Source organism: Streptomyces sp. NPDC006733, from assembly GCF_040636125.1.
Lineage (GTDB): Bacteria > Actinomycetota > Actinomycetes > Streptomycetales > Streptomycetaceae > Actinacidiphila.
On sequence record NZ_JBEYJD010000035.1, the window covers coordinates 1 to 57,671 of the forward strand.

49 protein-coding genes are annotated in these 57,671 nt (G+C 72.0%); 22 read left to right on the forward strand and 27 right to left on the reverse strand.

All coding sequences use genetic code 11. The features are described 5' to 3' along the window. Positions 1–87: 87 nt before the first annotated feature. The 19 genes from ABZ721_RS27900 to araB form a co-directional block, all read right to left on the reverse strand. Entirely contained in the window at positions 88–1,410 is a 1,323-nt protein-coding gene (locus ABZ721_RS27900; RefSeq protein ID WP_358791482.1) for a pectate lyase, read from the reverse strand. 124 nt (positions 1,411–1,534) lie between these two features. Then, positions 1,535–2,875: a sugar ABC transporter substrate-binding protein gene (locus ABZ721_RS27905; protein ID WP_358791483.1), complete on the reverse strand. Its 1,341-nt coding sequence runs from the start codon at positions 2,873–2,875 to the stop codon at positions 1,535–1,537. 123 nt (positions 2,876–2,998) lie between these two features. After that, positions 2,999–4,522: a family 43 glycosylhydrolase gene (locus ABZ721_RS27910; protein ID WP_358791484.1), complete on the reverse strand. Its 1,524-nt coding sequence runs from the start codon at positions 4,520–4,522 to the stop codon at positions 2,999–3,001. After that, positions 4,519–5,349 (reverse strand): PmoA family protein, encoded by an 831-nt coding sequence (locus ABZ721_RS27915; protein ID WP_358791485.1) that lies wholly within the window; start codon positions 5,347–5,349, stop codon positions 4,519–4,521. Before ABZ721_RS27915 ends, ABZ721_RS27910 begins: the two co-directional genes overlap by 4 nt. Then, a complete protein-coding gene (locus ABZ721_RS27920; RefSeq protein ID WP_358791486.1) occupies positions 5,349–6,506 on the reverse strand; it encodes a Gfo/Idh/MocA family oxidoreductase in 1,158 nt (385 codons plus the stop codon). The genes ABZ721_RS27915 and ABZ721_RS27920 overlap by 1 nt, the downstream gene beginning before the upstream one ends. 5 nt (positions 6,507–6,511) lie before the next feature. After that, positions 6,512–7,414: a carbohydrate ABC transporter permease gene (locus ABZ721_RS27925; RefSeq protein ID WP_358791487.1), complete on the reverse strand. Its 903-nt coding sequence runs from the start codon at positions 7,412–7,414 to the stop codon at positions 6,512–6,514. After that, positions 7,411–8,316 (reverse strand): sugar ABC transporter permease, encoded by a 906-nt coding sequence (locus ABZ721_RS27930; protein ID WP_358791488.1) that lies wholly within the window; start codon positions 8,314–8,316, stop codon positions 7,411–7,413. The genes ABZ721_RS27925 and ABZ721_RS27930 overlap by 4 nt, the downstream gene beginning before the upstream one ends. 104 nt (positions 8,317–8,420) lie before the next feature. Next, positions 8,421–10,142, reverse strand: coding sequence for an L-arabinonate dehydratase (araD, locus tag ABZ721_RS27935; protein ID WP_358791489.1), 1,722 nt, complete (start codon positions 10,140–10,142; stop codon positions 8,421–8,423). Next, the gene (locus tag ABZ721_RS27940) at positions 10,139–11,080 is read right to left on the reverse strand and encodes a dihydrodipicolinate synthase family protein (protein ID WP_358791490.1); all 942 of its coding nucleotides are present in this window, start codon (positions 11,078–11,080) and stop codon (positions 10,139–10,141) included. The genes araD and ABZ721_RS27940 overlap by 4 nt, the downstream gene beginning before the upstream one ends. Beyond that, positions 11,080–11,730 (reverse strand): GntR family transcriptional regulator, encoded by a 651-nt coding sequence (locus ABZ721_RS27945; RefSeq protein WP_358791491.1) that lies wholly within the window; start codon positions 11,728–11,730, stop codon positions 11,080–11,082. Before ABZ721_RS27945 ends, ABZ721_RS27940 begins: the two co-directional genes overlap by 1 nt. A 191-nt stretch (positions 11,731–11,921) precedes the next feature. Next, positions 11,922–12,944 (reverse strand): polysaccharide lyase family 1 protein, encoded by a 1,023-nt coding sequence (locus ABZ721_RS27950; protein ID WP_358791492.1) that lies wholly within the window; start codon positions 12,942–12,944, stop codon positions 11,922–11,924. Between the two features lie 13 nt (positions 12,945–12,957). Then, a complete protein-coding gene (locus ABZ721_RS27955; RefSeq protein WP_358791493.1) occupies positions 12,958–13,800 on the reverse strand; it encodes a pectate lyase in 843 nt (280 codons plus the stop codon). A gap of 302 nt (positions 13,801–14,102) precedes the next feature. Then, complete coding sequence (gene yjfF / locus ABZ721_RS27960) at positions 14,103–15,074, reverse strand: galactofuranose ABC transporter, permease protein YjfF (protein ID WP_358791572.1); 972 nt, start codon at positions 15,072–15,074, stop codon at positions 14,103–14,105. Between the two features lie 35 nt (positions 15,075–15,109). Next, positions 15,110–16,237, reverse strand: coding sequence for an ABC transporter permease (locus ABZ721_RS27965; RefSeq protein ID WP_358791494.1), 1,128 nt, complete (start codon positions 16,235–16,237; stop codon positions 15,110–15,112). Continuing rightward, positions 16,237–17,766 carry a sugar ABC transporter ATP-binding protein gene (locus ABZ721_RS27970; RefSeq protein ID WP_358791495.1) on the reverse strand — a complete coding sequence of 510 codons (1,530 nt, stop codon included), beginning with the start codon at positions 17,764–17,766 and terminating at the stop codon, positions 16,237–16,239. Before ABZ721_RS27970 ends, ABZ721_RS27965 begins: the two co-directional genes overlap by 1 nt. Before the next feature lie 101 nt (positions 17,767–17,867). Further along, positions 17,868–18,896: an ABC transporter substrate-binding protein gene (locus ABZ721_RS27975; RefSeq protein WP_358791496.1), complete on the reverse strand. Its 1,029-nt coding sequence runs from the start codon at positions 18,894–18,896 to the stop codon at positions 17,868–17,870. An 81-nt stretch (positions 18,897–18,977) separates the two neighbouring features. Continuing rightward, complete coding sequence (araA, locus tag ABZ721_RS27980) at positions 18,978–20,483, reverse strand: L-arabinose isomerase (protein ID WP_358791497.1); 1,506 nt, start codon at positions 20,481–20,483, stop codon at positions 18,978–18,980. Continuing rightward, on the reverse strand, positions 20,480–21,217 hold the full coding sequence (locus ABZ721_RS27985; protein ID WP_358791498.1) for an L-ribulose-5-phosphate 4-epimerase: 738 nt from the start codon (positions 21,215–21,217) through the stop codon (positions 20,480–20,482). The genes araA and ABZ721_RS27985 overlap by 4 nt, the downstream gene beginning before the upstream one ends. A 21-nt stretch (positions 21,218–21,238) precedes the next feature. Beyond that, positions 21,239–22,930, reverse strand: coding sequence for a ribulokinase (araB, locus tag ABZ721_RS27990; RefSeq protein WP_358791499.1), 1,692 nt, complete (start codon positions 22,928–22,930; stop codon positions 21,239–21,241). Between the two features lie 308 nt (positions 22,931–23,238). Here araB and ABZ721_RS27995 point away from each other — a divergent pair, with 308 nt between their 5' ends. From ABZ721_RS27995 to mmsB, 7 genes are all read left to right on the forward strand, one after another. Further along, a complete protein-coding gene (locus ABZ721_RS27995) occupies positions 23,239–24,597 on the forward strand; it encodes a polysaccharide lyase family 1 protein (protein WP_358791500.1) in 1,359 nt (452 codons plus the stop codon). Between the two features lie 105 nt (positions 24,598–24,702). Further along, positions 24,703–25,227, forward strand: a complete 525-nt coding sequence (locus ABZ721_RS28000; RefSeq protein ID WP_358791501.1) for a SigE family RNA polymerase sigma factor — start codon at positions 24,703–24,705, stop codon at positions 25,225–25,227. Beyond that, entirely contained in the window at positions 25,227–26,072 is an 846-nt protein-coding gene (locus tag ABZ721_RS28005) for a hypothetical protein (protein ID WP_358791502.1), read from the forward strand. Before ABZ721_RS28000 ends, ABZ721_RS28005 begins: the two co-directional genes overlap by 1 nt. 96 nt (positions 26,073–26,168) lie before the next feature. Further along, on the forward strand, positions 26,169–28,247 hold the full coding sequence (locus tag ABZ721_RS28010; protein WP_358791503.1) for a pectinesterase family protein: 2,079 nt from the start codon (positions 26,169–26,171) through the stop codon (positions 28,245–28,247). Between the two features lie 363 nt (positions 28,248–28,610). Further along, positions 28,611–29,666, forward strand: coding sequence for a multiple monosaccharide ABC transporter substrate-binding protein (chvE, locus tag ABZ721_RS28015; protein WP_358791504.1), 1,056 nt, complete (start codon positions 28,611–28,613; stop codon positions 29,664–29,666). Between the two features lie 171 nt (positions 29,667–29,837). Continuing rightward, on the forward strand, positions 29,838–31,385 hold the full coding sequence (gene mmsA, locus ABZ721_RS28020; protein WP_358791505.1) for a multiple monosaccharide ABC transporter ATP-binding protein: 1,548 nt from the start codon (positions 29,838–29,840) through the stop codon (positions 31,383–31,385). Positions 31,386–31,388: 3 nt separating this feature from the next. Then, on the forward strand, positions 31,389–32,636 hold the full coding sequence (gene mmsB / locus ABZ721_RS28025; protein ID WP_358791506.1) for a multiple monosaccharide ABC transporter permease: 1,248 nt from the start codon (positions 31,389–31,391) through the stop codon (positions 32,634–32,636). A gap of 149 nt (positions 32,637–32,785) precedes the next feature. Here mmsB and ABZ721_RS28030 read toward each other — a convergent pair whose 3' ends face one another. Next, positions 32,786–33,799 (reverse strand): LacI family DNA-binding transcriptional regulator, encoded by a 1,014-nt coding sequence (locus tag ABZ721_RS28030; RefSeq protein ID WP_358791573.1) that lies wholly within the window; start codon positions 33,797–33,799, stop codon positions 32,786–32,788. A gap of 114 nt (positions 33,800–33,913) precedes the next feature. Here ABZ721_RS28030 and ABZ721_RS28035 point away from each other — a divergent pair, with 114 nt between their 5' ends. Further along, positions 33,914–35,185 (forward strand): D-arabinono-1,4-lactone oxidase, encoded by a 1,272-nt coding sequence (locus tag ABZ721_RS28035; RefSeq protein ID WP_358791507.1) that lies wholly within the window; start codon positions 33,914–33,916, stop codon positions 35,183–35,185. Positions 35,186–35,323: 138 nt separating this feature from the next. Here ABZ721_RS28035 and ABZ721_RS28040 read toward each other — a convergent pair whose 3' ends face one another. Then, positions 35,324–36,340: a LacI family DNA-binding transcriptional regulator gene (locus ABZ721_RS28040; protein ID WP_358791508.1), complete on the reverse strand. Its 1,017-nt coding sequence runs from the start codon at positions 36,338–36,340 to the stop codon at positions 35,324–35,326. A gap of 221 nt (positions 36,341–36,561) precedes the next feature. Between ABZ721_RS28040 and ABZ721_RS28045 the strand changes: the two genes are divergently transcribed. From ABZ721_RS28045 to ABZ721_RS28090, 10 genes are all read left to right on the forward strand, one after another. Beyond that, entirely contained in the window at positions 36,562–36,837 is a 276-nt protein-coding gene (locus tag ABZ721_RS28045) for a hypothetical protein (RefSeq protein WP_358791509.1), read from the forward strand. A 502-nt stretch (positions 36,838–37,339) separates the two neighbouring features. Next, positions 37,340–38,635 carry an ABC transporter substrate-binding protein gene (locus ABZ721_RS28050; protein WP_358791510.1) on the forward strand — a complete coding sequence of 432 codons (1,296 nt, stop codon included), beginning with the start codon at positions 37,340–37,342 and terminating at the stop codon, positions 38,633–38,635. A 45-nt stretch (positions 38,636–38,680) separates the two neighbouring features. Then, positions 38,681–39,664, forward strand: a complete 984-nt coding sequence (locus tag ABZ721_RS28055) for a sugar ABC transporter permease (RefSeq protein WP_358791511.1) — start codon at positions 38,681–38,683, stop codon at positions 39,662–39,664. After that, on the forward strand, positions 39,661–40,575 hold the full coding sequence (locus tag ABZ721_RS28060) for a carbohydrate ABC transporter permease (RefSeq protein ID WP_358791512.1): 915 nt from the start codon (positions 39,661–39,663) through the stop codon (positions 40,573–40,575). Before ABZ721_RS28055 ends, ABZ721_RS28060 begins: the two co-directional genes overlap by 4 nt. Beyond that, positions 40,572–43,130 carry a glycoside hydrolase family 3 C-terminal domain-containing protein gene (locus ABZ721_RS28065; protein ID WP_358791513.1) on the forward strand — a complete coding sequence of 853 codons (2,559 nt, stop codon included), beginning with the start codon at positions 40,572–40,574 and terminating at the stop codon, positions 43,128–43,130. The genes ABZ721_RS28060 and ABZ721_RS28065 overlap by 4 nt, the downstream gene beginning before the upstream one ends. A gap of 206 nt (positions 43,131–43,336) precedes the next feature. Then, positions 43,337–43,540, forward strand: coding sequence for a hypothetical protein (locus tag ABZ721_RS28070; RefSeq protein ID WP_358791514.1), 204 nt, complete (start codon positions 43,337–43,339; stop codon positions 43,538–43,540). Between the two features lie 5 nt (positions 43,541–43,545). After that, complete coding sequence (locus ABZ721_RS28075; protein WP_358791515.1) at positions 43,546–44,082, forward strand: DUF6879 family protein; 537 nt, start codon at positions 43,546–43,548, stop codon at positions 44,080–44,082. After that, complete coding sequence (locus tag ABZ721_RS28080; protein WP_358791516.1) at positions 44,079–44,921, forward strand: helix-turn-helix transcriptional regulator; 843 nt, start codon at positions 44,079–44,081, stop codon at positions 44,919–44,921. Before ABZ721_RS28075 ends, ABZ721_RS28080 begins: the two co-directional genes overlap by 4 nt. Before the next feature lie 203 nt (positions 44,922–45,124). Beyond that, entirely contained in the window at positions 45,125–45,253 is a 129-nt protein-coding gene (locus ABZ721_RS28085; protein ID WP_358791517.1) for a hypothetical protein, read from the forward strand. Positions 45,254–45,324: 71 nt separating this feature from the next. Beyond that, the gene (locus tag ABZ721_RS28090; protein ID WP_358791574.1) at positions 45,325–46,431 is read left to right on the forward strand and encodes a methyltransferase domain-containing protein; all 1,107 of its coding nucleotides are present in this window, start codon (positions 45,325–45,327) and stop codon (positions 46,429–46,431) included. Between the two features lie 28 nt (positions 46,432–46,459). Here ABZ721_RS28090 and ABZ721_RS28095 read toward each other — a convergent pair whose 3' ends face one another. Then, positions 46,460–47,146 (reverse strand): hypothetical protein, encoded by a 687-nt coding sequence (locus ABZ721_RS28095; RefSeq protein WP_358791518.1) that lies wholly within the window; start codon positions 47,144–47,146, stop codon positions 46,460–46,462. A 204-nt stretch (positions 47,147–47,350) separates the two neighbouring features. Between ABZ721_RS28095 and ABZ721_RS28100 the strand changes: the two genes are divergently transcribed. Further along, complete coding sequence (locus ABZ721_RS28100; RefSeq protein ID WP_358791519.1) at positions 47,351–48,316, forward strand: aldo/keto reductase; 966 nt, start codon at positions 47,351–47,353, stop codon at positions 48,314–48,316. A 309-nt stretch (positions 48,317–48,625) separates the two neighbouring features. Continuing rightward, on the forward strand, positions 48,626–48,979 hold the full coding sequence (locus ABZ721_RS28105; protein ID WP_358791520.1) for a chaplin: 354 nt from the start codon (positions 48,626–48,628) through the stop codon (positions 48,977–48,979). A 150-nt stretch (positions 48,980–49,129) separates the two neighbouring features. Here ABZ721_RS28105 and ABZ721_RS28110 read toward each other — a convergent pair whose 3' ends face one another. From ABZ721_RS28110 to ABZ721_RS28120, 3 genes are all read right to left on the reverse strand, one after another. Continuing rightward, positions 49,130–50,116: an NAD-dependent epimerase/dehydratase family protein gene (locus ABZ721_RS28110; RefSeq protein WP_358791521.1), complete on the reverse strand. Its 987-nt coding sequence runs from the start codon at positions 50,114–50,116 to the stop codon at positions 49,130–49,132. A gap of 142 nt (positions 50,117–50,258) precedes the next feature. Beyond that, complete coding sequence (locus tag ABZ721_RS28115) at positions 50,259–51,320, reverse strand: cation diffusion facilitator family transporter (protein WP_358791522.1); 1,062 nt, start codon at positions 51,318–51,320, stop codon at positions 50,259–50,261. A 205-nt stretch (positions 51,321–51,525) separates the two neighbouring features. Beyond that, positions 51,526–52,716, reverse strand: coding sequence for a helix-turn-helix domain-containing protein (locus ABZ721_RS28120; RefSeq protein ID WP_358791523.1), 1,191 nt, complete (start codon positions 52,714–52,716; stop codon positions 51,526–51,528). A 252-nt stretch (positions 52,717–52,968) separates the two neighbouring features. Between ABZ721_RS28120 and ABZ721_RS28125 the strand changes: the two genes are divergently transcribed. Then, entirely contained in the window at positions 52,969–54,228 is a 1,260-nt protein-coding gene (locus tag ABZ721_RS28125) for a YncE family protein (RefSeq protein WP_358791524.1), read from the forward strand. A gap of 25 nt (positions 54,229–54,253) precedes the next feature. Here ABZ721_RS28125 and ABZ721_RS28130 read toward each other — a convergent pair whose 3' ends face one another. Then, on the reverse strand, positions 54,254–55,369 hold the full coding sequence (locus ABZ721_RS28130) for a M20/M25/M40 family metallo-hydrolase (RefSeq protein WP_358791575.1): 1,116 nt from the start codon (positions 55,367–55,369) through the stop codon (positions 54,254–54,256). Positions 55,370–55,596: 227 nt separating this feature from the next. Between ABZ721_RS28130 and ABZ721_RS28135 the strand changes: the two genes are divergently transcribed. Next, positions 55,597–56,496, forward strand: coding sequence for a LysR family transcriptional regulator (locus ABZ721_RS28135; RefSeq protein ID WP_358791576.1), 900 nt, complete (start codon positions 55,597–55,599; stop codon positions 56,494–56,496). Positions 56,497–56,514: 18 nt separating this feature from the next. Here ABZ721_RS28135 and ABZ721_RS28140 read toward each other — a convergent pair whose 3' ends face one another. Beyond that, positions 56,515–57,609 carry a hypothetical protein gene (locus tag ABZ721_RS28140; protein WP_358791525.1) on the reverse strand — a complete coding sequence of 365 codons (1,095 nt, stop codon included), beginning with the start codon at positions 57,607–57,609 and terminating at the stop codon, positions 56,515–56,517. Positions 57,610–57,671: the final 62 nt, after the last annotated feature.

Below are 57,671 nucleotides of genomic sequence, written 5' to 3' on the forward strand. Positions count from 1 at the left end.
GGGGGGGGGGGGGCCCCCCGGGGGGGGGGGGGGGGGGGGGGGGGGCGGGCGCCCCCCCCCCCCCCCCCCCCGGCGGTGCGGCGGCCGCTACAACCGCCCGGCGCCCGCGCCGCAGTCGACGATGCGCGGGACCGCGGTGGGGCGGTCGACACGGGTGCGCAGCGCGGGGGTCCAGCCCGCGTCACCGGCGATGACCGTGGCGGGGTGGGCGGCGTTGAACGCGCCGAGGAGGTCGGTCTCCTTGCCGTTGACGACGTTGTGCTCCTCCGTCATCGCGGTGCCCTTCCAGTACGCGATGACCCGGTCGGCGCCGACCGTCTTCGGCAGCGTGAACGCGTTCGCCTCGGCGACGAGCTGCGACTTGAAGCCGACCCCGAGGCTGTAGACGTACTCCTGGCCCGCGGAGACGACATAGTGGTTGTTGTACGCGTCGACCTGGCCGAAGCGGACCCGCGGCGCGCGCTCGGTGATGTTCCTGAACAGGTTGTGGTGCAGGGTCACTCGCAGCTTGCCCGTGTCGGTGGCGCCGGCGCCGTCGCTGTTGCCGAACAGCAGGGTCTTGTCATGGTCGGTGAAGGCGTTCCAGGACGCGGTCACCAGGTCGGCGCCCTTGACGATGTCGAGTTCGCCGTCGTGCTGCTGGTAGATGCGCCCGAAGTAGAACGGCTGGGCGGCGTCGGGGCGACGGCCGTCGGTGAAGGTGTTGTGGTCGATCCAGACGTGGGTGGCGCCGTAGACGACCAGGTTGTCGTACTCGGAGTTCCAGTTGCCGGTGGCGCCGTCGGTGGGGTCCCACTGCGGGAAGCAGTCGAAGGCGTCCTCGAAGGTGAGGTTGCGGACGATGACGTTGTCCGCGTTCTTGACCTGGAGGTCGAGGGCGAGCAGCTTGGCCTGCTTGCCGACGCCGACGATGGTGGTGTTGGAGCCGACCAGGAGCTGGACCCGTGCGGCCTGCCGGGCGGCGGAGGCGGCGCGGGCGTCCTCCTGGGGGCCGCTGGGCACGGTGGCGGTACCCCAGGTGACCGGGTCGTACGCGGCGAGGTAGGCGTCCAGGGCGTAGCCGTCGGTGGCGTAGTCCGCACAGCTCAGGGGCGCTCCGGCGGCGTCGGTGTTGCCGTCGATGGTGCCCTTGACCTGAATGATCTTGGGGGTGGCGTCACCGCCGTTGAGGGCGGCGGCGAGCTGCTCGCGGGTGCTGACGGTGAAGGTGTGGGCCGCGTCGGCGGCCTGACCGCCGGTGGTCCCGGCACCGGACGAAGCCCAGCCGTCCCCCGCGGGCAGTGCGGCGCGGGCGGGCGAGTGGTGGGCGGCCCGGTCGGGCGACGGGTGGGCCTGGGCGGGCGTGGCCGGCGCCAGGGCGGTGCAGCCGAGCAGCGCAGCAATTACATGGGCATGACAGGTTCTTCTCATGACGGCTCCCGCTGAGGCGAAGTGAACGGGTGGAGGGAGGACCCGCGCCGCACGGTGGCGGGCGGCGCGGTGGAGGCGTGGCCGTCGCGGGGCGCCGGTGGGGGGCGGCGCCCCGCGACGGGGATCAGCTCTTGTGCTTCTTGTAGTCCGCCTGCGCGGCGTTGAGCTTGCCCGCGAGCTTGTCGGCGAACTCCTTGGCCGTGGTCTTGCCGAGCAGCAGCTTCTGGAAGTCCGGCTCGGAGTCGGCCTTGGTGATGCTGTTCCAGTCCGGCAGGTAGTACGGGAACTGCACGATCTTGGTCTTCGGGTCGTTGAGCGAGTCCATCGCGGCCTTGGTCGCCTTGGCCTCGGTGATCCACTGGTCCCACTCGGTGGCGGTGTTGGCGGGGATCGCGCCGGCCGACTTGTTCCACAGGCTGTTCATCTCGGGCGAGGCGGCGAACTCGATGAACTTCCACGCGGCGGCCTTGTTGGAGCCGGACTTGAACAGCCCCAGTCCGTCGACCGGGTTGGACACGATCGTCCGCACTCCGCCGTCGGTGGCCGGCGGCAGCGGGATCCCGGCGATCTTCTCCTTGCCGAACGCCTTGACGTGGTCGTTGTACGAACCGAGGTTGTGCTGCAGCATCCCGATGTTGCCCTGGTCGAACTCGGCGACCATCTTCACGAAGTCGTTGTTGAGGTCGGCCTCGGGTGTCGCCTTCTTGTACAGCCCCGTGTACTTCTCCAGCGCGGTGACGTTCGCGGGGTCGTTGACGGTGGTCCTGTCGCCGTTCCAGAAGGTGTCGATCCCCGACTGGGCGTACATCATCTCCAGCGCCTGGGCGATCGAGCCCTTGCCGCCGCGCAGCGTGAAGCCGAACTTGTTGTTCTTCACGTCCGTCAACTTGTCGGCGGCCGCGTACAGGCCCGCCCAGCTGGTGGGCGGCTGCAGACCGGCGGCGGCGAACAGGTCCGTGCGGTACCACAGCGTGCCCTGGTTGGCCGAGGTCGGCACCTCGTAGAGCTGCTTGTCGTCACCGCCCGCGGCCAGCACGCTGGTGACCATGCCGGTGACGAGCTTGCCCTTCAGGGTGCTGTCGTTGATCCGGTCGGTGAGCGGCTCCAGCGCGTTCTGGGCGACCATGTTGGCCAGGTACGCCGTGCCGACCCCGCCCACGTCGGGCAGGCCGCCGCCGGCGATGGCGGTGTCGTACTTCTTCTGCACGTCGGCGATCGGGATGCCGACGTACTCGACCTGGATGTCGGGGTTCTTCTTCTCGAACGCGGCGATGATCTGCTTCCAGACCGCGGTGCGCACCCCGCCGTTGTTGTCCCAGAAGACGATCTTCCCGTGGCCCTTGCCCTCGTCCCCGGCCGAGGTGCCGGAGTCACCGCAGGCGGTGGCGGTGAGCGCGAGGGAGGCGGTGAGCGCCGTGGCGGCGATCAGACGGGTTCTGCGGTGCGGCTTCTTCGGCTGTGACATGGCGGCTCTTTCGGTCGTGGGAGTCGGTCGTACGTGGTGGTCGGATGTCCCGTCGGACGGTTCGTGCCGACGGTTCGGTCGGACGGTTCGTGCGGGTGCTGCGGTCGTGCCGGGCCGTGCGCTTCAGGAGGTGATGCGGAAGGCGTCGAACGCGGCCGTCCCCGCCGGGCTCCGGCCCGGGGGCGCGGTGGCGAACAGGCCGAGCTGGGCGCCGAGCCAGCGCCAGGGCCGCGCGGTGAACACCGGCCCGGAGGCCTGCGGCCCCCCGCCGGTGTCCGCGGTGAAGCGGCAGCGCGCGTCCGGTGTGATCTCGATGCGGAGCAGGGCCCGGCCGTCGGGCGCCGGGCGGGGGTGCGCCGCGTCCCGTTCGGCCGTCGCCGCGGACTCGGCGAAGCGGTGCACCAGCCGGATCCCGTGCGCGCTTTGCTCCAGGCCGATCCAGGCGTAGGCGTCGCCGAGGACGGCCAGCCCCGCCCTGGCGCCCGGGGTCCCCGGCCGCAGGGTCAGTTCGACGGTGACCGTGCAGGACTCCGCCGGCAGCCGCTGGACCAGGACGGCCGGCACCGTCCGCAGGTCGTGGCTGCCGGTGGTGCGCGAGCAGGCCAGGTGCAGGCCGTCGCCGCCGTGCGCGGTGGTCCAGCCCGGGCGCGGGTTCGCCGTCCACGTCCACTGCCGGCCGAACCGGCCGCCGGGGAAGTCGTCGTCGGTGGCGGGCGCCTCCACCGGCTGCTCCTCACCCTTCGGCTTGGCGTGGACGGCGACCGGCTGCCCGCCGTCGCCCAACACCGGCCAGCCGTCCGCCGCCCAGCGCATCGGCTGCAGGTGCACCACCCGCCCGTACGCGCCCCGCGCCTGGAAGTGCAGGAACCAGTCCTCGCCGGACGGGGTGTCCACCCAGGCGCCCTGGTGCGGGCCGTTGACCGCGGTGCCGCCCTGCTCCAGCACGACCCGCTCCTCGTACGGCCCGAAGAAGTCGCGGGAGCGGAACGCGCCCTGCCAGCCGCTCTCCACCCCGCCCGCGGGGGCGAGGATCCAGAACCAGCCGTCGCGCCGGTAGGCCTTGGGCCCTTCGAGGGTGAACCAGCCCGGGAGGGTGTCGGCGTCGATGATCACCCGCCCGGCGTCGAGCAGTTCGGTGCCGTCGGAGCTCATCCGGTGGCCGGTGAGGCGGTTGTTGACCCCGGCCCGCGACCGGGCCCAGGCGTGGACGAGGTAGGCGCTGCCGTCCGCGTCCCACAGCGGGCAGGGGTCGATCAGGCCGCGGCCCGCCTTGAGCAGGTGCGGACGGGTCCACGGTCCGCGCACGTCCTCGGCGTTGACCTGGAAGATGCCGGTGTCGGGGTCGCCCCAGAAGATCCAGAAGCGGTTGTGGTGGTGGCGGAGCGCCGGCGCCCACACCCCGCCGTCGTGGCGCGGCACGCCGAACGCGGCGGCCGGCTCCAGCCGGTCCAGCGCGTGCCCGACGATCCGCCAGTTCACCAGATCGCGCGAGTGCAGGACCGGCAGGCCCGGAGCGCGGCCGAAGCTGGAGGCGGTCAGGTAGTAGTCGTCGCCGACGCGGATCACGTCGGGGTCCGGCCAGTCGGCGTTCAGCACCGGGTTGCGGTAGGTGCCGTCACCGAGGTCGGCGGTCCACGCTCGCGTCATGCGCCCGGCCCTCCGCCCATCGCCCGCGCCAGGGCCGCGGCCCCGTCGCGCCCGAGCCGCCCGTCGGCGATCCCGGTCGTGATCCGCCGGGTGACGGTGGCAGCCGGCGGCAGCGCCAGCCGCTCCCGTGCCGCGAGCGAGGAGCCGACGCCGGGGTACTCGCCCGTGCGCACGAACCACGGGTCCGGCCCGGCGAACACCAGCGTCCACCGGTCGCCGGCCAGGGCGAGCCAGTCGGCCGGGCGCCCGTGCACCGCGTCCTCGCCGTCCGCGTCCGCGCTGAAGACCTCCGGGGGGCGGGCGTCCTTCGGCGCCCGCCAGAAGAAGCCGCCGTATCCCGCGCCGGGCCGGCCGTTGGTGGCCGGGCTGCCGATGCTCAGCGGCCGGCCGGTGGTGTTGGTCAGCGCGGAGGTGAGGTCCAGTGCCCAGGCGGTGTCGTCGATCCGCCGGACGTCGACGGTGCGCCGCTCGTGCAGCAGTTCCCGCCCGCCCGCGGTCCAGGAGAGCTTCTCGGTGAAGCCCTCGTCCGTCCGCCGCAGCCAGCCGCCGTGCCGCTGCACCCCGTGGTTGTCCCGTGCGGTGGGCCCCTGGCCGCGCACGAAGGTCCGGCCGCCCCAGAAGTTGTGGCCCTCCACATCCGGGACCGCGACGCTCACGCCCAGGTGGTGCGCGTGGTCCGCGGGCATCAGCTCGGTGACCGGCACGCCGCCCAGGGTGCGCACCGGGTGCAGGTAGGGGCGCGGTGACAGCTCGCCGGGCAGCTCCGGCCGGTGGACGTAGCGGCCGACGACCCGGTCGCCGCAGCGCAGTTCGAGGGGTTCGGTCATCAGCGGCTCGCCTCCCGTACCGGTTGCCGTACCGCCCAGGGGGCGCCGAGTTCGGAGAACAGCGCGAGCGTCTCCGCGGCGGACTCGACCATGCCGTCGACGCCCGGCACCACCCGCCGCTGGGAGCGCTCCCCCGCGACGGCACGCCAGAGCTTGCCGGGGACCGGCAGCGGGTCGGCGGCGGTGCGGATCGCCTCGACGACCTTCATGAACGCGCCGGTGGAGCGCGGCGGGACCAGCAGGTCCGCGCCGTGCGCGAGGTGCGCCAGCAGGTTCTCCAGCAGGTCGGTCCGCGCGAAGACACGCTCCTCGGGACCGTGCGAGGCCCGCTGCAGCAGCATCCGGTCCTGCTTGTACCACAGGGTGATGCGGCCCTTCGTGCCGTGCACGGCGACGTACGGTTCGGCCGCCGTCTCGGCGCACAGGGTGGCCGCGACGGTGACCGAGGTGCCGCGCGCCGTCCTGATCCGGACGCAGGAGGTGTCGTCGGACTCGATCGCGTTGGCGCGGAAGAGTTCGGTCTCGATCGCCGCCACGTCCTCGGCGCGGTCGCTGCCGTCCAGGCGCAGGGCGGTGGCGACGGCGTGCGCGAGCGGGTTGGTGAGCACACCGTCGACCACGTCGACGCCCCGCAGCGTGCGGCGCCCCGACCAGGCGGCGCGCGTGAAGTACTCCTCCTCGCGCACCCAGTTGCCCGCCGCCCCGATGCCGCGCACGCGGCCGATCGCGTCCTCGGCGATCAGCTCGCGCACCGCGGTCACGGCCTGCGAGCCGAGCGACTGGAAGCCGATCTGGCAGGCGCGGCCCCGCGCTTCGAGGCCGCTGACCAGCCGTTCGTACTCCGCGAACGACGGGGCCGGCGGCTTCTCCAGCAGCACGTGCGCGCCATGGGCGGCGGCGGTCAGCGCCAGGTCGGCATGGGTGTGGATCGGAGTGCAGACGACGGCCACGGCGGCGCCCGTGCGGTCGATCAGCTCTCCCAGGTCGCTCCCCTGCGCCGGGGTGCCGAGTCCGGTGAGCAGTTCCTCCCGCAGCGGCCGCACGTCGCACACCCCGGCCAGGCGTACGGTGCCGGCGGCCGTCAGCCGGCGCAGGTTCTCCAGGTGCCAGTGCCCGTGGCCGTACGCGCCGGCCAGGACGACGGGTGTCGCTCCCATGCCGCTCACCCCTTGACCGCCCCGGCGCTGAAACCGGTGACCAGCCACTTCTGGATGAACGCGAAGACGATCACGACCGGCACCGCGGCCACCACCCCGCCGGCCGCCAGCGCCCCCAGGTCGACGCTGTCGGCGCCGATCAGGGTGTTGAGGCCGACCGGGATCGTCTGCTTGTCCTGCGAGCTGAGGAACATCAGCGCGAACAGGAAGTGGTTCCAGCTGTGCACGAACGCGAAGGAGCCGACAGCGATCAGCCCGGGCCGCAGCATCGGCAGCACGATCGCGCGGAACGCCTGGAGGCGCGAGCAGCCGTCGACCCAGGCCGCCTCCTCCAGCGCCATGGGCACGTTCTTGATGAAGCCGCTGATCAGGATGATGGACAGCGGCAGCTGGAACACGGTCTCCGCGATGACCACGCTCCACAGCGAGTTGATCAGCTGCAGGTTGCGGAAGATCTCGAAGAGCGGGACGAGCATCAGCGCGCCGGGGATGAACTGCGAGCACAGCAGCGCCAGCATGAAGGCGTTCCTGCCGCGGAACCTGAAGCGGGCCAGCGCGTAGCCGCCGCACAGCGCCACCACGGTCGTGGTGATCAGGGTGGCGACGCCGACCAGCATGCTGTTCTGGAAGTACATGCCGAACGAGCGCTCGTTCCAGACCTTCTCGAAGTGCTCGGTGGTGGCCGGCCAGGGGACCAGCGACGTCGACCCCGCCGGGCGCACCGCGAACAGCAGCATCCAGTAGAACGGGACCAGGGTGAACAGCAGGTACAGGCCGAGCGGCAGGTAGATCTGCCAGCGCGGGGTGCCGTCGTCCACCGGGCGGCGGCGCCGCCGGGTGGAACGCGGCGGAGTGGTGCCGGCGGGTGGGACCGCGCGGACGTCCTTCTCCGCGAGTGCGGCGGTCATGTGCGGTCGCCTCCGAACTTGCTCAGGCGCAGATAGAGGATCGAGCAGAACAGGAGGATCACGAAGGCGACGGTGGTCAGTGCCGACGCGTAGCCGAAGTCGTGCCCGTCGATGCCGGTGTTGGCGACGTACAGCGGCAGCGTGGTGGTCTGCCCGGCCGGTCCGCCGCCGGTGAGGGTGTAGAGCAGGTCGACGTTGTTGAACTCCCACACCCCGCGCAGCAGCGTGGAGAGCACGATCGCGTCCCGCAGGTGCGGCAGCGTGATGTGGAACAGCTGCCGGTAGCGGTTCGCGCCGTCGACCGAGGCCGCCTCGTACAGTTCCTTGGGGATGGACTGCAGGTCGGCGAGGATGAGGATCGCGAAGAACGGGACCCCGCGCCAGAGTTCGGCCAGGACCGCCGCCCAGAACACCGTGCCGGTGTCGGAGAGCACCGAGGTGCCGTAGGTGCCGATGCCCGCGTCGGCGAGGTAGCGGCTGAACCCGGTGGAGGGGTTGTACAGCAGCATCCAGATGGTGGTCGTCAGGACCCCGGAGACCGCCCAGGGCGAGAAGACCAGGGCGCGGGCGATACCGCGGCCGATGAAGGTCTGGTTGACCAGCAGCGCCAGCACCAGTCCGAGGACGAGCTGCAGGCCCACCTCGACGACGACCCACCGGGCGCTGAAGCCCAGGCTCTGCCAGAACAGCGGGTCGTCGGTGAAGATCCTGGTGAAGTTGGAGAAGCCGGCGAAGCCGTTCCGCCAGGGCTTGGTGACGTTGTAGTCCTGCAGGCTGTAGTAGAGGACGCTGACCATCGGGTACGCGATGAACCCGAGCATCAGCAGGCCTGCCGGGGCTATCAGCAGATACGGGAGGCGCCGGTCGCGCCGCCGGGATGGTTTCGCCACGGCGATGGCCATGACTGGGACTCCTTCACTACGGGGTAAGCGCTTGCTGAATGGGTGTGCGGCATCCCGGACGGCGAGCGTCGGGGGCAGCCGCGGCTGGGGAGGGGCGCGGGCGCTCAGCCCGCGTAGGGCTCGGGCACTTCGCCGGGCCTGGCCAGGAAGCGGAAGTCGCAGCCGGTGTCGGCCTGGGTGATCTGCTCCTGGTACAGGGCTCCGTAGCCGCGCGCGTAGCGCGGCGGGGGCGGCTGCCAGGCGGCGCGGCGGCGTTCCAACTCGGCGTCGTCCACGGCCAGGTGCAGGCTGCGGGCCGGTACGTCGAGGGTGATCAGGTCACCGGTGCGGACCAGTGCGAGCGGGCCGCCGACGTGCGACTCGGGCGCGATGTGCAGGACACAGGCTCCGTAACTCGTGCCGCTCATCCGCGCGTCCGAGATCCGGACCATGTCGCGCACCCCCTGTTTCAGCAGATGGTCGGGGATCGGCAGCATCCCGTACTCGGGCATCCCGGGACCGCCCAGCGGCCCCGACCCGCGCAGGACCAGCACGCTGTCGGCCGTGATGCCCAGCTCCGGGTCGTTGATGGTGGCCTGCATCGCCCGGTAGTCGTCGAAGACCACGGCCGGCCCGGTGTGCTTGAGCAGGTGCGGTTCGGCGGCGATGTGCTTGATGACGGCGCCGTCCGGGCAGAGGTTGCCGCGCAGGACCGCCAGTCCGCCCTCGGCGGCCAGCGGGTTGCCGCGCGGGCGGATGACGTCCTTGTTGTGGACCAGACCGCCGTCGAGCTGCTCGCGCAGCGAGGCGTGCGCGACCGTCGGACGGTCCAGGTGCAGCAGGTCCGTCAGCTGCGCGAGGAACCCGGGCAGGCCGCCGGCGAAGTGGAAGTCCTCCATCAGGTACCGCCCGCCCGGACGCACGTCGGCCAGCACCGGCACCGTGCGCGCGATGCGGTCGAAGTCGTCCAGCGTCAGCTCGACGCCCGAGCGGCCCGCCATCGCGATCAGGTGGATCACGGCGTTGGTGGAGCCGCCCAGGGCCAGGACGGTGGCGACCGCGTCCTGGTACGCGTCATGGGTCAGGATCCGCGACAGCCGCAGGTCCTGCCAGACCAGTTCGACGACGCGCGCCCCCGAGGCGGCCGCCATCCGCTCGTGGCCGGAGTCGACCGCGGGGATCGAGGAGGCGCCGGGCATCGTGGCCCCCAGCGCCTCGGCGGCGGCCGTCAGCGTCGAGGCGGTGCCCATCGTCATGCAGTGGCCGGGGGAACGCGCCAGCCCGCTCTCCAGTTCGGCCAGCTCGCAGTCGCCGATCAGCCCGGCCCGCTTGTCGTCCCAGTACTTCCACATGTCGGTGCCGGAACCCAGCACCTCGTTGCGCCAGTGCCCCGGCAGCATGGGCCCGGCGGGCACGAAGACGGCCGGCAGGTCCATGCTGGCCGCGCCCATCAGCAGCGCCGGGGTGGACTTGTCGCAGCCGCCCAGCAGGACGGTGCCGTCCACCGGGTACGAGCGCAGCAGTTCCTCGGTCTCCATCGCGAGCAGGTTGCGGTAGAGCATCGGCGTCGGCTTCTGGAAGGTCTCCGAGAGCGTGGACACCGGGAACTCCAGCGGGAAGCCGCCCGCCTGCCACACCCCGCGCTTGACCGCCTGGGCGCGCTCGCGCAGGTGGGAGTGGCAGGGGTTGATGTCGGACCAGGTGTTGAGGATCGCGATCACCGGCTTGCCGAGGTGCTCCTCGGGCAGGTAGCCGAGCTGCCGCGTACGGGCCCGGTGGCTGAACGAGCGCAGTCCGTCGGTGCCGTACCAGCGGTGGCTGCGCAGCTGTTCGGGTGACTTCCTCATAGCTCCCAGCCCTTGATGAGGGCCGCGACCTCGGCGCGCTGCGGGTCGGGCAGCTGGCGGCTCGGCGGGCGCACCTCGCGGCGGCACAGGCCCAGCGCGGAGAGCGCCTCCTTGACGACCGTCACGTTGTTCGCGGACTGCTGTGCGGCGCGCAGGTCCTCGAAGGGGCGGATCCGCTCCCAGATCCGCATCGCCTCGGGGTAGTCCCCCGCCCGCAGCGCCGCCAGCATGCCCAGCGAGACGGACGGTGCGACGTTGACCAGCCCCGAGGTGAAGCCGGTGGCGCCGGCCGGCCAGTAGGAGGGCGCGTACAGCTCCGCGAGCCCCGCCACCCACACGAACCGGTCCAGGCCCGCGTCGCGCGCGAAGGCCGCGAAGCGGGCGGCGTCCGGCACCGCGTACTTGGCGCCGATCACGTTGGGGCACAGGTCGCCGAGGAGCGCCATGCGGTCGCCGGCGATGAGCGGGTTGCGGATGTAGGGCACCACGCCGAGTTCGGGGACGGACTCCGCGATGGCCCGGTGGTAGTCCACCCATCCGTCGTGCGAGACGTAGGGGTGCACCGGCTGGTGCACCATCACCATCTGCGCGCCGTGCTCGCGGGCGTGCCGGGCGGCGGCGATCGCGGTCGGCACGTCGTGCCCGACGCCGACCAGGACCACGGCGGAGCGCTGCGCGGTCTCGGCGAGGGTGTCCTCGACGACGGTGAGCCGCTCCTGGGGGGTCAGCGCGTAGAACTCGCCGGTGTTGCCGTTGGGCGTCAGCGTCCGGACGCCGCCGTCCAGCAGCCGGCGCAGCAGCAGCCGGTAGGCGTCCCGGTCGATGGCGCCGTCGGCGTCGAACGGGGTCACGGGTATCGCGACGACGTCGGCGAGCGCGGCCCGCAGTTCGGCGCGGTGCACCGGATCGGTGTCGTGGATCGGATCGGTGCGGTCCATCAGGCGCCCGCCTCCTCGTGCTCGGGGTACGCGCGGCGGACGAAGTCCGAGATGTGGGCGTGCAGCAGACCGGCCGCGCCGTCCGCGTCGCCGGCCAGCGCCGTCCGCAGGATCTCCTGGTGCTCGCGGGCCTCCTGCTCCCAGGAGGGGGAGGCCGCCCAGGCGACGGCCGACACCAGGGCCGCCTGGTCGCGGACCTCGTCGAGCATCCGCGCCAGCAGCGGGTTGCCGCAGGGCAGGTACAGCGCCCGGTGGAAGTCGCGGTTGGCCAGGCTCCGGTCGGCCCGGTCCTCGGCCCCCTCGGCGCGCACGAGCGCGTCCTGCGCCGCCGCCAGGGACTCCTTCCTCAGGATGCTGCGGCGCAGCGCCTCGGGCTCCAGCAGCAGCCGCACGTCGTAGATCTCACGCGCCATGGCCGCGTCCACGGCCCGCACGGTGACGCCCTTGTACTGGCTCATCACGACCAGTCCGGTGCCCGCCAGCGTCTTGAGCGCCTCGCGCACCGGGGTCTTGGAGACCCCGAACTGCGCCGCGAGATCGGCTTCGACGAGGGGCTGTCCCGGACTCAACTGCCCGGTGAGGATGCCGTGCTTGATCGCCTCCAGCACGTACTGCGTCCGGGAGGGGATCGGGGCGGGGGCAAAGGTCATGTGCGCTCTCAGATCTCACGTATCGCGTCTCATATATGACGTACGAAGTACGACGCGATGAAAGTTAGGGCCGCGCCAAAGGTTCGTCAATGCTTTCGACAGAACTGATCCACCACGGCTCCGGCCCGCTGCGGGAGCGCTCCCACAACGGGCCGGGCCAGGGCTGCATCACCGTCGGTCAGGTCCGGTGATCAGCCGACCTTGCCGGTGCCCGCGCCCGCGCGGACCTCGGCCGCCACCTGCGCGGTGGGGTCGAGGGTGAACGCGTAGGGCGGGCTGGTGAAGGTGCCGGTGCGCGTGATGACGGGGGCCGCGCCGCCGTAGTCGTTGCCGCTCGCGTTGGCGTAGCCGTCGACCGGACTGTCCTCGGTGGTCCACACCGGGAGGTTCACCTGTACGAAGACGTTGTTCTGGATCAGGCACTGGGCGTTCATCAGGCAGTGGATGCCGCTGGTCGGGGCGTTCTCGAACAGGTTGTCGTAGGCGTGCAGATGACCGAACCGGATGCGCGGCAGCCGGGAGTCCACGTTGCTGAACCAGTTGTGCCCGTAGGTGACGCGAATGCTCGCGTCCTCGGCGGCGTTCTTGTCGCTGTGGCCGACGAGCGAGCCCTTGAAGTGGTCGTGCAGGTGGTTCCAGGAGACGGTGACGTCCGTGGAGCCGTGGTTGATGTCCAGCAGGCCGTCGTAGTAGTCCTTGTCGTGCGTGCGGTCGTTGAACAGCTCGTTGTGGTCGATCCACACGTGGTCGGACTTCTGGATCTGGATGAGGTCGACGGGCGCCTTGGCGAGCGAGATCCGCAGGTTGCGGACGATGACGTTGTGGGCCTTCTTGATGAACAGCCCGGCCCCGGTGAGGCCCGAGCCGGCGCCCACCCCGACGATGGTCTTGTCGGAGGTCACGTAGATCTGCTCGGTGCCCCGCAGCATGCCGGAGACCTTGATGGTCTTCGCGCCGGTCGACTTGGCCTCGGTCACCAGCTGGGCGAGCGTGGTGACGGTGACGGTGGCGCCGCCCGCGCCGCCGGTCGTTCCCGCGCCGTAGCCGATGGGTGCGTTCTCGAAGGCCGCCGCCGCGACCGCGGCCGGCCCGGTGCCGGTCACGACCGGGCCGGCGCCCGCCGGGGAGGCGACGAGGGCGACCGAGGTGACGCCGGCCGCGACGGCGCCGGCGAGCAGGGCACGGCGGCGGGTGGGTGAGGGGATCCGTGTCATGGCGTGCGGCCTCTCACTTGTAGGTGATGTCGGAGGCGGAGTACAGGCAGTGCACGCCGTCCGGACCGCTGCCGATCTTGGACGGCTCGCCGCTGGTCACGCCCTTGTACCGGTCGCAGGGGCTGATCTTCCTGCTGCTGTCGTTCACGACGGTGATGCCGGAGAGCTTCGCGGTGTCGCCGTAGTTGGAGTTGATGCCCACGATGGACTTGCCGGGCGAGGTGACGGTGACGTTCTGGACGACGACGTGCCGCTCGTACTGCTTCTTGCAGTTGCCGCACGAGCGGTAGAGCTTCCCGAAGTCGTTCACCTGGAAGTTCTTGATGATCATCGTGCCGGGGCCGTTGTGCTGGAAGACCTTGTCGGAGGCCTTGCGCGCCCCGCCTCCGTCGATGGTCATGGTCTGCGACGCGGACGTGCCCTTGAAGGTCGCGGCGTCCTCGCCGACGTCCTGCCACCAGACGTTCTTGAGCGTGCAGGTGCCCAGGCAGTGGATGCCGTCGGCCGCCGGGGAGCCGAGGATGACGTTCTGCAGGGTGGCGCCGTTGGCCAGCTCGAAGAGGGGGTCCTGGCTCTCGCTCTGGCCGTCGGTGCCCAGGTCGCCGCTGCCGATGTAGCGGACCATGCCGCCGTCGCGGGTGCCGGTCACCTTGATCGTGCTGGTGACCAGCTTGTCGCTGGACGGCGTCGGCCAGGCGGCCGGCGCGGGCGCGGCCTCGGACGCGGCCTGCGGCGCGGGGGCTTTCGCGGACGCGGCGCCCGGGACGGTGACCAGCGCGGTCACGGCCAGGGCGACGGCCGCCAGCGGCGCGAGGACGGCGGGGGCGACCCGCCGGGACGGTGTACGTGCTGCCATGTCGGTCCTCCATGGGGGGATGGCGAAGGATGCGGCCGCGCACCGGCGTTCACGTCCGAATGTCGAAGTTCATGTCCGTGAACGGTGGGGCCGGTGATGAAGCTAGAGAGCAAGCGCGTACCTGTCAATGACCTGAACATCCTCATGTTGCAAGGGAGTTGGCGAGCAAGCGCTTGCCCAAGGGCATGCGAAAGCGGCCGACCACGCGAAGTGGTCGGCCGCCGCCGCGCGGGAGCGCGGGTCAGGAGCGCGCGGCCGTGCGACTGCTCGTCGTCCGGGCGGTCCGGCGGGCTGACGTGAGGTCAGGCGCGCCGGCGGGACGTCATCAGGCGCTGCAGCAGGACGAAGGCGAACAGCAGCGCGCCGACCGCGATCTTCGTCCACCAGGAGCTGAGCGTGCCCTCGAAGGTGATGATGGTCTTGATGACGCCCAGCACGAGGACGCCCAGCAGGGTGCCCAGGACGTAGCCCGAGCCGCCGGACAGGATCGTCCCGCCGATCACCACGGCGGCGATCGCGTCCAGCTCCGTGCCGACCAGGTGCAGGCTGTACCCGGACAGCGTGTAGAGCGTGAACAGCACGCCGCCCAGGGCCGAGCACAGCCCGCTGACGGTGTAGGCGCGGATCACCGTCCGCCCCACCGGGACCCCCATCAGCAGCGCGGACTGCGCGTTGCCGCCGACCGCGTACACCGCGCGGCCGAAGCCCGTGTAGTGCAGCGTCAGGAAGGCGATGGCGACGACGGCCAGCGCGATGACCACGGACCAGGAGACGAACACGCCGCCGGGGAGGGTCACATGGGACTGCGCCAGGGTGGTGAAGACCGGGTCGTCGATCGGGATCGAGTTGGTGCTGATCAGGTAGCACAGCCCCCGGGCGAAGAACATCCCGGCCAGCGTCGCGATGAAGGGCTGCACCTCGAAGTGGTGGATGGCGTAGCCCATGCCGCCGCCGATCACGGCGCCGACCGCCAGCACCAGCGGGATGACCAGCGCGGGCGGCCACCCGTGCTGCTGGACGAGGGTGGCGCACAGCATCGTGGAGAGCGCGGCGACGGCGCCGACCGACAGGTCGATCCCGCCGGTGAGGATCACGAACGTCATCCCCACCGCGATGACCAGCAGGAACGCGTTGTCCACGAAGAGGTTGGCGATGGTCTGGCCGGCCAGGAAGTCCAGGTAGCGGTAATTGCCCGCTTCGAGGGTCAGCGCGAACAGGACGGCGGTGGCCATGACCGGGACGTAGTCGCGGTGCTGGGCCAGGAAGGTGCGCACGCCGCGGCCGGCGGCTGCGCGGGGCTGGGTCGCGCTCACAGGGTGGTCGCCTCCTTCGGGCTCTGGACGGCGTTGGCCGGTGCGTGGTCCCGGGGGGCGCCGGGGCGCCGTTCGGCGGCGTCCGCCCGGGTGCCGCCGGCGGTGCCCGGGCGGCGCGGGGCCCGGCGCGACAGCACCTTGGCGCGGAAGGCCGGGGACTGCAGCAGGCAGACCGCCATCACGACCAGTGCCTTGAACACCAGCGTCGTCTCGGGCGGCACGCCCACGGTGTAGACCGTGGTGGAGAGGGTCTGGATGACGAGGGCGCCGATGGCGGTGCCCCCGAGGTGGAAGCGGCCCCCGGTCAGCGAGGTGCCGCCGATGACCACGGCGAGGATCGCGTCGAGCTCGATCCACAGGCCCGCGTTGTTCCCGTCGGCGGCGGTCACGTTGGAGCTGATCATCAGTCCGGCGCCGGCCGCGCACAGCGCGCAGAACGCGTAGACCGCGATGGTCAGGCCGCGGGCCCGGATGCCGACCAGCCGGCTGGCCTCCTTGTTGCCGCCGACCGATTCCAGCAGCAGCCCCAGCGCGGTGCGCCGCACGACCAGGCCGGTCAGCACGAGCACCGCGGCGGCGATCAGTACCGAGAGCGGCAGGCCGAGCTCGTAGCCGCCGCCGATCAGGTGGTAGGGCTCGCTGTTGACCGTGATGATGCGGCCGCTGGTGATCATCTGGGCGACTCCGCGCCCCGCGACCATCAGGATCAGGGTCGCGATGATCGGCTGCATGCCGATCCCGGCGACCAGCACCCCGTTCCACACGCCCAGCGCGACGCACACGCCCAGCGCGACCAGGACCGCGACGACGACTCCGCCGGCGCTGTGCTGGTCGGCGAGGTCGCTGATGTTCAGGCAGGCGACGGCGCCGGAGATGGCGACCACCGCGCCGACCGACAGGTCGATCCCGCCGATGGCGATGACCAGGGTCATGCCCACGGCGACCAGCAGCAGCGGGGAGCCGAGCCGCAGGATGTCGACGAGGCTGCCGAAGAGGTGGCCGTCGCGGATCTGGACGGAGAAGAAGTCCGGGGTGTAGACGACATTGGTGATCAGCAGGCCGACGAGCAGGGCCAGCGGCCAGAACAGCCGGTGGGCGGCGAGTCGGGTGACGAGGGGCGGCATCAGTGGGTCCCTCCGGTCGCGATGGTCTCCATCAGCCGGTCCAGGGTCAGTTCCTCGGTGTTGGGCAGTGTCGCCACCAGTTCGCGGTCCCGCAGCACCGCGACGGTGTCGGACAGGGCCAGCACCTCTTCGAGTTCGGCGGAGACGTAGACCACCGCCATGCCGTCCGCGGCGAGCGACGCCACCAGCCGCTGGATCTCGGCCTTGGCCCCGATGTCGATCCCGCGGGTCGGCTCGTCGAGGATCAGCAGTTTCGGTTCGGTGATCAGCCAGCGGGCGAGCAGCACCTTCTGCTGGTTGCCGCCGCTGAGGTTGCGCACGACCGCCTCCGGGTCGGCCGGGTGGATGTGCAGCGCGGCGATCCAGTGCGCGACCAGTTCCTCCGTGCGGCGGGCGGGCAGCGCCCTCATCCAGCCGCGGGAGGCCTGCAGGGCCAGGACGATGTTCTCCCGGACCGTCAGGTCGGGGATGATCCCCTCGCTCCTGCGGTTCTCCGAGCAGAAGGCGATGCCGCGCCGGACGGCGGCGCGCGGGCTGCGCAGCGTGACGGAGCGCCCGTCGACCGTCAGGCTGCCGGTGTCGGCACGGTCCGCGCCGGCCAGCAGCCGGGCGGTCTCCGAGCGGCCGGCGCCCAGCAGCCCGGCCAGGCCGAGCACCTCCCCCGGGCGCACGGCGAGGTCGAAGGGCGCGACGGCGCCCTTGCGCCCCAGGGCGTGCGCCTCGGCGAACGGCTCCCCGGCCGGGCGGGCGCGGTCGCCCCGTCCCCGCTCGGTGAGCTCCCCCAGCTCCTGCCCGAGCATCGCCGACACCAGCTCGATCTGCGGCAGGTGCGCGGTGCGGTACTCGCCGACCAGCCGGCCGTCGCGCAGCACGGTGATCCGGTCGGACACGTCGTAGACCTGGTCCAGGAAGTGCGTCACGAACAGGATCGCCACGCCCTCCCCGCGCAGCCGCCGGATCACCTTGAACAGCTGCGCCACCTCCTCGCGGTCCAGGCTGGAGGTGGGTTCGTCGAGGATCAGCACCTTCGCCTGGATGTCCACGGCGCGGGCGATGGCGACCATCTGCTGCAGGGCGAGCGGCAGGGTGTCCAGCGGCGCCCGGACGTCGATCCGCAGATCGAGACCGGTCAGCAGCTCGCGGGCGCGGCGGCGCAGCTCGGACCAGGCGATGCGGCCGAGCCTGCGGGGTTCGCGGCCGAGGAAGATGTTCTCCGCGACCGACAGGTTCGGGCAGAGGTTGACCTCCTGGTACACGGTGCTGACCCCGGCCTGCTGCGCCTGCAGCGGGCCGGCGAACCGGACCGGGCGGCCCTCCAGCGTCACGGTTCCGGCCTCGGCCTCGTGGACCCCGGTCAGCACCTTGATCAGGGTGGACTTCCCGGCGCCGTTCTCGCCCATCAGGGCGTGCACCTCACCGGGGTACAGCGTGAGGCCGACATCGGAGAGCGCCCGGACGCCGGCGAACTCCTTGGTGATGCCGGTCATGTGGAGGACGGGTTGAGCGGGACTGGGCTGCGGCGTCGACATGGGAGCTCCTCTCCTCGGGCCGCTCATGGGGCTCCGGCCGGGGCCCGGGGCGCCCCTCCTGGGGCGCACCCGTCCCGGATCACCGGAGCTGTACCGGCCGATCAGTACTGGCGGTTGGGGAGCTCGGCCGCTGCCTTGTCCTTGGTGAAGACGCCTTCCTTGGACTCGACCCGGGCCGGCACCTCGGTCTTGTCCTTGAGCTTGCGCACCAGGTCCATGACCTGCGGGCCGATCAGCGGGTTGCACTCGACGACGACTTCGATCTTGCCGTCGGCCATGGCCTGGAAGGCGTCCTTGACCCCGTCGATGGAGACGATGCGGATGTCCTTGCCGGGCTTGAGGCCCGCTTCCTCGATCGCCTGGATGGCGCCCATCGCCATGTCGTCGTTGTGGGCGAAGAGGACGTCGATGTCCTTGTGCGCCTTCAGGAAGGCCGTCATGACCTCCTTGCCCTTGGCGCGGGTGAAGTCACCGGTCTGGTCCGCGACCAGCTTGAACTTGGGGTCCTTGAGGACGAGGTCCTCGAACCCCTTCTTGCGGTCGATGGCCGGGGCGGAGCCGGTGGTGCCCTCCAGCTCCGCGATGTTCACCGGGCCGGCGTTGGCCTTCTCCGCGTCCACCAGCCACTGGCCGGCGGAGGTCCCCTCCTTGACGAAGTCCGAGCCGATGAAGGTCTTGTAGAGGGACTTGTCCTGGGTGTCGATCGCCCGGTCGGTGAGGATCACCGGGATGCCGGCGGTCTTGGCCTCCTTCAGCACCGTGTCCCAGCCCGTGACGACCACCGGCGAGAAGCCGATGACGTCCACCTTCTGCTGGATGAAGGTGCGGATCGCGGCGATCTGGTTCTCCTGCTTCTGCTGCGCGTCGGAGAACTTCAGCTCGAAGCCGGCGGCCTTCGCCGCGTCCTGGATGGACTTGGTGTTGGCGGCGCGCCAGCCGCTCTCGGACCCGACCTGCGAGAAGCCGAAGACCAGCTTCTTGGCACCGCTCGCGTCCGTGCCGCTGCCCGCGGCGGCCTTCTTGCCCGCCCCGCCGCAGGCGGCGAGGGACACGCACAGCGCCACGGCCAGCAGGGCCGCGGCGGTGCCGCGCGTACGGGGTCTTGCCGGGGTGGAGGTGGTGAGGGACATCGTGCACTCTCCTTTGAGCCGGGGTGTTTCCCTTGCGATGTATGACCTGGGTGGTGCGACTGCGGGGTCGGCCGAAGCCGTTCAGAAACCGCGGGCCAGCCGGTGGTAGGCCTGGTTCCAGCGGATCTCCTTCGTGAACTGGCGGATCGTGGTGCCCTTGTCGATGACCAGGAGTTCCGCTCCGGCCATCTCCGCGAGGTCCTCGAGCTCCTCCGTGCCGACGGCGCTGGAGAGCACGGTGTGGTGCGGGCCGCCGGCCGTGAGCCACGCCTCGGTCGACGTCCGCAGGTCGGGCTGCGGCTTCCACACCGCGTGCGCCACCGGCAGGTTCGGCAGCGGCTCGGCGGCCGCGACCACGTCGATCTCGTTGGCGACCAGCCGGAAGCGGTCCCCCATGTCGGCCAGGCCCACCACGACCGCCGGGCCCGGGGCGGCCTCGAAGACCAGCCGGACGGGGTCCTCCCGGCCGCCGATGCCCAGCGGGTGGATCTCGCACGAGGGGACCTCGGCGGCGATCGACGGGCAGACCTCGAGCATGTGCGCGCCGAGGATGACCTCCTGCCCGGCCTCCAGGTGGTACGTGTAGTCCTCCATGAACGACGTCCCGCCGGGCAGGCCGGCCGACATCGCCTTGAGCGTGCGCAGCAGCGCGGCGGTCTTCCAGTCCCCCTCGCCGCCGAAGCCGTAGCCGTCCGCCATCAGGCGCTGCACGGCCAGGCCGGGCAGCTGGCGCAGCCCCCCGAGGTCCTCGAAGTTGGTGGTGAACGCCTGGAAGCCGCCGTCGGTGAGGAACGCGCGCATGCCGAGTTCGATCCGCGCCGCGTACCGCAGCGCGTCGTGCCGCTCCGCTCCGATGCCCAGTTCGGGCGCGAGCCGGTAGCTCTCCTGGTACTCCTTGACCAGCCCGGTGACGTCGGCGTCGGCCACCGCGTCGACCACGGCGACCAGGTCGTTGACCCCGTAGGTGTTGACCGAGACGCCGAACCGCAGCTGGGCCTCGACCTTGTCGCCCTCGGTGACCGCGACATCGCGCATGTTGTCGCCGAACCGCGCCACCCGCAGGGTGCGCAGCGCCGCGTGTCCGGCGGCGGCGCGGGCCCAGGCGCCGACGCGCCGGGTCACCGACGGGTCACTGACGTGGCCGGCGACCGTCTTGCGGGCCACGCCCAGCCGGGACTGGATGTACCCGAACTCGCGGTCGCCGTGCGCCGCCTGGTTGAGGTTCATGAAGTCCATGTCGATGGAGCCCCACGGCAGCGCCCGGTTGGCCTGGGTGTGCAGGTGCAGCATCGGCTTGCGCAGCGCGTCGAGGCCGGCGATCCACATCTTGGCCGGGGAGAACGTGTGCATCCAGGCGATGACGCCGACGCAGTCGTCGGCGGCGTTGGCGTCGAGGCAGACCCGCCGGATCGCGTCCGCGTCGGTGAGGACCGGCAGCCACTTCACCCGGACGGCGATGTCGGAGCCGTCGTCGAGGGCCGCGGCGATCTGCTGGGACTGCTCGGCGACCTGCTGGAGCGTGTCCGGTCCATAGAGTCCCTGGCTTCCGGTGAGGAACCAGACTTCACGGCCTTCGAGCGACTTCATTTCTGGACTCCTTGACGGCCGGAGGGCTGCTGGCCGTAGACGTTCTGGTAGCGGTCGTAGAGCGAGTCGATGTCCGGTGCGGCGATGCCGACCGGTTCCCCGAGCTGCCGGGAGATGTGGACGGTGCGGGCGACGTCCTCGCACATCACGGCGGCCTTGACGGCGGCCCTGGCGTCCTTGCCGATGGTGAACACGCCGTGGCTCTGCATCAGTACGGCGGGCGAGCGGTGGCCCTTGAGGGTGGCCACGATGCCCTGGCCGATCGAGTCGTCGCCGATCAGCGCGAACGGGCCGACGGGGATCTCCGCGCCGAACTCGTCCGCCATCGCGGTGACCACGCACGGCACCGCCTCACCGCGGGCCGCCCAGCCGGTGGCGTAGGTGGAGTGGGTGTGCACCACGCCCCCCACCTCGGGCATGTGGCGGTAGACGTAGGCGTGGGCGGCGGTGTCCGAGGACGGGTGGTGGCTGCCCTCGAGGACGTTGCCGTCCAGGTCGCAGAGGATCATGTTCTCGGGCGTCAGGTCGTCGTAGGAGACCCCGCTCGGCTTGATGACCATCAGGTCGCGGCCCGGCACGCGGGCCGAGACGTTGCCGGCGGTCCACACCACGAGCTGGTAGCGGACGAGTTCCTGGTGCAGATCGCTGACCTGCTGCCGGATCAGCCGGATCGCGGCGCCGGTCTCGGGGTCGGACGCGGGACCGGTCAGGGGGTCGGTCGTGGGATCAGTCATGGGAACGGCCTTCCGGGCAGGTCAGTCGACGGCGGGGGCGGAGGTCTCGTTGCGCAGCTCGCGCAGCCGGTGCAGCACGCCCCGGTGCTCGCCGCCGAGCAGGTCGTGCAGGGCGCGGTACTCGGCGAACAGCCGGTCGTAGGCGTCCGCGCGTGCCGCGTCCGGCAGGTACCGGTCCTCGTGCACGCGCCCCATCACCTCGGCCGCGGCCGGCACGCTCGGGTAGGCCCCGGCCGCGACCGCCGCGTGGATGGCGGAGCCCAGGGCCGGTGCCTGCTCGGAGGCCGCGACGCTCAGCGGGCGGCGCAGCACGTCCGCGTAGATCTGCATCAGCAGTGCGTTCCTGGTCAGGCCGCCGGCCGCGGTGAAGCGGGTGACCGGGACGCCGGAGGTCTCGAAGGCCTCGACGATGACGCGGGTGCCGAAGGCCGTCGACTCCAGCAGCGCCCGGTAGACCTCCGGCGGCCGGGTGGCCAGCGTCGCGCCGACCAGCACGCCGGAGAGCCGGTGGTCGACGAGCACCGAGCGGTTGCCGTTCCACCAGTCGAGCGCCACCAGGCCGTGGCCGCCGACCGGCTGGTCCGCCGCCAGCCGGGACAGCAGCTCGTGCACGCTGATGCCCTCGGCGGCGGCCCGCTCGTGGTAAACCGGCGGCACGCCGTGCTCGACGAACCAGCCGAAGATGTCGCCGACGCCGCTCTGTCCGGCTTCGAAGCCCCACAGCCCGTCGACCACTCCCCCGTCGACCACCCCGCACATGCCGGGGACCTCGGCGGCCTTCTCGCCGTTGAGGATGTGGCAGGTGGAGGTGCCCATGACGGCGAGCAGTTCGCCGGCCCCGGCCGACCGGGCCGCCGGGGCGGTGACATGGGCGTCCACGTTGCCGACCGCGACCGCGATGCCCTGCGGGAGTCCGGTCCAGGCGGCGGCCTCGGCCGTCAGGCCGCCCGCCCGGCCGCCCAGCGGGGCGAGCGGGTGCTCCAGGCGGGTCCGCGCGAAGTCCGCGAAGTCGGGGTTGAGGGCGGCCAGGTACGCGGCCGACGGGTAGCCGCCGTTCTGGTGGATCCCCTTGTAGCCGGCCGTGCAGGTGTTGCGGGTCTCGACACCGGTGAGCTGCCAGACGATCCAGTCCGCCGCCTCGATCCAGCGGTCGGTGCGCCGGTAGGTGTCCGGGTCCTCCTCCAGCACCTGCAGCGCCTTGGCGTACTGCCACTCGGAGGAGATCAGTCCGCCGTAGCGGGCGATCCACCTCTCACCGCGCTCGTGGGCCAGCGCGTTGATCCGGTCGGCCTGGGGCTGGGCCGCGTGGTGCTTCCACAGCTTGGGCCACGCGTGCGGGCGGGCCGCGAGCTCCGGGGTGAGGCACAGCGGGGTGCCGTCGGCGCCGGTGGGAAGGCAGGTGGAGGCGGTGAAGTCGGTGCCCACGCCGATCACCTCGGCGGGGTCGATCCCGGCGGCGGCGACGGCCTCGGGCACCGCCCGGCGGATGACGTCCAGCCAGTCCCCGGGATGCTGCAGGGCCCAGTCCGGGGGCAGCGGGGCGTCGGTGCCGGGCAACCGGTGGTCGATCACCGCGTGGGTGTACGCGTGGACGGCGCTGCCCATCTCGGCCCCGTCCGCGACACGGACGACGACGGCGCGGCCGGAGAGCGTACCGAAGTCGATCCCCAGCACGTAGCCGGACCGGGAAGAATTGTTAGCGTTAACACTCATTGTCGTGCTGTCCGTTCAAGAAGATGATGCCGTGGGGTGCAGCGGGTGGCGGGGCTGATCTCCGACGCGCAGCCGACCGCCCCGAAATGTTGCACCGAGGTTACCGACCCCCAGAGTGTGAGCGTTAACAAAGGGTGGCGTCAATGCTCCGCGGTGGTCACAAATCGACAACGGACGCGGTCCGCGGCACCTCCCGTCCGGCCGCCGGCACCCGCCCCGCGGAAATCTCCTGATCGGCGGCAACCTTCCCCCGGGCGGCGGCCACTGAAGAGCCGAACCCTCACTTCGCACCGAAGGAACGACATCACGTGTCTGCCCCCTCGCACCGCCGCTCACCGTCCCGGCGCCTGCTCGCCCTGGCCGGCGTCGCCGCGCTGGCGGCCGCCGGCCTCGCCGTCGTCCCCCTGACGACGGGCGCCGGCGCCGCCCCCGCGGACCTGGCGCACTCGGTCCTTCCCGCCGGCGACGGCTGGGCCGCCCTCGCAGCGGGCACCAGCGGCGGCCAGGCCGCCGACTCCGCCCACACCTTCACCGTCTCCACCCGGGCCCAACTGGCGAAGGCCCTCAAGGCCGGCCCCGCCGGCGCTCCGCGGATCATCCAGGTCAAGGGCGTCATCGACGCCAACACCGACGACGCCGGCAAGGCGCTGGGCTGCGCGGACTACGCCGCGGGCACCGGCTACTCGCTCAGCGCCTATCTCAAGGCCTACGCCCCGGCCACCTGGGGCCGCGGCAAGGTGCCCAGCGGGACGCAGGAGAAGGCGCGCGCCGCCGCGCAGCAGCGGCAGGCCGCCCGCGTGGTCCTGGCCGTGCCCTCCCGCACCACGATCGTCGGCGTGCCCGGCTCGGGCGCGGCGATCACCGGCGGCAGCCTGCAGGTGAAGAACGCGGACAACGTCATCGTCCGCAACCTCGGCCTCACCGACACCCGCGACTGCTTCCCCCAGTGGGACCCGACCGACGGCTCCACCGGCAACTGGAACTCCGCGTACGACGCGCTCACCGTGCGCGGCTCCACGCACGTGTGGGCCGACCACAACACCTTCGGCGACGGCCCGCACCCCGACCGGACCAACCCGTCCTACTTCGGCCGCGAGTACCAGGTCCACGACGGCGCCCTGGACATCACCAACGCCTCCGACCTGGTCACCGTCGAGTACAACCGATTCGCCGACCACGACAAGACCATGCTCATCGGGAGCAGCGACAAGGACACCAAGCTGCGGGTGACGCTGCACCACAACGTCTTCCAGGGCATCGTCCAGCGCGCCCCGCTCGCCCGGGTCGGCCGGATCCACCTGTACGACAACTACTACGCCACGGCGCCGCTGGACGGCTACACCCACAGCTACAGCATCAACTCCCGAGCCGGGGCGCAGGTCGTCGCCCAGAACAACTACTGGGCCCTGTCCGGCGACCGCAAGGCCTCACAGCTGCTCAGCGGGGACGGCACCGGCTCGGTGGCGGGCAGCGGCAACCTGGTTGACGGCACCGTGACCGACCTCGTCGCGGCGTACAACGCCGCCCACTCCTCGAAGAAGATCAAGACGACGGTGAACTGGACACCCGAGCTCACCGCGGGGCTGGAGCCCGCCGCCGGGCTGCCCGCGAAACTCGGCCGGAAGGCCGGCGCGGGCGTCCTCACCGCCACGGGCGGCACCCCCTGAGCCCGGGACCCCCGCACCCCCGGCAGCCGCCCCCGTCCTGCGGTTGCTAAGCTGCCGCCTCCCCATATGTGAACGCTCACATCCCCTGAAGAGGTCGCAACGGACATGCCTTTCGAGGACGCATCCGCCGAGTTCCACGACTTCTTCGAGCGCCACTACGCCGAACTCGCCCGCCTCGCCCATCTGCTGACGGGCGAGGCGGACGCGGCGGACGACCTCGCCGCGGACGCGCTGACCGCGCTGTGGCACCGCTGGGACCGGGTACGGCAGGCCGACCACCCCGTCGCCTACGCCCGGGGCGTGGTGTCGAACATGGCCCGCAACCGCATCCGCGGCGCGGTCCGCGAACGCCGCCGCGTCGCGCTGTTCTGGACCCGGCACGCCGACGCGGCGGAGGGCCCCGACGTCGCCGCCGTCGTGGACGTCCGCACCGCGCTCGGCCGGCTCCCCTTCCGCAAACGCGCGTGCGTCGTCCTGCGGCACGCCTTCGACCTCTCGGAGAAGGACACCGCGCTCGCGCTCGGCATATCGGTCGGTACCGTGAAGAGCCAGACCTCCAAGGGCCTGGCGGAACTGGAACGCACCCTCAGCGGACGGGCCGCCGAGGCGCTCGCGGGGAGGAGGAACTGATGGACGACGTACGCCACGAGCTGCGGCAGGCCGCCGCCGCCCACCAGCCGGACCGCGCACGCATCCTCGCCCGCGTCCAACGCGGCATGCTCCCCCCGTCCGCCACCGCCCCCCTCGACGCGCACGGCGCCCGCACCGCCCGGCACCGCAACCGGGTCGCCCTGTCCTGGCCGAGGGTCGTGCTCACCACCCTGGCGACCGCCGCGACCCTGGCCGTCGGCGGGTTCGCGGTCGGCGCCGTCGTCCGCGGCCACGAGCCGCGGCAGGAGTCCGCCGCCGGACCCGGGACGCCGCTGCCCCCCTCCTCCCCGTCCCCGTCCCCGCACACCGCCGGACCCGGACTCCCGGGCCGCGCCACCACCCCGCCCGCCGCGACCGGCCGGCCCGCCGCACCGTCCACCACTCCCCCGCACAGCCCCCCGTCCGCCGTGCCGCCGAGCGGTCCGCACACCGAGGACGGGCCCCTGTGGGCGGACGGCTCCGTCGACCCGCACAGCAACACCTTCTGGGCGCAGAGCAACATCACCCTCAAGACGCGCGTGCCCCTGACCGCGCTGAGCGTGGAGCTGCGCATCGCCCGGACCGCCGGCGTGCACAGCACCGGCAGCTGGCGGACGCTGCCCGCCGACGACTTCGCCCTCGCGGTGCGGGAGGACGGCGACCGGCTCGTCTACCGCTGGACCCTGAAAGAGGGCAGAACCGTCCCCGCCGGCGAGCACGTCTTCGCCGGCCAGTACGACCACGCCGCGGGGGGCCGGGACGCCCGGGCCGACAGCTACCGCGTGGACGCCCGCACGGCGGACGGCAGGCCCGCGGTCTGGGGGGACTTCGCGCCCAGCTCGTGAACGGCACCGCGCACCGAAGGGCGCGGCAACCTTTTCGGCCGTGGTGGCCACTGGTGGGTGCGACACCCCACCACCACCCCCAGGGCAGATGAGGTCATGGAAAGCACTCAGCACACGGCACGACACCGCAGGCGCCGGCTCGGCCTGATGATCGGCCTCCCGGTCGCGCTGGCCACCGCGGTCGGCGTGACCTACGGAGCGGCCTTCGGCGCCTTCGGCGCCGACGCGCAGCCCCGCGCGGCGGCGGCCACCACAGCGCCCGCCTGGGCCGGCGCCGCCGCGGACGGCTTCGCCTCGGTCGACGCGCTGGGGCAGCACGGCACCTACGGCGGCCGCGGCGGCGCGATCGTCACGGTGCGGACCCAGGCCGACCTGGAGAAGTACGCGACCGCCGCGCAGCCGTACGTCATCGTCGTGGCGGGGGCGATCACCATGGCCCCCAAGGGCACGGAGATCAAGGTCGCCTCGCACAAGACGATCGTGGGCTCGGGCACCTCGGGCCACCTCGTCGGCGGCGGGTTCTTCCTCGGCCAGGGCGTCCACAACGTGATCATCAGGAACCTCACGATCCGCGACTCGTACGCCGGCACGTGGAACGACAAGGAGCACGACTGGGACGCCATCCAGATGGACGGCGCCCACCACGTGTGGATCGACCACAACGACCTGCGCCACATGGCCGACGGGCTGATCGACAGCCGCAAGGACACCACGTACCTGACGGTGTCCTGGAACCGGCTGACCAACGACAACAAGGCCTTCGGCATCGGCTGGACCGACCACGTCACCGCCGACCTCACGATCCACCACAACTGGTTCCACGAGACCCAGCAGCGCAACCCCTCCGCCGACAACGTCGCGCACGCGCACCTCTACAACAACTTCCTGCAGGACGACCCGGGCACGTCCATCACCGCCGCCTACGGCAACTACGCGCGCGGCGGGACGCGGATGGTGCTGGAGAACAGCTACTTCGACGGCGTGGCCAACCCGGTGACCAGGGACCGCACGGCCTCCGTCGTGCAGCGCGGCAACCTCTTCGCGCACACCACCGGCCGCAACGAGAGCGGCGGGACGGCCTTCGACCCGCACGCGTACTACTCCTACACCCTCGACCCGGCCGCCGCCGTCCCCGCGACGGTGAAGGCCGGCGCCGGCCCCCGCTCCACCATCGGCACCGCGTCCGTGCCCGCGTCCGCTCCGTCCCCGGTGCCCGCGGCCACGACCGCCTTCACCGTCGCCAAGGACGGGTCGGGCCGCTACCGCACGGTGCAGGCCGCCGTGGACGCCGCGCCGTCCAACAGCGCCTCGCGGACCGTCATCTCGATCGCCCCGGGCACCTACCGGGAGACGGTCCGGATCCCGGCCGGCAAGCCGCGCCTGACCCTGCGGGGCGCCGGCGGCAGCCGCAAGGACACCGTCATCGTCCAGAACCACGCCTCCGGCACCCCCAAGCCGGGCGGATCGGGCACCTACGGCACGGCCGGCAGCGCCACCGTCACCGTCGAGGCCGACGACTTCGAGGCCCGCGGCCTCACCATCGCCAACGACTTCGACGAGAAGGCCGACCCCCGCGTCAGCGCCCAGGCGGTGGCGCTGCGCACCGCCGCCGACCGGGTCCGGCTCGACGACGTGAGCGTCACGGGCGACCAGGACACCCTCGAACTGGAGGCCGCCGGCAGGAAGCCGGGACGGGTCCTCGTGACGAACTCCGAGATCGTCGGCAATGTCGACTTCGTCTTCGGCGGGGCCACCGCCGTGATCGACCGGTCGGTGCTCACCCTCAAGCAGCGGGCGGACGGCAGCTCGGGCGGGTGCGTCACCGCGCCCAGCACCGCCGCGGGCCGCAAGGGCTTCCTGATCACCCGCTCCACCGTCGGCGGCGCCGTCGCGCCCGGGGGCGTCTCCCTGGGCCGGCCCTGGCACGCGGGCGGCGACGCGTCCCTCGACCCGCAGACCACCGTGAGCCACTCGACCCTCGGCCGGGCCGTCAGCGCCACCCCGTGGGCCGACATGGGCGGCTTCTCCTGGAAGGACGACCGCTTCGCGGAGTACCGCAACACCGGCCCCGGCGCGGGCCCGGCGAGCGGCAGCCGCCCGCAGTTGACCGGCGCCCAGGCCGCCGGCCAGGAGATCGGCGACTGGCTGGGCGACTGGACGCCCGCCGGCTCCTGACGGAGGTGCGCGGGGGCGCCGCACCGGCGGCGGCGACCCCCGCGACGTGCTGCGATGCGAAACGGTGACCATCCGAGTCTTGACGCCCATTCTGTTAGCGTTAACACTCTTGTAACGCCAGGCCAGCGACATGGTCGGGCCGGGCACCGGCGGGCTTGCCAACAGCCACCGGGCCCCTGTCGGCCGAGCCCGATCCGTGCGCGCCCCCCGCGCCGTCATCGCACCCCACCAGCCACGGGGACTCGACCGATCCGAGGACACCGGGGTCGTGCGGAGGCCGTTCGCGGGTCTCGCCGGCCGCGGCACATCACTGGAGGAAGTGTGCGGAAGATATCGACAGGCATCGCCCTGGTTGCGCTAACAATGGTGCTGGCGGCCTGCGGGCAGGCCGCCAACGGCGTTGGCCCCCACGCGAAACACGCTGACACCAAGGGCGGCCTGGTGGGTATCGCGATGCCCACCAAATCCTCGGAGCGCTGGATCAACGACGGCGCCAACATGGTCCGGCAGTTCAAGGCCAAGGGGTACAAGACCGATCTCCAGTACGGCGACAACGTCGTGGAGAACCAGGTGTCCCAGATCGAGAACATGATCACCAAGGGCGCCCGGCTGCTGGTCATCGCCGCCGTCGACGGCTCCTCGCTCACCGATGTGCTGCAGAAGGCCGCCGACGCCGACATCCCGGTGATCTCCTACGACCGGCTCATCCTCGGCACGTCGAACGTCGACTACTACGCGACCTTCGACAACTACAAGGTCGGCGTCCTCCAGGGCACCTACATCGCCGACAAGCTCGGCCTCAAGGACGGCAAGGGGCCCTTCAACGTCGAGCTGTTCGGCGGTTCGCCGGACGACAACAACTCCCCGTACTTCTTCCAGGGCGCGATGAGCGTGCTCAAGCCCTACATCGCCGACAAGAAGGTCGTCGTCCGCAGCGGCCAGACCGACTTCAACCAGGTCGCCACCCTGCGCTGGGACGGCGGACTGGCCCAGTCCCGGATGGACAACCTGCTCAGCAAGGCCTACTCGACGGCCCGCGTCGACGCGGTGCTCTCCCCGTACGACGGCATCTCGATCGGCATCCTGTCGTCGCTCAAGGGCGTCGGCTACGGCGGCTCCGGCAAGGAACTGCCCATCGTCACCGGCCAGGACGCCGAACTGGCGTCGGTGAAGTCCATCCTCGCCGGCGAGCAGACCCAGACGGTGTCCAAGGACACCCGCGCACTGGCCAAGGTGGCCGTGCAGATGGGCGACGCGCTGCTCACCGGCGGCAAGCCCCCGGTCAACGACACCAAGCAGTACAACAACGGCAAGAAGGTCGTACCGGCCTTCCTGCTGCAGCCGATCAGCGTCGACAAGGACAACTACCGCAAGGTGCTGGTCGACACCGGGCAGCTCTCCGCCGCTCAGCTCAAGTAGCCGGCCCGGGGGAGCCGTTCCCCGCCGGTCCCCACCGGCCCCGGCCTCCCCCGGCCGCGTTCCCGACCTGTTCCGCGGCGGCCCGTTGCCGGCCCCCGGAACCCCTGGTGAGGGCGGCCCGCCACGACCACGCCGACCGCCCCCGCCACCCGACCCGAACGGATGCCCATCATGGCCGGACCCGTCCTGGAGATGCGTTCGATCAGCAAGTCCTTCCCCGGCGTCAAAGCGCTCTCCGACGTCAACCTGAGTGTCGCGCCCGGCGAAGTCCACGCCGTCTGCGGTGAGAACGGCGCAGGCAAGTCCACCCTGATGAAGGTGCTCAGCGGGGTGTACCCGCACGGCACGTACGAGGGCGAGATCCTCTTCGAGGGCGAGCCGTGCGCGTTCAGGGACATCCGGGCCAGCGAGAAGCACGGCATCGTGATCATCCACCAGGAACTCGCCCTGGTGCCCTACCTGTCGATCGCGGAGAACATCTTCCTCGGCAACGAGCACGCCTCGCGCGGCATCATCAGCTGGAACCGCACCCTCACCCACGCGAGGAAACTCCTGCAGCGGGTGGGCCTGCACGAGAACCCGCAGACCCGCGTCGCCGACATCGGCGTGGGCAAGCAGCAGCTGGTCGAGATCGCCAAGGCGCTCGCCAAGGAGGTCAAACTCCTGATCCTGGACGAGCCGACGGCCGCGCTGAACGACGAGGACAGCCGCAAGCTGCTCGACCTCATCCTCGAACTCAAGGCGCAGGGGATCTCCTGCATCATGATCTCGCACAAGCTCAACGAGATCGCCCGCGTCGCCGACTCCGTCACCATCCTGCGGGACGGGCGGACCATCGAGACCGTCGCCGTCGGCACCGAGGGCATCTCCGAGGACCGCATCATCCGCGGCATGGTCGGCCGCGACCTCGACCACCGCTACCCCGAGCGCACCCCGGACATCGGCGACGTCGCCTTCGCCATCGAGGACTGGACCGTCCTCCACCCGATCGACCACCAGCGCAAGGTGGTCGACGACGTCTCCGTCCATGTGCGGCGCGGCGAGATCGTCGGCGTCGCGGGGCTGATGGGCGCCGGCCGCACCGAACTCGCGATGAGCGTCTTCGGCCGCTCCTACGGCCGGTACACCGCCGGGCGGGTGCTGATCGACGGCGTCGAGACGCGGACCCGCACGGTGCCCGAGGCGATCAAGCACGGGCTCGCGTACGTCACCGAGGACCGCAAGCAGCTCGGGCTCAACCTGACCGAGGACATCAGCCGCAACATCTCGCTGAGCGCGCTGGGCAAGGTCTCCCGGCGCGGCTGGGTCAACGAGCACGAGGAGACGCGGGTCGCGGAGAAGTACCGCGCCTCGATGAACATCAAGGCGCCGTCCGTCTTCGCGGAGACCGGCAAGCTCAGCGGCGGCAACCAGCAGAAGGTCGTCCTCAGCAAGTGGATCTTCTCGGAGCCCGACGTGCTGATCCTCGACGAGCCCACCCGCGGCATCGACGTCGGCGCCAAGGCAGAGATCTACTCCGTGATCGCCGAACTGGCCGCCCAGGGCAAGGCGGTCCTGGTCATCTCCTCGGAACTGCCCGAGCTGCTCGGCCTGTGCGACCGCATCTACACCATGGCCGAAGGCCGGCTGACCGGCGAGGTGGACCGCACCGACGCCACCCAGGAATCACTCATGCGCCTCATGACCGTGAGCGCGGCAACCCAGAACGAGCAGGTGTGACGCATGGCCCAGACACAGACCTCCGGCATCGAGGCGAGCACACCCACCGACGGTAAGCCGGGCGGCCCCGCCGGCGGCGGGGTGGGACAGCAGCTGGTCCAGGCCCTGCGCGGCAACATCCGCCAGTACGGCATGCTGGTCGCGCTGGCGCTGATCATCGTGCTCTTCCAGATCTGGACCGACGGCACGCTCCTCAAGCCGCTCAACGTCACCAACCTGGTCCAGCAGAACAGCTACATCCTCATCCTGGCCATCGGCATGATGATCGTCATCATCGCCGGCCACATCGACCTGTCGGTCGGCTCGCTCGCCGCCTTCGTCGGCGCGGCGGCCGCGGTGATGATGGTCAAGCACGACGTGCCCTGGCCGGTGGCGCTCGTCGTCGCGCTGCTGATCGGCGCGGCCGCCGGCGCCTGGCAGGGGTTCTGGATCGCCTACGTCGGCATCCCGTCCTTCATCGTCACGCTGGCCGGCATGCTGCTGTTCCGCGGCGGCACCCAGATCCTGCTGCAGGGCCAGTCCGTGGCCCCGTTCCCGCGCGGCTTCCAGAAGATCAGCAGCGGTTTCCTGCCCGAGGTCGGCCCGTACACCGACTACCACAACCTGACGCTGCTGCTCGGCATCGCCGTCCTCGCGATCGCGGTGTTCCAGGAGTTCCGCGGCCGCCGCCAGGCCGCGAGCTTCGGCCTCGAACTGCTGCCGGTGGGCTTCTTCCTCGCCAAGCTGGCGGCCATCGCCGCCGCGGTGACCGTGTTCACGCTGACGCTCGCCAGCTACCACGGCGTCCCGATCGTGCTGCTCATCCTGGGCGCCCTGCTGGTCGGCTTCGGCTACCTGATGCGCAACTCGATCCTCGGCCGCCACACCTACGCGATCGGCGGGAACGAGCCGGCCGCCCGGCTGTCCGGTGTGAAGAGCAAGCGCGTCGTGTTCCTGGCCTTCGTCAACATGGGTGTCCTGGCCGCGCTGGCCGGCATGGTCTTCGCGGCCCGGCTCAACGCCGGTACGCCGCAGGCGGGTATCAACTTCGAACTGGAGGCGATCGCGGCGGCCTTCATCGGCGGCGCCTCGGCCTCCGGCGGGGTCGGCACCGTCCTCGGTGCGATCATCGGCGGCCTGGTGCTCGGCGTGCTGAACAACGGCATGTCGCTGGTGGGCATCGGCACCGACTACCAGCAGGTCATCAAGGGCCTGGTGCTGCTGGCGGCCGTCGGCTTCGACGTCTACAACAAGCGCAAGGTCGGCTCCTGACGCTGCGCACGCGCCGCGCCGCCGGCCCCCGAGAGCTCAGGTTGCTCCCGGGGGCCGGCGGCGTGTCGGGGGCGCCGGGACCGTCGGGGCGCGGGCGTCCTGTGCCACGCGTCCGGCGCCGGGCGTCGGGCGGTCGGCGCCGGGCGGGTTCAGACCACCGGGGTCGTCGTGCTGCCCCGCACGATGAGCTGGGGCTCGATCACATGGTGCGGGATGGTCGTACGGTCGCCGCCCTCGATCCGGTCCAGGAGCAGCCGGATGCTGGCCCGCCCGACCGCCGCGAAGTCCTGCCGGACGGTGGTCAGCGGCGGTGCGAAGAACTCCGCCTCGGGGATGTCGTCGAACCCGGCGATCGCCACGTCCACGGGGATGCGCACGCCGGCCTCGCGGAAGGCGCGCATGATGCCCAGCGCCATCTGGTCGTTGGCGGCGAACACCGCCGTCAGGTCGGACCCGCCGGCCCCCCGGCGGCCGACGCGGCCGGCGAGTTCCTGACCGGCGCGGTAGCCCGACAGCGGGCTCCAGTCCCCGATCAGCGGCGGCGGCACCTCGGCGCCCGCGGCCTCCAGGGCCGCCCGCCACCCCGCCAGCCGCGCCGCCGCCTCCAGCCAGTCCTGCGGACCGGCCACGTGCCAGACGGTGCGGTGGCCGCACCCGAGCAGATGGTCGGTGACCAGCCGGGCCCCGAGGTGCTGATCCACCGACACACTGGGGATCTCCAGGTCGTGCCCGCCCTCGACGGTCACCACCGGGAAGGGGTGGCGCAGCTCGAAGAGCGCGGCGGCCGCCTCACGCTGCGGGGTGATCACCACGGCGCCCTCCACGCCCCACTCACCGAGGTGCTGCAGGGCCTCGGTGAGGCCGAGCCGGCTGAGCGCCCGCCCGCTGACCGTCGAGACCATGTACCCCTCGGCCCGGGCCGACTCCGCCAGCCCCGCGACGGTGCTGGCCGGGCCGAACAAGGTGGTGTCCGCCGCGACCACGCCCAGCGTGCGGGTGCGGCGGGTGGCCAGCGCCCGCGCGGTGGAGTTGCGGCGGTACCCCAGCTCGTCGATCGCCCTCTGCACCCCGGCCCGGGTCACCTCGCGCACGTTGGGATGACCGCTGAGCACCCGCGACACGGTCTGGTGCGAGACCCCCGCCAGTTGGGCGACGTCCGCCATGGTGGGCAGACGGGTCTCTTCGGCAGGCCGTGGCACAGACCCTCCTGAGCTGACACGATAAGAGCAGATGTGATTGTTAACGATAACAAAGTTGCCGGATCAGGAAGACACCCCATGACCACACCCCCGCTGACCAACTGGGCCGGCAACGTGACATTCAGGGCCCGACAGGTCCACAGCCCGTCCTCGGTCGACGAGCTGCGGCACCTGGTGGCCTCGGCGGAGCACATCCGCGCGCTCGGCACCGGGCACTCCTTCAGCCTCGTCGCGGACACCGAGGGCGATCTCGTCCGCCTGGACGGCCTGCCGCCGCGCATCGACCTCGACCGCCAGGCCTCCACCGTGACCGTCGCCGGCGGACTGCGCTACGCGCAGGTCGCGCGGGAACTGCACCGGCAGGGCTTCGCCCTGGCCAACATGGCGTCCCTTCCGCAGATCTCGATCGCGGGCGCCGTCGCCACCGGCACGCACGGCTCGGGCAACGGCCTGCGCAACCTCGCCTCGGCCGTGGCGGGGCTGCGCCTGGTCGGCCCCGGCGGCCGGCTCACCGAGCTCCGCCGCGAGACCGCGGAGGACCAGCTGTCCGGCGCCGTGATCGCGCTGGGCGCCCTCGGCATCGTCACCGACGTCACCCTGGACGTCGAACCGGCCTACGACGTCGCCCAGTGGGTCTACGACGGCCTCTCGCACGACCGGCTGGCGCAGGCGTTCGAGGAGATATCCGCCGCCGCCCACAGCGTCAGCGTGTTCACCGACTGGCACGCGGACACCGCCCAGGCCTGGCTCAAGACGCGGACGGACCAACCGGGCGCCGGGTACCCCGGTGACGACTGGATGGGAGCCCGGCCGGCCGACGGCCCGCGCCACCCCATCCCCACCATGCCCGGCACCTGGTGCACCGTGCAGTCCGGCACCCCCGGACCGTGGCACGAACGGCTCCCCCACTTCCGGCCGGACTTCACCCCGAGCAGCGGCGCGGAACTGCAGTCCGAGCTGCTCCTGCCGCGCGCGGCGGCCCCCGAGGCGTTCGCGGAGCTGCGCGCCCTCGGCGACCGCATCCACCCCTGCCTGCAGATCTCGGAGATCCGCACCGTCGCGGCGGACGACCTCTGGCTCAGCCCCGCCTACCGGCAGGACTCCGTCGCCCTGCACTTCACGTGGAACCAGGACACCGCCGCGGTACTGCCGGTCCTCGCCGCCATCGAGGAGCGCCTCGTACCGCTGGGGGCCCGGCCGCACTGGGGGAAGCTGACCACCCTCGCACCGCAGGACGTCATCGGCCGCTACGAGCGTGCCGCCGACTTCGCGCAGCTGCTGGCCCTGCACGATCCCGCCGGAGTCTTCCGCAACGGCTACGTGGACGACCTGTTCCCGCGCAAGTCCTGACCCCCGGAGCCTGACGAGCCGTGGAGACCCTGACCCGTAGGGCCCGATCCGCTCCCCCGCCAGGCGCCGTGACGCCGCCCGGCGGGGGCGGTTCCGCTCAGCGGGGCGGCGCCGGGATCAGCGGGGCCGGGTCCGGACTCAGCGGGACGGCGCGGGGCCCGTGCTCCTGCGCAGCACCATCTCCGGCGGCACCAGGATGTGGTGGCGCGAGGGGCCTACGCCCGTCAGCTGCTCCACCAGCAGTTCCAGGGCGCGGCGGCCCAACTCGCCGAAGTCCTGGCGCACGGTGGTCAGCGGCGGCGAGAAGTACGCGGCCTCGGAGATGTCGTCGAACCCGATGACGCTGATGTCGCCGGGGATCGCGCGCCCCGACTCGTGCAGCGCCCGGAGCAGGCCCAGGGCCATGTGGTCGTTGGCGCAGAACACCGCCGTGACCTCGGGGTCCGCGGCGAGCCCCAGACCGGCCTCGTACCCCGACCGCGCGCTCCAGTCCCCGCTGCGCACCGCAGGCACCGGGGCCCCCGCCTCCTCCAGCGCCCCGCGCCAGCCGCGCTGCCGGGCCGTGGTCTCCAACCAGCCGGGCGGACCGGCGACATGATGCACCGTCGGATGCCCCAGATCGAGCAGGTGCCGGGTGGCGGCCAGCGCGCCCGACTCGTTGTCGATCGCCACCACCGGCACGTGGGACTCGCTGCCGGAGCCGACCGCGACCACCGGCACCACGGTCGAGAGCTTGCCGATCGCACTGACCGCCGACGTCTGCGGCGCGATCACCGCGATGCCCTCCACGCCCTGGTCGCGCAGCCGGTCCACGGCCTCCTGCACCGATCGGCTGTCCAGCGACCGCAGGCTGGCCACGCTCACGAAGTAGCCCGCGCTGCGCGCCGCCTGCTCGATCCCGTCCAGCATCGAGGCGGGCCCGTAGAGCACGCTGCCGAAACTCACGACGCCGAGCGTCTGGGAGCGCCGGGTGACCAGGGCCCGCGCCGCCGAATTGGGTCGGTAGTCCAGCTGCCGGATCGCGGCGAGCACCCGGTCCCGGGTCTCCGCGCGCACGTGCGAGGCTCCGTTGAGGACCCGCGACACCGTCTGGTGCGACACCCCCGCCACCCGGGCCACGTCCGCCATCACCGGCGGACGCGCTTCGGGATCCATCCGCCCGCTTCCCACGTGTCGGCCCCCTCCTCGGCGATTCCCGGCGGCTGCCCGCCCTGGGGCGACCTTCGCAGGGCCACTGGGGAAAGTCTATTTGTTCACGATCACAGAACAAGGCGCGGCGATCGCCCCCGGCTACGTGAGCACCAGCCAGCGGCGACGACGGGCGGCGCCGTGGGGCTCCGCTCGCCGGGTTCGGCCGGAAGTGTGACAGTGGAGAGATGAGCTGGGCGTCATGGACAACCACAGGAGTCTTCGCCGGGCGCGGCGGGGTGCGCACCGACGAGGTGGGGATCCTGACCGGTGACCTTTCCGTGCACACGACGTGGACCGGTGACGAGGCGCGGATCGCGGTGCAGTACAGCGGTTCGTCGGACTGGTTCACCATGACCGGCAGCCCCATCTCCTGCCCGTCCGAGGAGGAGAGCCGGAACCTGCACGACGAGGTGGTCCAGGCGGTGCGCGCCGGCACGGCCGCCACCGTACCGCCCCACTGACCCCGGGCCCCCGGTCCCGGCCCCGGCCCCGGCCCCGGCCGCCGATTCTCAGCCCCTGACTCCGGCACAGGGGCTGAGCGGGCTGTCCGGGACCCGACGCGTGCGAACGCGCCGCCACAGTGCGGCCGACCTGGGAGAGCGCACCCCGATGCAGGTCCGGGACGCCGCGCCGTGATGCGCCCGAGGGGGAGGTTGTATACCGGGAGTCCTGCCCGGGGCGTGGGGGCGAGAGCCGGGAGAGCGCTCTCTGAGTGGGTGATGGTTCCCTCCGCGTTTCCGGGTCGTCAAGCGTGGCGACCGCACGGGCGCCCCAGCGGGCCTGCGGCGCCCATTTTTTGTCACGTTTTCGGGCGGTGCTGCGGTCGGAGCGCCGATTTACCGCCCCGCATCCGTCGCGAACCCTTGACAGCCACGACCCTTCGGCAGGAATCTACGCCAGCGGGAGAGCGCTCTCCCGACTGCTCCCGACACGCTCTCCCTCCCCAGCCACCGAGGACCCACCATGCGCGAGACCCTCACCGGGCGCACCACCCGGCTTGCCGCCGTCGCCGCCACCGTCGCGGGCGCACTGCTCGTCACCGCCTGCGGCAGCGACGCCAAGCCCGCGGCCGACAGCGCGGACGCCAAGATCACGCTCACCGTCAACCTCTTCTCCGACTTCGGCTACAAGGACCTCTACGCCCAGTACCACCAGCTGCACCCCAACATCACGATCAAGGAGAACCGCGCCGACATGGGGGCGCACCACCAGAACCTGCACGCGCACCTCGTGGCCGGCAGCGGCACCGCCGACATCGAAGCCGTCGAGATCGGGCAGATCGCCGGCTTCCAGGGGCAGGCCGGCAAGTTCGTGAACTTCCTCGACCACGGCGTCGACAAGAACCAGTGGGTGCCGTCCAAGACCAAGCCCGCCAGCAGCCAGGACGGCTCGTCCCTGTACGGCCTCGGCACCGACATGGGCGGCATGGCGCTGTGCTACCGCAGCGACCTGTTCAAGAAGGCGGGCCTGCCCACCGACCGCGACCAGGTCTCGGCGCTGCTCAAGGACTGGAACGCCTACTTCGCCACCGGAAAGCGGTTCCTGGCCAAGAGCCCGGACAAGAAGACCAAGTGGTTCGACGCGGGCAGCAACGTCTTCTCCGCGATGGCCGCCCAGGCCCCGCAGGGCTTCTACGACGAGTCCGGCAAGGTCATCGCCGACTCCAACCCGGCGGTCAAGCAGGCCTTCGACCAGGTCGCCGGCGCCATCAAGGACGGCGAGTCCGCCGGGATCGCGGCCTTCACCCCCGCCTGGGACACCGGCTTCCAGAAGAGCCAGTTCGCCACCGTCACCTGTCCCGCATGGATGAGCTACGAGTTCAAGGCCAACCCGCCCGCCGACGGCGGCACGTGGGACATGGCCCGGATCCCGGGCGGCGGGGGCAACTGGGGCGGCTCCTACCTGACGGTGCCGAAGCAGGGCAAGCACACGGCCGCCGCCATCGAACTGGCCAAGTGGCTCAGCGCGCCCGCCCAGGAGGCGTGGCTGTTCAAGAACAAGGGGTACTTCCCGTCCGACCAGGCGCTGTGGAGCCAGCCGGACATCGCCTCGTTCACCGACCCGCTGTTCAACAACGCCCCCACCGGCAAGATCTTCTCCGAGTCGGCGAAGGCCCTGAACCCGCAGCCGCTGGGCGCGCACGGCGGTGACATCGGCAACGTCTTCGGCAACGGCCTGGTCTCCGTGGAGCAGGGCAAGGCCACCGCGGACAAGGCCTGGAAGAACTCGCTCGCCGAGATCGCCAACATCGGCGGCTGACCCGCCCGGCCTCCCGAACCCCGCCCGCAAGGAGAGAACGCCGCCATGGCCGTGTCGACCGAATCCCCGCCCGCCGCCAGAACGCCCGCGGCCCCCGCCGCCCGCGGGCCTTCCCGGTTCGCCTGGCGCCGCCTGGAGCGCACCTCCTCGCCCTACCTCTACATCGCCCCGTTCTTCCTGGTCTTCGCGGTCTTCGGCCTTTTCCCGCTGCTGTACACCGCGTACGTCTCCCTGACCGGATGGCGGGCGGACACCGAGGGCAGTGAGGGCACCTTCGTCGGGCTGGACAACTACCGGGCGCTGCTGCACGACCAGTTCTTCTGGAACGCGCTGAAGAACACGCTGGGCATCGGGGTCCTGTCGACCGTTCCGCAACTGCTGCTGGCGCTGGGCCTGGCCCACCTGCTCAACTACCGGCTGCGCGGCCGCACCTTCATCCGGATGGGGGTGCTGCTGCCCAACGTCACCTCGGTGGCCGCCGTCACCATCATCTTCGTCCAGCTCTTCGGCCGGGACTACGGCCTGGTCAACTGGGTGCTCGGCCTGTTCGGTGTCGACCACACCGACTGGCAGGCCGGCACCCTGTCCTCCTGGGTCGGCATCTCCACCATCGTCACCTGGCGCTGGACCGGCTACAACGCGCTGATCTACCTCGCCGCGATGCAGGCCGTGCCGTTCGAGCTCTACGAGGCCGCCGCCATCGACGGGGCGAGCCGCTGGCGGCAGTTCCGCAGCATCACCATCCCGATGCTGCGCCCGACCATCCTGTTCACCGTCATCACCTCCACCATCGGAGCGCTGCAGATGTTCGGCGAACCGCTGCTGTTCAGCGCCAGCCAGACCCCCATGGCGGGCGGCTCGCAGCACCAGTTCCAGACGATGGCGCTCTACACGTACGACCAGTTCTGGGGCAAGTTCAAGTACGGCTACGGGGCCGCGATCTCCTGGGCGATGTTCCTGGTGATCGTCCTCATCGTCGCCCTGAACTTCGTCCTCGCGCGACGCATGAAGGGAGTCGACGCCGCATGAGCGCCCCCGTTCCCCTCACCGGCACCACCCGCTCCACGGGCCCGGCCCACCGGCAACCGCGCCGGCCGGCCCGCAGGCGCGGCCGGAACAGCCAGCTCACCGCCGGACGGGGCATCCACGCCGTCCTGGCCGTGGTGGTCGCGCTCTCGCTCTTCCCGCTCTACTGGACGGTGGTGGCCGCGTCCCGCGACAACGCCTCCATCACCCGCATGCCGCCGGTGCTGCTGCCGGGCTCCCGGCTGTGGTCCAACATCGGCCGCGTCTTCAGCCAGTCCGACATGCAACTGGCGCTGCTCAACTCGGTGATCGTCTCGACCCTGGTGACGCTCTCGGTGATCACCACCTCGACGCTGGCCGGATTCGCCTTCGCGAAGCTGCGCTTCCGCGGCCGCAACGGCCTGCTGGGCGCCGTCGTGGCGACGATGATGGTGCCCACCCAGCTCGGCATCATCCCGCTCTACATCATGATGGCGAACTGGCTGCACTGGACCGACCACCTCCAGGCCCTGATCGTCCCCTCCATCGCCAACGCCTTCGGCGTCTTCTTCATGCGCCAGTACCTCGTCACCGCCGTCCCCGACGAACTGCTCGACGCCGGGCGCATGGACGGCTGCACCACCCGCGGCCTGGCCTGGCACGTCGTGGTGCCGGCCGCCCGCCCGGCGATGGCGGTGCTGGGGATGCTGACCTTCATGGCCACCTGGAACGACTTCTACTGGCCCAAGGTCGTCATGACGCAGCAGAACCCGACCGTCCAGCTGTCCCTGTCGGAACTGGCCAGCGGCTACTTCCGGGACAACTCACTCGTACTCGCCGGCACGCTGGTCTCCAGCCTGCCGATCATCGTGGTCTTCCTTCTGATGGGCCGCCAGATCCTCGACGGAATCATGCAGGGAGCGATGAAGGGATGACCGTGACCGCGCAGGACCCCGCAGAACCGCCCGCCACCACCCCGGTGCCCCGGGAGCCGTCCACGTTGCCGGAGCCGCCACCGGAGCCGTCATCGTTGCCGTCGACCGACGACCTGGACCGGCTGATCGCCAAGCTCGACCTGCCCGCCAAGGTGCGGCTGCTCTCCGGCTCCGCCGTCTTCCGCACCCCGGCGGAGCCCGCCGTCGGCCTGCGGGCCATGACGTTCTCCGACGGGCCGGTCGGAGTGCGCGGCGAGCGCTGGGACGAGCGCGACGCCGCCCTGACCCTGCCCTCCCCCACCGCGCTCGCCGCCTGCTGGGACGAGGAACTGGTCGAGGAACTGGGCGCGCTGCTGGCGGGCGAGGCGCGCCGCAAGCGCATCGACGTCCTGCTCGCGCCCACCCTCAACCTGCACCGCTCCCCGGTCGGCGGCCGGCACTTCGAGTGCTTCTCCGAGGACCCGCTGCTCACCGGCCGCACCGGCGCCGCGTACGTGCGCGGCGTACAGGGCGGCGGAGTGGCGGCCACCGCCAAGCACTTCGTGGCCAACGACTCCGAGACCGAACGCCTCACCCTGGACGCGCACATCGACGAACGCACCCTGCGGGAGGTGTACCTGGCGCCCTTCGAGGCCGCCGTCCGGGCCGGCGCCTGGGTGGTGATGTCGGCGTACAACGCCGTCAACGGCGCCGCGATGTCCGAGAGCCCGCTGCTCGACGAGCCGCTGAAGGGCGAGTGGGGTTTCGACGGCCTGGTCGTCTCCGACTGGGGCGCGGTGCGCTCCACCGCCGCCTCGGCCCGCGCGGCGCAGGACCTGTCCATGCCCGGGCCGAACGCCCTGTGGGGCGCGGCGCTGGTGCGCGCGGTCCAGGACGGCACCGTCCCCGAGGCAGCGATCGACGCCAAGCTCCGCCGCATCCTGCGGCTCGCCGCCCGCGTCGGCGCCCTGGCCGACCGGCCACCGCGCCCCGTGCCGCCGCCCGCACCTTCCCCCGAGGCAGCGCGGGCTCTGCTGCGCCGGGCCGTCGCCGCCGGGGCGGTGCTGCTGCGCAACGAGGACGCGCTGCTGCCGCTGGACCGCACCCGGCTGCGCTCGGTCGCGGTCATCGGCCCGAACGCCGCCGCCGCCCGGATCCAGGGCGGGGGCAGCGCGGGTGTCTTCCCCGTCGCCGCGCGCTCCCCCCTGGAGGGCATCCGCGGCGCGCTGGACGGCGTCGCCGACGTCCAGCACTGCGCGGGCGTCTTCCTCACCGCCCGTCCGACGCCCCTGTCGGCCCGCGACTCCCGCAACCCGCGCACCGGCGACCCCGGTGTCCTGGTGCGCTACCTCGACGACGAGGACGCCGAGGTGCACGTCGAACACCGGCTCAGCGGCCGGATCCTGGAGCCCACCGACGCGGGAGCCGACATCGGTGCGGCGACCGTCGTCGAGGTCAGTGCCGTACTGCGGCCGGACCGCTCCGGCGAGTGGCAGTTCGCGGTGGTCGGCCTCGGGCAGGTGAGCCTGCGGGTCGACGGCGGGACGCTGATCGACGAGTACGTGACCCCCGAGTCCCGGGACCCCACCTACCTGCACGTCGCACCGTCCTTCCGGCAGGTCCCCTGGCACGTGGAGGCGGGCCAGGACGTGTGGCTGGTCGCCCGCCGCCGGATGGAGGCCGACTCCGGGTACCCGGTGGCGCTCGCCGCCGACCCGCCGCGCCGCGACGAGGACGCGGAGCTGGCGGCAGCCGTGGAGCTCGCGCGCTCCACGGACCTGGCGATCGTGGTCGTCGGCACCACCGACGAGTTCGAGAGCGAGGGCTTCGACCGGCCGGGGCTGGCCCTGCCCGGCCGCCAGGACGAACTGGTGGCCGCCGTCGCCGCGGCCAATCCGCGCACCGTGGTCATCGTGAACTCCGGCGGACCGGTCGAACTGCCGTGGCGCGCCTCGGTGCCGGCCGTCCTCCTCGGCTGGTTCCCCGGCCAGGAGGCGGGCGACGGGCTGGCCGACGTGCTCTTCGGCGCCGCCGAACCGGGCGGCCGGCTCCCCACCACGTGGGCGGCCCGCACCGAGGACGTCCCGGTCCTGGGCACCGTCCCCGTCGACGGCGTCCTGCACTACGCGGAAGGCCCCCGCATCGGCTACCAGGCCTGGCTGCACGCGACGAACGAGCCGGCCTACTGGTTCGGACACGGCCTCGGCTACACCAGCTGGAGCTACGAGGACCTCACGGTCCCGCCGGTGCTCCCAGCCGGGACCGCCCTGACGGTCGAGGTCCGGCTGCGCAACACCGGCCCGCGCGCGGGCCGGGAAGTGGTGCAGCTGTACCTCGCCGCGCCCGGTGGCCCGGAGCGCCGCCTCGCGGGCTACGCCGCCGTCCGCGCCGAACCGGGCGAGACGGTGACGGCCACCGTCCGCGTCGAACCGCGCGCCTTCCAGTACTGGTCCCCGGAACACGCGGGCTGGCGCACCGAACCCGGCACCGTCACCCTGCTCGCCGGATCCTCAGCAGCACAACTCCCCCTGCGCGCCCCCCTCACCCTCACGGACCCCCCACCCCCCGCACCCTGACCGCCCACCTCCTCCGCCTCCCCGCGGACCCCCGACAGGTGTGTCCCCCGGCCCTGACCCCGGGGGGCACACCACGGCCGCCGGCCGGGTTGCGCGCAATCCGGACCGGTTCCGTGCGCCGCGCAATTTCGCGCAATCCCCGTCCCGCAACGCGCCACCAACGGCATCCTGAGGGCTCCGGCCAAGCCGAACGAAGGATCCCTGACATGGCCCTGGAGTTCATCGGCACCACGTCCAAGGACGGCGACTGCCCGACCCTGTACCGCGACACCGTGACCAACGACATCATCGTCCAGGGCGAACGGCTCACCGACCCCGACCACCTCGCTGCGCTGCGGGACGTCAAGGAGTCCGAGACGTTCGTCGTCGTCCCGCGGGAACTGCTGACCCGATTCGGACCCAAGGAGTAGACGGCGTGACCGACCTGATCAGTGGCCCGGCGATCACCGCGTTCTTCCGGGACGGCTTCCAGCACACCGCATGGCGCTGGGAGACGCGGCGGGCCTACGGGGTGGCGTCGGAAACGGAGGACTTCCAGCGGTTCCTTCGCGGTGACAAGCACGTCCCCGCCCTGGACCGGCCATGGCTGGTCACCATGCGGGAGCTGACCGCGCAGGGCAAGCGGGTCGAACGTGTGCGGGTGCTCGACGTGCCTCCCACGGACTACCAGCGCTGGCTGCTGGAGGACGTGGCGGACAGTGTGGCCGCCGGGGAGGACATCCGGTACCTGCCGCGCGACAAGGCGGACGGCCTCGGCTTCCCCATGCGCGACTTCTGGCTGTTCGACTCCAAGGTCATCGGGCAGTTCTCCTTCGACGGGGACCGCTCGCTGGGTATGCACCTGACGCAGGACACGGAGCAGGTCCTGCTCGGATGCCAGATCCGTGACGCGGCCTGGCACTTCGCGCGCCCTGCCCGTGAGTTCACAGCGCAGGTACGTTCCTCCGTGTGAGTACCGACTTCCAGCAGGCCCGGCTTGCCCTCGGTGTGCGGCTGCGCGAACTGCGCACCGAGGCCGGCCTCAGCGGACGGGACCTGTCGTCCCAGCTCGGATGGCAGGCGTCGAAGGTCTCGCGCCTCGAGAACGGCAAGCAGACGCCGAGCCTGTCGGACCTCGACGCCTGGGTCGCGGCGGTCGGGCAACCCGACTCAGCCGCGGAGCTGCGTGGCCGCCTCCAGGGCTTGGAAACCCGCTACCGCTCGTGGCGCCGTCAGTTGGCGGCAGGCCACCGGCCCCGCCAAGAGGCAGGCATCACCGAGACCAACCGCAGCGAAGTCGTCCGGTCGTTCGAAGCGGGAGTCGTTCCCGGCATGCTCCAGACCGCCGACTATGCCCGTCACGTCCTCAGCCGGTACGTCGACCTGCGTGGGACGCCCCGGGACATCGAGCTCGCCGTCAACGCCAGGATGCAGCGCCAGGCAGCCCTGTATGAAGGCGGACGCAAGTTCCACCTCCTGATGTGGGAAGCCGCCCTGCACGTGCTCCTGTGCCCGCCGGACGTCCTCGCCGGCCAACTCGACCGGTTGATCGGACTGCTCGGCTTGAGCAGCGTCTCCCTCGGCATCATCCCCCTCGGCGCCCCGATGACCCTCGCCCCTGGGGACGGGTTCTCCATCTACGACGACCGCCTGGTGATCTCCGAGACGTGGAGCGCCGAGCTATGGCTCGACGAACCGCAGGAGATCGCGTTGTTCTCGACGATCTGGGAGGCCCTCAACGCTTCAGCCGTCTACGGCCACCGGGCGCACCGCCTCATCGCCCGGGCGCGGTCGTCCCTGGACCAGGCTTGAGCAAGCTCCTCCAATCCTCGCCCGCCAGAAGCAATCCCGCGCAATCACCGCGCACCTGAGCAACCGGGATCTCTAGCGTCTTCACCTGAGCACTGCACTCGGCGATGAAGCCGACGCGACGGCGACCTGCTCGACCGAGGGATTCCCAGCCGAGGCCGTGCCTCGTCCACGTCACTCCATCCGCCATCAGCGAGGAGACCCGCATGACCACACTCCAGCACCCGACCGCCGGGGACGAGGACCAGCACCCCGGCCAGCCGTGGCCGGTCCCGTCAGAACCGCCGAACCCCGACGGTACGACCCCTCCCGGGGACGGAGGCCGCCGCAAGTGACGATCAGGACCACACAGGTGGGACGGCCCAGTCGCGAAGAGCTGGGACGGATCCTGCTCGCCTCGGGCGCCATGGGCTCGGACTGGCTGCCGGCCTTCGCCGCCGTCGACCGCGCCGCGTTCCTCCCCGACACCGTCTGGCCGTTCGACATGGCCACCCAAGCCAGCAGCGTCATCAGCAAGGCCGACGATCCGGAGGCGTGGTTCCAGCACGCGGACACCGACCGGCCGATCACCACCCAGTGGGACGACGGCAACCACCACGGCTGCGAGCCGGGCCGGGTGGCGACCTCGTCGTCCTCCGCGCCGGGCGTGGTCTTCGGCATGCTCCAGGACCTCGGCGTCGCCGACGGACAGCGCGTCCTGGAGATCGGCACCGGCACCGGCTGGAACACCGCCCTGCTCGCCCACCGGCTCGGCGGGGCGAACGTCACCTCGCTGGAGGTGGACCCCGCCGTCGGCGGCAGGGCGAGGGACGCACTGCACCGGGCGGGTGCGCTCGCGACCGTGGCGGTGGCCGACGGCCTGTTCGGGTACCCGCAGCACGCCCCCTACGACCGCGTCCTCGCCACCTGCGGAGTGCGCGACATCCCCTTCGCCTGGGTCCGGCAGTCCGCCGCGGGCGGGCTGATCGTCGCCCCCTGGGGGACGCACTTCTCGAACCGGGACGCCGTCGCGCGGCTCACGGTCGCCGACGACGTCAAGAGCGCCACCGGCTACTTCACCGGCCCCGTGGAGTTCATGAAGGTCCGCTCCCAGCGGCTCCCTCCCGTCCGGCACGCCGCGTACGTGCCGGAGCGGTTCCACAGGACGGCGGACATCAGCACCACCACGCTGACCGCCCAGGACGGCTTCGACGACCGCTTCGGGCCGTTCCTGTTCGTCGCCGGCCTGCGGGTGCCGCACTGCCTGCACGCCGGGGACGCGCGCGGCAGCGCCCGCAGCGACTGGTTCTACAGCTTGTCGGACCTGTCCTGGGCGGCCGTGCTCTTCCAGGACGGCACCCCGGAGTCGACCGTCTACCAGGCAGGACCCCGCCGCCTGTGGGACGAGGTGGAGGCGGCCTACGACTGGTGGGACGGCCAGGGCCGCCCCGGCCTCTCACGCTTCGGGCTCACGGTCACAGCGGAAGGGCAGGACGCCTGGCTCGACGACCCGGCCGCGTCCTGGCCGGTCTGACGCCTGCGGAGTCCGGGGCCCTGGCCCGCTACGCGGCCGACCAGACGATCGGCTTGCTGAAGTAGGGCGTGACCTGGCCGGCCTCGTTCGGACCGCCGTTCCAGCGGACGTCCTGGATCGAACCGCCGCCCGGCATGAGGTAGGTGAGGCAGCTCTTGTAGGACTTGCCGTTCGCGAAGGGCTTCGGCGCCTTGTTGTCGGCGCACCGCTTGAACTCGCCCAGGAAGATGACGCTCGCCTGCGGCTGCCCGCGATCGTCGTACGCCTTCAGGGTGAGGTCCGGGTCGTCGTCCCCCGTCGGTGCGGCGGTTCCCAGGGCCTTGACGCTCACCGTGACGTAGTACGGCGTGGCCGCGCGCTCGTTGGCGTTCAGTTGGACGTTCTTGAAGTCCTCGATCGAGCCCTTCTCGATCGACTCGACCGTCACCTGGAGCCGGAAGCCCTTCAGGGCGGCGTTCTTGGAGGCGAGGTACACGGACGGTGGGACCCAGGCGACGGTCGCGTCCTTGCCCAGGGCCAGACGCGTCCCGACGGGCGTGAGTCCGTCCGAACCGGATCCCGGGGCGGCGGCGGGCGGCTGCGCCGACTTGGCGGCGGTGGTGGGCGTGCCGGTGGCGGGAGCACCCGACCCGGACGACCCGCTTCCACCGCACGCGGTGAGGGCGGAGGCTAGTACGGCGGCCGCGACCAGCGCGGTTCTTCGACGTGGAGTCACCCGGACAGGGTGCTCCGGCGGTGCCCGCCTGTCGCGTCGCGTTCCGTTCAGCGGAACACCCACCGGGCTCCCGCGCTCCACCCGCATCCTGGAGCACACGCGCGGGCGCCCGTAACTCGCTTGACTGGCCTGCGGCATCGCCTAGGGTCGTCCCGGCGTGGCGATCCGCTGGGCCGGGCTACGACCGTGACGTGGAGGACGACTGTGCGCAAGCGCCGGCTGGGCCGTAGTGGTATCGAGGTGTCCGAGATCGGTTACGGGGCCTGGGGGATCGGCGCGTCGGGTTGGGTGGGTGCCACGGAGGACGAGTCGGTGCGCGCGCTGCACCATGCCGTCGACCGGGGCGTGAACTTCATCGACACCGCGCGCGGTTACGGCGAGAGCGAGCGGATCGTGGGCCGGGTGGTTCGCGAACGGGCCGGGGACCAGGTGTACGTGGCGACCAAGGTGCCCCCGAAGAACCGGGTCTGGCCCGCACCCGACGGCCTGGACCCCGCGGAGGCCTTCCCCGGTTCGCACATCCGCGACACCCTGGAGACCAGCCTGCGGGTCAGCGGCCTGGACCACTTCGACGTGCTGCAGTTCCATGTCTGGAGCGACGAGTGGGTCGGCCGCGGCGACTGGCTGGAGACGGTCGCCGAGCTGAAGGAGCAGGGCAAGATCCGGCTGTTCGGCGTCTCGATCAACGACCACCAGCCGGACAACGCGCTGGCCCTGGTCCGGAGCGGCGTGGTGGACACCGTCCAGGTGATCTACAACATCTTCGACCAGGCGCCGGCCGACACCCTGCTGCCCGCCTGCCAGGAGCACGGCGTCGGCGTGATCGTCCGGGTGGCCCTCGACGAAGGGGGCCTGACGGGGCGCGTCACCGCCGGAAGCACCTTCCCCGAGGGCGACTTCCGCAGCCGCTACTTCCGCGGCGACCGTCCGGCGCAGGTCGAGCAGCACGTCGACGCGATCGTCGGCGATCTGGGCATCGCCGCCGACGAGATCGCGGAGACGGCGCTGCGGTTCGTGCTCAGCGCGCCGGCCGTGTCCACCGTCATCCCCGGCATGCGCACCGTGCGCAACGTGGAGCGGAACACCGCCGTGAGCGACGGCCGCCCGCTGACCGCCGAGCAGCTTGCCGTCCTCGCCAAGCACCGCTGGCAGCGCAACTTCTACTCCTGACACCAGGTCGCAACTGCGCTCTCCTCGGGTGACGTCCTCGTAGGGCCGGAGGACGCGCGGGCCGGAGGCGCCCTGGTCGCAGCCGCGGAGTGACGACCAGCACTGTGCGGTGAGTTGGCGGGCCTCGGCGCCGACCCAGCGTCGGGGCAGGGTCGGGGGCAGGGCGCACCGGGTGGGCTGTTGCGGTGAGATGCCGCTTATGTCGTGGCAAAGTCGGCGTGTTGGGGAGGTTTTCGCCGCGAATGTATGGGCTTGATCGTGGGGTCTGTGCCGCAACCGATGCGGTGCTTCCTCGACAAGGAGAAATTGATGTCGCGTATCGCCAAGGCCACCACCGTGGTCGCGGTCATGGGATCCGCCCTGTTCGCCGGCGCGGGCATGGCCTCCGCCGACGCGGGTGCGGAGGCGGCGGCCATCGGTTCCCCCGGTGTGCTCTCCGGCAACGTCCTCCAGGTGCCCGTGCACGTCCCGGTCAACCTCTGCGGCAACACCGTGAACGTGGTCGGCCTGCTGAACCCGGCGTTCGGCAACACGTGCGCGAACACCTCCTCCGGTCACATGACCGGTGACGACGGCCGCCCGCACGGCCAGCACGGCCCGCAGGCCGGCCACGAGACCCCCGGCCACGACAACGGCGGCAAGGACGACGACTGCGACGAGTGATCCGCGGAGTGCCCGCCGGTGCACCGGACCTTCCCGTACAAGGTCCGCCGCACCGCGCGTCACTCCAGGATCGGTGAACGGCGATGGGCCCGGCGGTGCGAACCGCCGGGCCCATCGGCCTGTACCACCCGGAGGGCGCAGGCGACCGGCTCAGTCCAGGGCGGCGAGCAGCTCACGCTCGCGCTCGGCGCTCAACCCCGCCCGGCGGGGCCGGTCGAGACCTTCCTCCCGCTCCCAGCGCAGGGTGTCCGCCAGCATCTCGGCCCGGGGCCGGTTCCGCAGGCCCGCCGCGCTCGCCGCGTCGCCGTTGCGGGCGCTGAAACCCGTCCAGTCCTTGTTGACCATCCACATGGCGAGGGACTCGGGGCCCATGAACTCGACCACCTCCTGCGCCAGCAGCCGCTCGGGGTCGGCCTCCACCACCGGTCCGGTGTGGCCGCCGATCTCCCGCGAGAGGGCGACCCACTGTCCGAAGGGCACGATCGGGCCGACCGCGTTGAACGTTCCGGTCGTCCCGTTCTCCGCGCAGAGCAGCAGCCACTGTGCGAGGTCCCGGACGTCGACCGCCTGGGTCGGGATGTCGGGGGAATCGGGCACGAGCAGCGGTGCGAGCGGCTCGCGGGCGGACCGTGCGACCCAGTAGCCGGTGCGGCCGCTGTGGTCGCCGGGGCCACCGATCAGTCCGGCCCGGGCGATCAGCAGCCGGTCCGCCACCTCGGCCGTCGTGGCGTGCTCGCACGCCGCCTTGGCCTGCCCGTACTCCTCGCGCTCGACCTCATCGCCCTCGGCCGCCGGCAGCAGCTCCGCGGACTCGTCCGCGTCCGGCTGCCCCTGCGACGCGTACGCGCTGACCGACGACACGTACGTCCAGTGGCGCGCCCGCCCGCCGAGGGCCGCCAGCGCCCCGCGTACGAAGCCGGGCTGCCACGACACCTCGAAGACCGCGTCCCACTCCCGGTCCGCCAGGCCCTCGTACGCCGACGCGTCACGCCGGTCGGCGACGACCAGCCGTGCGCCCTCGGCCACTTCGCCGCTCTCCCCGCGGGCCAGGCATGTCACCTGGTGTCCGCGCTCCAGTGCCTGCCGCGATATCTCGCGGCCCAGCCATGCCGTCCCGCCCAGTACCAAGATCTCCATACGGCCACTCAAACACCGGCCCGCTGGTGCACGCGACCCGACTTCGCCGACAGCGAAGAGGTTCGCCGAGAGCGGAGAGCCGGGATCGACGATCGAGGGGCCGGCCGCGTCGGCGGAACCCGGGGCACGTCGACGCCGGCCGTCAGCGACCCGCGGGGTGCTCCGCAGCTTCCCCGTCCAGCCGCTCCCGGTCCCGGCCGGCCCGCGAGCGGTCCTCGTCCGAGGCGTCGGTGATGTCGAGGAAGACCTGGTCGGCCTTCGGCCACTTCTTCCGCATCTCGCGCTTGATCCGTCCGGACACCTCCTCCACCTCCTCGCTGTCCAGCCCGCCCACCAGGTCCACCCGTGCGGCGACCAGCGTGGAATCCATGCCCAGGCGCATCGTCAGCAGCGAGGTGACGGCGTCGACCTCGGGCTGCTCGGCGAGGAAGGACCGTATCCGCAGCTGCAGCCCCGGGTCGACGGCCTCACCGATCAGCTGTCCGCGGGCGTCCTTGCCGAGCCGGTAGGCGACGTAGATGAGCAGGACGCCGATGGCCAGCGACGCGCCCGCCTCCCACTGCACCTGCCCGGTGGCCATGTGCAGCGCCATGCCGGCGATGGCCAGCAGCACGCCGATGACCGCCGTGCCGTCCTCGGCCAGGACGGTCCGCAGGGCCGGGTCCTCCGCCAGCTTGATCTGCTGGAGCAGGCCGCGTCCCGCCTCGCGGGCCTGCCCGCGCAGCTGCAGCAGTGCCTTCGCCAGCGACGCCGCCTCGGCGAGCAGCGCGACGACCAGGACGCCGAGGCCCACCAGGTAGCCGGTGTGGCTCTCCTCGCCGCTGGACCGCAGCGCCTCGAACCCCTGGAAGACCGAGAAGCAGCCGCCCATCGTGAAGATCCCGACCGCGGCGAGCAGCGACCAGAAGAACCGGTCCTTGCCGTACCCGAAGGGGTGCTCGGTGTCCGGCGCGCGCTTGCTGCGCTTGAGGGAGGCGAGCAGGAAGACCTCATTGAGGCTGTCCGCCACGGAGTGCGCGGCTTCCGAGAGCAGGGCGGGCGATCCGGCGAACAGTCCGCCGGCCGCCTTGGCGACCGCGATGACGAGGTTGGCACCGAGCGCCATGAGGATCGTGACCTTGGTCTTGCCGTCCTCCCCCGACGAGCCGCCGGGCGAGCCCTCGGCCGTCTGGTCCCCGACCGCCTTCTCGGACTGCTGTGTCATCAGCGGACAACCCTCCCGATCGTTTCTGTCGGCTTCGCCTACCCCTACGGAACACCCGCACACCCGGCCGGGAGCGGTGGCGCGCCGCCGCGACCCGGGCGGGTGATCGGGCGAGCGGCCGGCCGGCGACCCCGCCGACCGCAGGTCCGCGCGATGGGATCCGGGTCGGCGCGGTGCGAGCCGGGTCGGCGCGGTGCGAGCCGGATCAGCGGGGTGCGAGCCAGGTCCGCAGCGCCCACCACCAGTGCAGCGTGTCCAGGACGGCCGTCCGGCTCCGGGTGGTGAGGGCTTCCAGTGAGACGTCGACGGTCTCCTCGAACCGGGTGAGCCGGTAGCGGATGGTGTTCGGGTGCACGTGCAGGGCCGTCGCGGTGCGGTCGAAGCGCTGGCCGTGGTCGAGGTAGGCGAGCACGGTGGCCGCGAGTTGCCGGTGGAAGGGGTCGGCCGGGTCGAGCGCGCCGAGGAGGGTGCGGCTGAGCAGGTCCGCCATCGCGGGCTGGGCGGACAGCGCGCTCGGCCCGGCGAGGTCGGTGACGTGGTACAGGCCGCGCAGCCCCTGCTCCTGCGCCGAGCCGAGGGCGTCCCGGCACAGCGCGTACAGGGTGCGGATCCGGCGCAGGGGCGCCGCAGGCGCGACCACCACCAGCGCCTGGACGTCGAGCGGTCCGGGCGGCGGGAGGCGGCTCGCGATCCCGGTCAGCTTGCCGTCGACCAGGCCGAACAGCCCGGCGTTGACGGCGAGCTGCCGCTCCAGGGCCCGGGCCCGCACGGGGTCGGTGACGTCCGACACGACGCAGTGGTACTGCCCCTGCGGTTGCAGACCGGTCTCGGCCAGGTCGTCGCAGGACAGGGCGCGGGCGTCGCCCAGCAGGAGCCGGCGCAGCACCTGGGTGCGGGCCTCGCGGGCCGTGCGGGCCAACTCCAGCTCCGCCTCGTGGTACCCGGTGATGACGTGGATCTCCAGGGCGCCGGTGTACCGGTCCGACTGCAGCAGCACCTCCAGCATGACCTCGGCGGGTACGCCCGCGGCCCGGGCCCGCTCCGTCGCGATCTGTACCGCGCGGTTGCGGCCCGCCTGGACACCGCGCAGCAGCGCGGTGATCGGCACGCCCTGCGCGGCCCGGTCGGCACCCAGCAGGACGGCCGCCTCGAAGTCCGGTGCGACGTCCGGCGTCGCGTCCGGCGCCGCCTCGCCCGCTTCCCCGGGCCGCACGAACGCGGCCAGCCCGGCGGCAAGCATCACCTCGACGTGCCGCCGGTTCTCCGCGGGCGGCAGTCTCGCCACCTCCTCGGAGTCGGCCCGCGCCGCCGCGACGACCTCGTCGACGACGGCCGGGTCCCCGGCCATGGCCCGGAACACCGCGGTCAGCGCGCTACGACCCGCTGCAGTCTCCACGTTCTGCCGCCTCCGCCCGGTCCCCCTGGACGATTGGGGCCGAGTCACAACCGCAGGCCGCGTCCTTGGGGACCGGTGCCTATCGGTGGTGCGAGCCGCCTTGGTTTCCTGTGGACCACCGAAAAGTAGCACCAGGGTGCCGTGAGCAAGACCCCCGTCGCCCGTCGCGGCGCCGCCCCGAATCCGCCCGGACCACGGTCAACCCCCCCCTTCGGCGGGACCCCGTTCGACGCTTTCGACCCCGGAGACTCCATGAACGCGTTCAAGCGCCCGAGGACTTCTCTCGTACTGCTCGCCGCAACGCTGGCCCTCGCCGCCGTGTGCGCCGCTCCGGCCGGCGCCGAACAGCCCGCGGCGGCGGACCCGCTCAAGGAGGTGCTGTTCGTCGGGAACAACTGGGACGGCACCGCCGACGTGGTCCGCTCCACCGGCAGCTTCGCGAAGATCGGGCGCGTCAACGTGATCCCCGACAAGGCGCAGCGGCTCACCGAGATCTACCTCAACCCGGTACGGCTGGCCATCTACCTCGCCATCCAGCAGGGCCCGGGCGAGGGCCACGACCAGTACGTCGACGACATGTACACCACGCCGGACGGTCGCTCCGTGGTCGTCTCCCGCCCCAGCTTCGGCGACGTGGTCTCGATCGACCTCGCGAGCGGGAAGGTCAACTGGCGCTATCCGGTGGCGGGCTACCGCTCCGACCACATGGCGCTCTCCCCGGACGGCGGGCGCGTCGTGGTCTCCGCGTCCCTGGCGAACGCGGCGTACGTGCTCGACATCCGCACCGGGCGCCAGCTCGGCTCCTTCCAGACCGGTGCCAAGCCGCACGAGAACGTCTTCACCGAGAACGGGAAGTACCTCTGGAACATGTCGATCGGCGAGGTCCAGACGAACCTCGACGACCCGTTCTGGGACTGGACCAAGGGCGACCGGCACATCACCGTCGTCGACGGCGCCACCTACCAGCCGGTCCGCACCATCGACATGCGGGCCCGCCTCGACGCGTTCGGCCGCTCGGACCTCTCCAACGCCGTGCGCCCGGTGGCGTTCTCCCCGGACTTCTCGAAACTGTACTTCCAGGTGTCGTTCTTCAGCGGCTTCGTCGAGTACTCCGTCGCCACGGACACGATCACCCGGATCAAGACCCTGCCGGTGAACCCGGCGACCGATCCGGACCGGACCACGTGGCCCAACGACTCGCGCGACCACGGCCTGGCGATGAGTCCGGACGGCGCCAAGCTGTGCGTCGCCGGCACCGTGGACGACTACGCGACGGTCGTCGACCGGGCGACGCTGCAGGAGGGCCCGCTCGTCCCCGCGTCGAAGCCGTACTGGGCCACGCTGAGCGGGGACGGCAAGGCCTGCGTCATCTCCGAGAGCGGGGCGAACCAGATCACCGCGATCGACTTCGCCACCGGTCAGAAGATCCTCTCCGTCCCCGTCGGCTACCACCCCCAGCGCGTGCGCGTCGGCCACGTCCCCGCCGCCTGGACGGGACCGGCCACCGGCTGACCCGCCGGGTCCCGCGGTGCGCAGGTCACCGCGGGGCCCGCGCGATCAGCTGGGCCAGCAGCCGGGTGCGGGGGACGATCCGGTCGACCACGACGTGTTCGGAGTCCGCGTGGGCTCCGCTGCCGACCCCGCCCAGGCCGTCCAGCGTCGGGCAGCCGACACCCGCGGTGTAGTTGCCGTCCGAGGCGCCGCCGACCGCGATCCCCCGCAGCGGCTCCTGACCGAGTTCCGCGCAGATCCCGGCGGCCAGCGCGAACAGTGCGGCGGACGACTCCGGTTCCATGGGCGGGCGCTGCCCGCCGCCCAGCACCTCCAGCCGCGCGCCCGGCGTGCGGGCGGTCAGCCCGCGCAGCAGGACGTCCGTCCGCTCCTGGGCGGACGCGCTGGGGACCCGTACGTCCACCGAGATCCTGGCCAGCGCGGGCACGGTGTTCAGCGTGCTGCCGGCGGTCAGGAGGGTGGGCGTGACGGTGGTGGCCCCCAGCGCGGAGGCGGCGCCGGCCGCGTGCGCGGTGTCCGCGTCGACGGCGGACGCCAACTCGGCGATGGCCAGCACCTGGTGGGCCGCCTCGATCGCGGCGTTGATCCCTTTGTGCGGCTCCAGCCCGGCGTGCGCGGCCCGGCCGCGCACCACCACCTCGTAGCGCGACGTGCCCTTGCGGGCGGTCTTCAGCGCACCGTGTTCGTCCGCGGAGGCCTCCAGGACGAAGGCGGCCGCGCAGCCGCGCGCGGCGTGCTCGATCAGCGCCCGGGAGGTCGGTGAGCCGACCTCCTCGTCCCCGGTGACCAGCACGCACACCCCGTCCGGGGACGGCAGGGACGCCAGCGCGTGGAACATCTGCACCAGCCCCGCCTTCATGTCCAGCACCCCCGGGCCGCGCGCGATGCCGTCCACCACCGACCACGGGTGGCTGCGCAGCGACCCCGTCGGCCACACCGTGTCGTGGTGCCCCACCAGCAGCACCCGCGGGGTGCCGAACACCCACCGCAGGTGCGGCACGTCCTCGATGACGATCCTCTCGGGCGCGGCGCCCAGCAGCCGGGCGCCCAGGGCGCCGACCACGTCGGCGCTGCGCGCCAGAGCCGCGTGATCGGCGGAGAAGGACTCGCAGAGCACCAGTTCCGCCAGGTCGGCCAGGATCGCCGCCAGGTCGATGTCCGCTCCCGCGGTCACCGGCCCGGCTCCGTCCCGGCTCGCAGTACCACCAGCACGCTGCCTCCTCGGTATCGCTCACGAGCGCCGGTCCGACGACCGTCGCGACCACTGCCGCGACCACAGCCACAGCCACAGCCACCCGACAGACGCTAGAACCGGCGACGGCATTCCACCAGCGACTAGAGTGCATCGCATCCATGAGTGGGGGGAATGTGTTCGAGATCGACGCGCTGCGTCTGCTGGTCGCCGTCGCCGACACCGGGTCGTTCACCCGGGCCGCGGCCCGGCTCAACTACACGCAGTCCGCGGTGTCCCGCCGGATCGCCTCCCTCGAACAGCGGGCCGGCGGGCCGCTGTTCGAACGGCTCCCGCGCGGCGTACGGCTCAACCCGGCCGGCCACGTCCTGCACCGGCACGCCGTCGACGTGCTCGACCGGCTGGCGCGGGCGGGGCAGGAGGTCGCCGCCATCCACGCGGGGCAGGGCGGCACGCTGCGCGTCGGCGCGTTCGCGACCGCGAACATCTCGCTGGTGCCCACCGCCCTGCGGGCGTTCCAGCGGGCGCGGCCGGACATCGACGTCGTCGCCGTCGAGGGCCGCAGCGGCACGCTGACGCAACGTCTCGCCGACGGGGCCCTGGACGTGGCCGTGGTCAGCGACTACCCGTCCGGCCTCCCGACCGCCGAGGGCGTCACGACGACCGAACTGCTGCGGGACGAACTGCTCGTCGCCCTGCCCCGCGACCACCCGCTGGCCGCCGCGGAGACGATCGAACTGCACGACCTGCGGGACGAGGCATGGCTCCAGGACTCCCCCGCCGGACGGCCGGCCGTCCTCGACGACGCCTGCGCGCGGGCGGGCTTCGCCCCCCGCAAGCTCATCCGCGTCGCGGAGTGGACCGGGAAGTTCGGCTACGTCGCCGCGGGCCTGGGCGTCGCGCTGGTCCCGGCGCTGGCCGCGCGGGCGGTGCCGGCCGACCTCGTGCTGCGCCCGCTCGCCGGGCAGCTCCCCCACCGGACGATCCACCTCGCGCTGCCCGCCACTCCCCTGCCCGCCGCCCTCGCCCTGCGGGACCGGCTGCACGCGACCGCCGCCGCTACCGCCGCGCGCTGAGCCGCCGTCGGCCGCGCGTCAGCCGCCGTGTCCGGTGACCCGTCCCTGAGCGTCCGCGACCAGGAAGCCGGACCCGTGGTCGTCCGACACCGTCACGCGCAGGAGCAGGGCCCCGCTCCGCGGGTCGTGCTCGGCGGCCACCCGCCAGGCGCCGGTGTCGCCGACACCGGACGTGGTGCGGGCTTCGCGGACCAGGCCGGGGAGCCGGTCGTAGGGGAGGGTGCGCAGATCGATCCGCGGAGGGGTGCCGGCCGTCTCCCCCGGCCCGACGCCGCGGACCGACATCACGTGCTCCTCGACGGAGAACGCGACGGCGTACGGCGAGTGGGTCGCGATCAGCGCGTCGGCGGTGCGGCGCATCTGCGTCGGCAGCAGCATCGACTCCGAGGTCCGTGCGGTGGTCGTGCTCGACGACGATGATGACGAGGAGGAGGTCGTCGAGGTCGAGGCCGCCGGAGCCCCGACCCTCGCCCCGTTCCCGTCCTCGTCGTGGAACAGCTCCGCCCGGAAGGACAGGACCACGATCGCCGCACCGATGAGCACTCCGGCGACGCCGGTCAGGCAGCACGAAGCCGGCGGGCTCGGCTCCGCCACCTCGGTGGACTCCGGGGCGGAGTCCAGCCGCGCCTCGACCGCGCGGGCCGCCCATGCCGCGTCCGGTTCGGCGATGATCCTGGCCGCCCACGGCCGGTCGGCGGGGTACTCGACCACCACGATGCCGCGCGGCCGGTAGTCGGGGACGTCGACCAGGTTGATCCGCTGGGTGAACCGCACCCGGTACGCCGCGCCGCCGTCGGGTGCCACGGTCAGGACGAAGGCGATGGGCACATCCGCCCCCTCGGCGCTGGTGGCGCGCCGGCTTTCGATCATGGCCAGTGCGCGCTGCTTTTCCGGCGGCGGCGTTCGCGCACGTTTACGCCGCGCCACCACCGTCATAGCAGCGACCGTGAGGGCGAAAAGCCCGCCGCCGGCGCACCACAGGGCCGCGTCGCGGACCACGATCCCGACCGCGACCGCTGCCAGCGAGGCGCCGACCACCACGGCGGTCAGGAATCCGCGGGCCAGGGCGGCCGGCCCCGCACGACGGGGACCGGGGGTTTCAGTGATCGTCATGGGGTGATGGTGCCATCAACCGGCGGTTACCAAAGGTTCGTTCGGTAAACCTCCGGCAGAAC

Coding starts and splice junctions, on each gene's coding strand:
- ABZ721_RS27900 (WP_358791482.1), bottom strand. CDS start 1,410: ATGAGAAGAACCTGTCATGCCCATGTAATTGCTGCGCTGCTCGGCTGC.
- ABZ721_RS27905 (WP_358791483.1), bottom strand. CDS start 2,875: ATGTCACAGCCGAAGAAGCCGCACCGCAGAACCCGTCTGATCGCCGCC.
- ABZ721_RS27910 (WP_358791484.1), bottom strand. CDS start 4,522: ATGACGCGAGCGTGGACCGCCGACCTCGGTGACGGCACCTACCGCAAC.
- ABZ721_RS27915 (WP_358791485.1), bottom strand. CDS start 5,349: ATGACCGAACCCCTCGAACTGCGCTGCGGCGACCGGGTCGTCGGCCGC.
- ABZ721_RS27920 (WP_358791486.1), bottom strand. CDS start 6,506: ATGGGAGCGACACCCGTCGTCCTGGCCGGCGCGTACGGCCACGGGCAC.
- ABZ721_RS27925 (WP_358791487.1), bottom strand. CDS start 7,414: ATGACCGCCGCACTCGCGGAGAAGGACGTCCGCGCGGTCCCACCCGCC.
- ABZ721_RS27930 (WP_358791488.1), bottom strand. CDS start 8,316: ATGGCCATCGCCGTGGCGAAACCATCCCGGCGGCGCGACCGGCGCCTC.
- araD (WP_358791489.1), bottom strand. CDS start 10,142: ATGAGGAAGTCACCCGAACAGCTGCGCAGCCACCGCTGGTACGGCACC.
- ABZ721_RS27940 (WP_358791490.1), bottom strand. CDS start 11,080: ATGGACCGCACCGATCCGATCCACGACACCGATCCGGTGCACCGCGCC.
- ABZ721_RS27945 (WP_358791491.1), bottom strand. CDS start 11,730: ATGACCTTTGCCCCCGCCCCGATCCCCTCCCGGACGCAGTACGTGCTG.
- ABZ721_RS27950 (WP_358791492.1), bottom strand. CDS start 12,944: ATGACACGGATCCCCTCACCCACCCGCCGCCGTGCCCTGCTCGCCGGC.
- ABZ721_RS27955 (WP_358791493.1), bottom strand. CDS start 13,800: ATGGCAGCACGTACACCGTCCCGGCGGGTCGCCCCCGCCGTCCTCGCG.
- ABZ721_RS27965 (WP_358791494.1), bottom strand. CDS start 16,237: ATGCCGCCCCTCGTCACCCGACTCGCCGCCCACCGGCTGTTCTGGCCG.
- ABZ721_RS27970 (WP_358791495.1), bottom strand. CDS start 17,766: ATGTCGACGCCGCAGCCCAGTCCCGCTCAACCCGTCCTCCACATGACC.
- ABZ721_RS27975 (WP_358791496.1), bottom strand. CDS start 18,896: ATGTCCCTCACCACCTCCACCCCGGCAAGACCCCGTACGCGCGGCACC.
- araA (WP_358791497.1), bottom strand. CDS start 20,483: ATGAAGTCGCTCGAAGGCCGTGAAGTCTGGTTCCTCACCGGAAGCCAG.
- ABZ721_RS27985 (WP_358791498.1), bottom strand. CDS start 21,217: ATGACTGATCCCACGACCGACCCCCTGACCGGTCCCGCGTCCGACCCC.
- araB (WP_358791499.1), bottom strand. CDS start 22,930: ATGAGTGTTAACGCTAACAATTCTTCCCGGTCCGGCTACGTGCTGGGG.
- ABZ721_RS28000 (WP_358791501.1), top strand. CDS start 24,703: ATGCCTTTCGAGGACGCATCCGCCGAGTTCCACGACTTCTTCGAGCGC.
- ABZ721_RS28005 (WP_358791502.1), top strand. CDS start 25,227: ATGGACGACGTACGCCACGAGCTGCGGCAGGCCGCCGCCGCCCACCAG.
- ABZ721_RS28010 (WP_358791503.1), top strand. CDS start 26,169: ATGGAAAGCACTCAGCACACGGCACGACACCGCAGGCGCCGGCTCGGC.
- chvE (WP_358791504.1), top strand. CDS start 28,611: ATGGTGCTGGCGGCCTGCGGGCAGGCCGCCAACGGCGTTGGCCCCCAC.
- mmsA (WP_358791505.1), top strand. CDS start 29,838: ATGGCCGGACCCGTCCTGGAGATGCGTTCGATCAGCAAGTCCTTCCCC.
- mmsB (WP_358791506.1), top strand. CDS start 31,389: ATGGCCCAGACACAGACCTCCGGCATCGAGGCGAGCACACCCACCGAC.
- ABZ721_RS28030 (WP_358791573.1), bottom strand. CDS start 33,799: ATGGCGGACGTCGCCCAACTGGCGGGGGTCTCGCACCAGACCGTGTCG.
- ABZ721_RS28035 (WP_358791507.1), top strand. CDS start 33,914: ATGACCACACCCCCGCTGACCAACTGGGCCGGCAACGTGACATTCAGG.
- ABZ721_RS28040 (WP_358791508.1), bottom strand. CDS start 36,340: ATGGATCCCGAAGCGCGTCCGCCGGTGATGGCGGACGTGGCCCGGGTG.
- ABZ721_RS28045 (WP_358791509.1), top strand. CDS start 36,562: ATGAGCTGGGCGTCATGGACAACCACAGGAGTCTTCGCCGGGCGCGGC.
- ABZ721_RS28050 (WP_358791510.1), top strand. CDS start 37,340: ATGCGCGAGACCCTCACCGGGCGCACCACCCGGCTTGCCGCCGTCGCC.
- ABZ721_RS28055 (WP_358791511.1), top strand. CDS start 38,681: ATGGCCGTGTCGACCGAATCCCCGCCCGCCGCCAGAACGCCCGCGGCC.
- ABZ721_RS28060 (WP_358791512.1), top strand. CDS start 39,661: ATGAGCGCCCCCGTTCCCCTCACCGGCACCACCCGCTCCACGGGCCCG.
- ABZ721_RS28065 (WP_358791513.1), top strand. CDS start 40,572: ATGACCGTGACCGCGCAGGACCCCGCAGAACCGCCCGCCACCACCCCG.
- ABZ721_RS28070 (WP_358791514.1), top strand. CDS start 43,337: ATGGCCCTGGAGTTCATCGGCACCACGTCCAAGGACGGCGACTGCCCG.
- ABZ721_RS28085 (WP_358791517.1), top strand. CDS start 45,125: ATGACCACACTCCAGCACCCGACCGCCGGGGACGAGGACCAGCACCCC.
- ABZ721_RS28090 (WP_358791574.1), top strand. CDS start 45,325: ATGGGCTCGGACTGGCTGCCGGCCTTCGCCGCCGTCGACCGCGCCGCG.
- ABZ721_RS28105 (WP_358791520.1), top strand. CDS start 48,626: ATGTCGCGTATCGCCAAGGCCACCACCGTGGTCGCGGTCATGGGATCC.
- ABZ721_RS28110 (WP_358791521.1), bottom strand. CDS start 50,116: ATGGAGATCTTGGTACTGGGCGGGACGGCATGGCTGGGCCGCGAGATA.
- ABZ721_RS28115 (WP_358791522.1), bottom strand. CDS start 51,320: ATGACACAGCAGTCCGAGAAGGCGGTCGGGGACCAGACGGCCGAGGGC.
- ABZ721_RS28125 (WP_358791524.1), top strand. CDS start 52,969: ATGAACGCGTTCAAGCGCCCGAGGACTTCTCTCGTACTGCTCGCCGCA.
- ABZ721_RS28140 (WP_358791525.1), bottom strand. CDS start 57,609: ATGACGATCACTGAAACCCCCGGTCCCCGTCGTGCGGGGCCGGCCGCC.